Here is a 44,313-nt window from a genome sequence, read left to right on the forward strand (position 1 = left end):
GGCCAGGCCCTGTTCACCGTCGCCCACGACGCCACGCGGCCCTTCCGGGTCGAGGCGGGCGGCACGGAGGTCACCGCCCTTGGGACGGTGTTCGACGTGCGGCGCGAGGCCGTCGGAGCCCAGGTCACCCTGGTTCAGGGCGTGGTCGCGGTCACCGACGCACGAACCGAAGCGGGCCAGTGGCGCCTGGCTCCCGGTCAGCAGGTGCGGACGGTCCGTCCAGACGCCGCGCCCGTCACGGTGGATCCCACCGTCGAGACCAGCTGGTCCGAGGGGCGTCTGGTCTTCCGGGACACGCCGCTCGGCGAGGCGATCGCCGAGGTCAACCGCTATCTGCCGGACAAGATCGTACTGGCGGACCGGCGCATCTCCGCGGTCCCGGTCAACGGCGTCTTCGCCACCGGCGACCGCGAGGCGTTCGTGGCGGCCGTGGCGGACCTGTTCGACCTGACGGCCCAAGCGGAGGCCGACGGCCGCGTCAGACTGACGGCGCGCTCCGTCGGCGGATAAAAATTTCGGCCTCCCACTCAGATGAGCCGGCGACCCTGCGTCTCCTGTTCGACGCGCGCTTGCGTCGGAGGGGACCTTGCTCATGACTATCCACACCCGCAGCCTGCTCGCCGGCGTCGCGCTCCTGCCAATGGCCGCCACAGCCTTCGCGCCGGACGCGTGCGCCCAGACGGCTCAACCCCCGCAACCCCAGATCCAGGCCGATCCGGCCGGTGCGGCCCGCGATTTCGAGATCGCCGGCGGGGCGCTGGACGCCGCCCTCGTCGCCTACGCCCGGCAGGCCAATGTTCAGCTGCTCTACACGGCCGATCTCGTCGCTGGCCTGCGCACGCAGGGCGTCGTGGGACGTCACCCGCCCGAGGCCGCGCTGCGGCGGCTGCTGGCGGGCACCGGCATCCGCTGGTCGCGCAGTCGTCCCGGCGTGATCGTGCTGCGCCGATCGTCGAACGCCCAGGCGGACCTTGGGGAGGCGACCGAGATCGACGAGGTGATCGTGACCGGCACGCTGTTGCGGGGGCCGGGCGAGTCCCCGTCTCCAGTCACGGTCATCTCGCGCGGGGAGCTCGACCGACGCGGGGACGCCACGGTCGCCGATGCGCTCGTCCGACTGCCGCAGTCCTATTCCGGCAACGCCACGCCCAACAGCCTGCTGCTCGGCGCCGACTCCCTCGGCAGCAACACGGCGACGGCGACGGGCGTCAATCTGAGGGGGTTGGGAGCCGACGCGACGCTGGTGCTGGTCAACGGGCGGCGTCTCGCCGGTACGGGGATGAAGGGTGAGTTCGCCGACGTTTCCGCGCTCCCCGGCGGTGCGGTCGAGCGCGTCGACGTCCTGCTCGACGGCGCCTCGGCCCTCTATGGATCCGACGCCGTCGCCGGCGTGGTCAACGTCATCCTGCGGCGGACCTACGAGGGGCAGGAGACGCGACTGCGGGCCTCGGCGGCCCAGGGCGGAGGCGAAGACCTTCTGGCGTCCCATCTCGTGGGGACGCGGTGGCAGGGCGGGTCCGCGCTCCTGTCCTATGAGTATCAGCATCAGTCTCCCCTGAACTCTGCTGACCGGGACTACGCCGCGACAGGCGATCTCACGCCCTGGGGTGGGACAGACCGGCGCAGCTTCTACGGACCGCCCGGCAGTATCGTGGTCTTCGATGCGGCCCGCGGCGCCTATCGCAGCTCCTATGCGATCCGGCCCGGGCCGGACGGAACAGCGCGAAGCCCGGCCGACTTCGAGGCCGGCGGCGCCAATCTCGGCAACCGGCGGGCAGGCGTCGATATCCTCCCCCTGCAGGAGCGACACAGCGCCTACGCCAGCGTCCGACAGACGCTTGGGTCTCATGTGGAGGTCTCGGCCGACGCGCGCTTCAGTCGCCGGGCCTATGAGTATGCGAACCTCGCCCCCGTCAGCATCCTCACCGTCGGCAGCGCCAACCCCTTCTTCGTTTCGCCGACGGGGGCCGCCTCTCACCTGATCGCCTACAACTTCATCGGCGACCTCGGCCCGACGGAAAGCTATGGCGTCTCGCGAAGCCTGGGCGGCACCGCCGGGATCGAGATCGCCCTGCCCCGAGACTGGACGCTGGAAGCCTACGGCGCCTTCGCCGAAGAGCTGAGCGAGGGCGGCACGAACAATCAGCTGAACAGCACCTTCCTGTCCGAGGCGCTCGGAAACACCGCCGACAATCCCGCCACGCCCTACAGCCCGATGCGGGACGGCTACTTCAATCCCTTCGGATCCGGCGCCGCGAACGGCGAGGCGGTGCTCGACTTCATCTCTCAGGGCTACACCTGGTCCCGCTATCGGAGTCGGATCAGCTCGGCCAACCTGATGCTGGACGGATCGCCCCTGACCCTGCCCGGCGGAGATCTGCGGATCGCGGTGGGGGCGGCGTTCCGGCGCGAAGCGTTCAACCGGCGCAGTCGCAACTTCGCCTCGGGCCTCGCCCCGATCGTCACCATCGGCGATCCCCAGGTGCGTGACATCGGCGCGGTCTTCGCCGAAGCGCGAATTCCCCTGGTCGGCTCCGCAAACGCCCTGCCGGGGATCGAGCGTCTTGAGCTCACCCTCGCCGGCCGCGCCGAGCACTATGACGACGTCGGCTCGACGACCAACCCCAAGATCGGGCTGATCTGGCAGCCGTCCGAGCCGGTCACGGTTCGCGCGAGCTGGGGGACGTCGTTTCGGGCGCCCGCGCTCACCGAGGTGTTCGATCGTGTGCAGGTCGGTCCTCTGACGGTCGCCGACGCGGGCGTCAGCCGCGTGGCCATCCTGCAGTCCGGCGGCAATACGGATCTGGAGCCGGAGACGGCCGAAAGCCTGACCGTCGGCCTGGAGTGGGCGCCGCGCCCCGGGCTGCGCTTCAGCGCCGGCTATTTCGATATCCGGTTCGAGAACAAGATCGGCCGACCGGCGCTTGAGAACATCACCAGCATCCTCGTCGACCCCAGCCTGGCCCCTTTCGTCACCCGTCTGACGCCGGGCGACCCCGCCGATCTGGCGCGGGTCCAGGCCTTCCTAGCGGATCCGCGCTTCACCTCGCCGACCCTCTACCCGGCCTCAGCCTATTCGGTGATCCTGGACGGCCGCTGGGCGAACACGGGCGAACTCTCCGTCGAGGGTCTCGATCTCGGGGCGACCTACGACTTCAGCCTGGGCGACAACGCCTTTGGTCTCTCCGTCTCGACCTCCTATCTGCTGGATTACAGCCGGCGTGTGACGCCCGTGGCGGCCCGCGAGGATGTCCTGGGTGTGGTCGGCTTCCCCGTCGATCTTAGAGCTCAGGCCGCCGCGACCTGGACACGGGGGGACTGGTCGACCCGGATCGGCCTCAACCACGCCTCGGACTATCGCGACCTCGCCGGTCGGACGATCGACGCCTTCACCACGACGGACGTGCAGCTGCGGTGGGCTGGCGTCGGCCGCGGCCTGGCCGAAGGGGTCGAGGTCGCCTTGACGGTCCAGAACCTGTTCGATGCGGACCCGCCCTTCTACGACTCGCCGCAGGGCTTCGGTTTCGATCCGGGTCAGGCCGGGCCGCTGGGCCGCGTCGCCGCCTTCCAGCTGATCAAGCGCTGGTAGGTCGCCATGTCAAACTCGACTGTGAGCGGACGCCCGACGGCGTCCGCGAGGCGGCGTGCGCCTGTCCGGATCGCCTTCGCCGCCGCGTTCGCCGCAGCGTCGGCGGGCCTGGCCCTGCCGACATCAGCCCGAACCCTGGTGCAGGACGGCGCGACGGTCGCGGCTGAAGCCGGATCCTCGACGGCGGCGCAGCCCCGGGGCCGACCCTATCGGACCGACGACATGCTGGCCGCCGAATCCTTCGGCAATGCGACCCTCGACCCCACGGGGCGATGGGCGATCTTCGAGCATCGTCCCGCCTATGAGTCTGCGACATCGTTCGCGTTCGGCCTTCGCAATCCCTGGACCGTCAGTCGTCTGGAGATCGTCGATCTCACCGGGGATCGGCCGGCCGAGCGCCTCCTGGCGGCAAGCGAAGGCGACGGCCTCGTCCTCGGCCCCTGGTCGCCGTCCGGCCACAGGCTCCTGGTCTTCCGGCTGCGCGACCGCCGCTGGCAGGCCGGCGTCGTCGAGATGCCGGCGCGGACCGTCCGATGGTTCGCCCCGTCTCCGGAGTTGTCGACCTTCGGCCAGGCGGCGCAGTGGCGCTCGGACGACGAGCTCGTCCTGCTGGTCAGACCTGACGGGTCCCTCCCCCAATGGCTCGACAGCGGCGGACGCGGTGTGAGGGCTCTCCCAACCCGCTGGCGCGCGACGGAGGCCGGCGGGCCAGCGCAACGGACCACGCTCGGCAGCGGCGCCTTCGCTGCGGACATGCCCGACATGCCCGAAAACCAGGCGGTCCGCCTGGATGTGGCGACCGGCCGGTTCACGACCTTGGCGGCCGGCCGGTTCTACGACCTCGAACTTGCCCCGGACGGCGACCGCCTGGCCCTGGTCGAGACCGCCGCCGCCGCCCCCTTCGATCCCGCCGGACCCTTCGAGCCCCAGGCGATCGACCGCGAAAGGCGTCTGCGCCTTGTCGACCTGAGGACCGGCGACCTGTCCTCGCCCCTGGGCGAGGCGGACGTCGCGCCGAGCCTCCTCAGCTGGTCCCCTCGCTCGAACCGACTGCTGGTCTGGACGCGGGGTCCGGCCGGTTGGGCGGCAGGCGATCTCGTCGCCGTCGATCCGGCGACCGGCGCGGCGGAGCGATATGCGCGGGGCGACCTCCAGCCCTATGCCGGCGGCGGCGTCGCCGCCTTCAATGCGGTCTATGCGGACTGGCTCGGGGACCGTCCGATCCTCTTTGGACGATCGTCGACGGCGGCGCGCGACGACTGGCACCGGCTGGACCTCAACGGACCGGTCAACCTGACAGCGGCTCTGGCCCCACCCTCGTCCAGGATCGGCGCGATCGACGGCGAGCGCCTGCTCCTCCTCGCCGGCGGCCGGCCCTGGGCGGTGACCGCATCAGGCGAAGCCGCCTCTTTGACGGCGCCGCCGGGTTCCTTGAGCGGCTTCGATGGCGTGGGCTATCTGGAGTCGCAGCGGCGCCAACGGAACTCGCCGCCCCGCCAATCCTGGTTCGCGGCGCGGACCCCGGCCGGAGCCGTCCTGCGGCCCGGCCTCGATCCCGCGGTCGAGGTCGTCGAAGAAGACGCGCGGTTCGGAGTCTACGCGGGAGCCTTGGGCGTCATCACACGCTCGGTCGAGAACGGGGTGCAGCGCTTGCAGCTGGAGCAGCCAGGCCGTCCCTCACGAACCCTCGCGACGATCAACGACTACTTGGCGGAGGTCGATTTCCCTCCGCCCGAGCCGGTGCGTCACCTCGGCCCGGACGGTCGCGAGCGCACGAGCTGGCTCTACCGACCCCGCAGCTGGCGAGGCGAGAAAATCCCTCTCGTGGTCCTGTCCTATCCCGGCGGGCCCGCCGCGCCGCCGGCTGAGCCCGCCGCGCTCAACGCCTGGGCCAATCCCCAGCTCGTCGTCGGAGGGGGGTATGCGGTGCTGATCCCTGTCCTCGCCCTCGACCGGGATAAGGAGCCTGCGGAGGACTACGCGAGGGATGTCCTGACGGTGGTCGACGCCGCACTGGCGCAGTACCCGGTTCTGGATCCCGGCCGGGTCGCCCATTGGGGCCACAGTTTCGGCGGCTATGTGGGGTTGGTCGCGGCGACCCAGACGGATCGGTTCAAGGCCATCATCTCCGTGGCGGGCCTTTCGGATCTCGCAACCGCCTGGGGCGAATTCTCGCCCTCCAATCGTGACAATCCCGAGTTCGGCCTGTCGCTGCGCCAGCGCATCGGCTGGGCCGAGGAGAGCCAGGGGCGCATGCGCGCGCCGCCGTGGGCCGCGCCCGACCGCTATGTCCGTAACAGTCCCCTGTTCGCCGCGGACCGGATCACCGCGCCCGTGCTCCTTGTTCATGGAGACCGTGACCTCCTGCCCAGCACCCAGTCGGAGATCATGTTCTCGGCGCTGTGGCGACAGAACAAGGATGCCCGGCTTCTCACCTATTGGGGCGAAGGCCATCACCTCTGGAGTCCCGACAACATCCGCGACCTCTACGCCCAGATCGTAATCTTCCTCGACCGGACGCTCGGCGCGGGTGAGGCGGGGCCGGCCGTCACGCCGCCGCCCCGATCGCCTCCCAGCGTCGAACCCAGCTCTCCGTCACCGCCGCCATCGTGAAATCCGGCACGCTGCCCTTCCAGAGCAGGCGATCGACGTCGAGCAAGGCTTCGGTCCTGCCCCGGTCGATGATCCCGCGCGACGCCAGGCGACCGTCGAGCAAATGCGCGCGCAGGAAGGGGAGGCTGGCGGCGGCCTGGCGTCCAAAATAGGCGGTCATCTCACCCTTGGACCGACGATGAAGGATCTCCGGCGGCAGGCGGTCAGCGAAAGCGGCGCGCGCCAGTCTCCGGTCGGCCTCACCGTCGTCGGTCAGCATGGGCACGGACAGTCCCAGAGCCAGTTCGACGACGGGCTGGGCCAGCAGGGGATGGATCAGATCGGCGGCCTCGGTCCGTCGGCACTGGCTCTGGTAGGCCAGACCGGCGGCCACGGACTCGACCTGGAGGCGCTTGGCCGGCGGGACGGTCTCCAGATTGCGGAGCCAGGGGTGCAAGGCCTCATCGGCGTCAAACGGCCCGACGCTGTCCGGATTGAAGATCGACAAGGCCCGGGCCGACCGGTCCAGGGGCGCGCGGCGGGGCGTCGTCAAGGCGGTCTTCAGCAGGGCCCAGGTCGAGCGCCTTGTCCACCTCGCCAGCTTCGGCAGCGCGGGGCTGAACACGGCGCGAAGTCCGCGCTCTCGGAGCACATCGGTGAAGATCTCCGGCACGCCCATCTGGAAGAAGACCCCGTCTCCGCCTTTTCCGGTCAACAGCCCGTCGACCCCGTGTTCCCGACAGGCCGAGGCGACGGCCGCGTCGAAGGCGTAGTCCCGGCCGTTCACGCCGGGCCTGGGTCCCTTGGCGGTGATCTGGAACCCGTCCTCCGTCATGGGCTGAACCGCTCTCTGAACGCAGTGCGGCTCGAACCCCAGGCGATCCCCGAGGGTGCGGACGAACCGGCGCTCGTCGCCCTCCGCGAACGGTCCGTACATGTTGAACCAGAGCCGGGGCCCGGCGCCGGCGGCCCTGAAGGCTCCCGCGACGATGGCTGAATCCAGGCCGCCGGACACCTCCACGCCGGGCCGGGCGACGGCCTGGGCGAACGCCGCGAGGCAGCCGTCGATCCGTTGACGCAGAAGCGACGCGCCTTCTCTGGGGTCCGAGGTGATAGAGCCGGTGAAGTCGACCGGACGCCAGACCGGTGTGACACGCCGGGCGTTGAGATCGGTCAGATCGCCCGCTTCGGCGACGCGGATGCCCACGAGCGGACTGGCGGCGGTCGCATTGATCGGATCGCGCAGCAGGCCGCCGACCCGATCCCAGTCGATCTGGATCGGGGGCGCCGCGAGCGCCATAAGCCAGTCGGACAGTTCCGAGGTGACGATCTGGACGCCTTCGCGCCGCCAGGCCACGCATTCGTGGGCCCCGCTCGGATCCCTGAGGATCTGCCTCACCTGACCCCGCGGCGTTCTGAACAGGGCGACGTAGCGCCCCCAGTATCGCCGGACCAGCGCGCGGGCGCGATCGGCGTCTTCGCCGAGCGTGGGAATGGGGCGGCGATCGCCATCGAGCGCATCAAACAGATCGCCCAGCACGAGAAGATGATCTCCCGCCGGTCGATGGACCCTCGGCGGTCGGGGTCCGCGCACGCCGACCCAGGCCTGGTCCAGGGCCTGGACCGGGGCGAAGCCATGGGCCTGGGCCCTTGCGACGAGGGTCTCGGCCAGATCGAGGCGGCTCGTGTCCGTCCAGGCGAGATGCAGGAAATGCCCCATCTCAGACCACCATGATCGGGGTGTAGACCCCGACCCGGTCCGGCTCGTCGTCAAGCACCGTATCGCCGACCTGAAGCCAGCAGTGCGCCGAGAACGGCCAGGTGCGCACCCCGAACACCCACTGCACCTCTCCGCCGGCGTCCCGGATGAGGGCGCGCAAAAGATGGGCCCGATACAGGCAGGCGCCCTGCCCCGGAGCCCAGGGCAAGAGACGAACGAAGGTCGAGGTCAGCCGGGCAAGCTCCGCGTCTGACACGGTCGCGGCCGAGGGCCGCCGACGGGCGGTCGCGAGAAGGTCGGCCAGGGACCGGGTCTCGAAATTCCGTCCCTCGCGCCACCAGGCCCACCAGAACCGGCCCGCCGCGAACACATCGGTTGCGGATGAGCCGGGCAGGCTCAGCGACCGTCTCGGCGCGGGCGGGGCTGCGGCCCGCTTCGGGCCTGGATCGCCCAGAAAGCCGGCTTGCCCGAGCTGGGCGATGACGTCTGCGGGCGCGACGATCCGGGCGCCGTCGACCTGGATGACGGCTCCCGCGCCCGGCAGGCAGCTATAGGCGTCGGTCCGCGCGTCAAGCACGATGACGTCCTCATCGACGACGGCGAAATGGAGATGTTCCGACAGGTGGGCGATGACGCCTTCCGAAACGGGGGAGGTCGAATCTGTCGGATCGAGGGACGGGTTCAGCATCGGGACACGCGCGTGGCGGCAAGGGACGAGCGCCGGAACGACGATCGTCCCCCTGGCCATCAGGCCCCGCCGTCGTAGGGCATTTCTTCTTGCTCCAGCGGCGGGCCGATGAGCGCGCCTCTCGTGAGCCTGCTGACGGGACCAAGATCGATCAGTCGGATGCGGGTGATGCCAGTCATGAGAGCCTCCTGGTTTGTGACGCCGCAGGATCGCGGCCCTTCATGGAGCCGCTCGCGGGCCTCGGGCCGCAATCTATATCTGTCGTGTATTTGGGGTGGCGGCCTGGGCTTCGGCTCAGCGCCTCAGTCGCAAGAAAGCCGCCGCGACGGAGGTCGGGCGGCGGCGCCGCGTGGGGGCGGATATGGACGGAAGACGAGCGCCGCAAGCGGCGCCCGTCCCTGCCGTCAGGCTACGCCGTCAAACGGCGTCTCTTCGATCTCCAGCGGCGGCCCGACGATCGCGCCCCGGGTGAGGGCGGTGACGGGTCCAAGGCCGATCAGTCGAATCTGAACGGTGCTGGTCATAGTAGCCTCCATTCGCTTGTCGCCGCGGAATGCGGCAGGTCATGGAGCGCCCGGCCAGGGCAGGGCGGCAATCTATATCTGTCGTGTATTTCAACCGCAGCGGGTCAACCCTCCTCTTCCGGCGGCTTGCCCGCCAGACGGTCGCGGCCTGCGTCGAGCCAGGCCTCGGTCTCCTCGTTTTTCGTCCGGTTCTCGTCCTCGAGCCTGCGGAAGGTGGCGGTGAAGGCCTCGATGAGCGCCCGCGGATCCAGGGTCATGAGGCGATCGCCCATGGCTCCGACGAACTCGCCCAAGGCGATGAGGAAGATCAGCATCAGCTTGCTGTCGGCCGTCTGACGCGCGAACTCCGTCGAGCCCAGCGACGGTCCGAGCAGCAGGGACCAGGGATCGCAGTTAGTCGCCAGGGCGAAGCGGTGGACGTAATCGAGGTTCACCCGGCCCGATCCCGCCTCGAAATATTCGTAGGTTCGAAGCGGCAGGTTCATCGCCGTCGCCACCTGCTGGGCCGTCATGTTCCGCGCGCGGCGCACCGCCCGCGCAGCCAGGCCGATCAGTCGTGCATCACTCAACTTTTCCGGTGGATCGGGCGGCATAGGCGTTCGACCTTTCTCCACCAAAGGTGCTGTGTTCGGTGAGTCCGATCAATGCAGGCGTGTGCGACTTTTTTGGATGATTTCGGAACCACGAGACCAACCCGCAAGAAAACGGCGGGGCCGATGCAATCCCATGGCGGCCTTCCCGACGAAGATTTTCGCAGACGATTTCGCCCCTTTGGGGAACGATAGAGCGACGGACGATCAGGAGCCGGCGGGGGCGCCGGGAAGATCGGGATCGGGTCATGGCGCGTAACCGCGACCCGTTCACCCAGGCGCTGACATCGCTGCGTGAACGGATTCATTCGGGAACCCTGGCCGGCGGCGCGCCGGTGATCGTACAGGACGAAGCCGCACGGCTGCGCCTGTCCACCACGCCGGTGCGGGAGGCCCTGGCGCGGCTCAGCGGAGAGGGTCTCGTCGAGCGCGCCGCCTCGGGCGGATACGTCACCCTGCGGCTCGACGCCGCCGCGGCGCGCGATCGCTATGTCATGCAGGCGCATTACGTGCGCATCGCCGTCGACGCCAATGTCCGGGCGCTCGGATCGTTGCGGCCACCCGCCCCGCCGTTCGAGGCGCACGCGCCGCCCATCGCCGTGGAGCGGCTGTTCGCCGCCATCATCTGCAGCGCGGGCAACCAAGTGCTCTGGGAGGCTTACCGGAAGGTCAGCAGCCAACTCGATCTCGTCAGGCGGATCGAGGCGGTCCTGTTTGACGATCTCGCCGTTGAGGCCACATCGCTTTATGCGGCCTACGCCGACGCGGCTTCGCCCAGATTCGCCCTCGCCCTGGACCGCTACCACGAGCGCCGGATCAGCGCGGCCGGCGCCCTGGCCGCGCTGGTGGTCGGTGGCGTGCAGACCGGCCCGGTCGAGGCGGACGCGGACCACGTGCGCGGAGATCAACCGGCCTCGGCCACGAGCGCAGGGACACGCGCGCAACGCCGCTCATGATAGGCCTCGAGCAAGCCCAGAAGGTCAGGGATGCGTCCCTCGACGATCTTCGAGACCATCGTCCGGACCGTCGCTCCGTCGCTCGCGTCGAGGCGGCGCTCAACCGTGAGCACCGCCTTCAACCGATCAACGACGCGCCGGTGCGCCAGGATCAGGGCGGCGTTCGAGGACTGGGTGATGACGGCGTCGAAGAGAGTCTGCACCCCGGCGAGCGGATCGACCGCGACGGCCGCCTTGCGCAGCGGCGTCAGCCCGCGCGGATAGAGGGTCAGGGCGGCGTTCAGATAGGCGAGCTGGAGCTCGAACAGATCGATAATCTCGGAGGGACCGAGAGCGGGATAGAAATAACCGCGGCCACGACGGCGCTCGATCAGGCCCTGGCCGGCCAGGCACGCCAGGGCTTCCCGCACGGGCGTGGCGCTGAGACCGACCTCGGCCGCCAGTTCCGTCACCACGATCGGCTCGCCCGGGACGAACCGGCCTGCGGCGGCAAATCGTTGTACAGCACCCAGAGCGGCCCCATAAGGATCGCGCGGTTCCAAAGCCTGCATCACGCCCTCAACACTGTCTTGGGCGGACCGGGAAACGGGGGGAGCCGGTCCGATTGCTCAGAATACTGCAAATATTTTTCGCACAATGCAAGGTTATATTTTATAGGCGACAAAGTTGCGGAGAGCCCGCAATTTTCTTGCGGTTGATATCTGAAGATCTTCAAATCGGCCTATTTTTCCCTTCTCGATTACTCTCGGCGTGCTCGACTTGTGGTGTCCTCCAATTGCTAACAAACGGCTGACACACGTCCGCGCCTTGACGTGGCAAATCTTTTCGCTGGGCCAAGCGTCGCAATTCTTTTTCAAGGGCCGCCTGCCGCCGTCTTCCTCGTTCCGAGGCGCGCCTTGACCGACAAGCCCGCCACCGTCTACCGAACTTGAACTGCAAGCACAGGATCAGCCTTCAGTTCGCCAGACCTGCGTCCCTCCAGCCTGCGCCAAGGGCCAACTGAGCCGCGGCCCAGGCCTGGGCTTCCTGCGCCTGGGCCTGCAGCGTGTCGAGGCGTGCGGAAAGGGCGTCTGCCTGAGACCGGGAAAGGTCGATCCTTGAAATCTGCCCCGCCTGTTCCTGCGCCCCGGCAAGGGCGGACAGACGCTCTGATGCAACCAAGGCGCGGTGTGCGGCGGACGCCGCGGCGCGAGAGCCGGTCCAGGCGTCGAGCGCGTCGTCGGCTTCCTTGAGCGCCGTCAGCACCGTCCCTTCCCATCTGGACATCGCCGCATCCGCGCCGGCGTCGGCGGCGACGAGGCGGGCGCGGATCCGATCCAGATCGAACACGCCCCAGCTCAGGGTGGGACCGAACGCGAACCCGAACGCGCCACGGTCTCCCAAGCGATCAGGCTCGGCGGTCAGGCCGGCGCTTCCCGACAGGCTGATCCGTGGATAGAGATCGGCGCGGGCCACCCCGGCCCGGGCGGCGGCGGCGGCGAAGCGGCGTTCGGCGGCGGCGACATCAGGCCGCCGGCGGATCATGTCGGTCGGGCTTCCAGCGATCAGCGTCTGGGGAATCGTGAGAGAACCGGTAAAAGGCGCCTCTGTGACCGGCGCGTCTCCGGTGAGCACCGCCAAACGACGGGCGGCGTTGCGTTTCTCCGCGGACAGACGGGGCAGGTCTGCACGCGCCGCCTCCACCGCAGCGACGGCCTCCGTCACATCCAAAGACGATGCGCCCCCCTGGCCTTCCGCGACGCGCAGTCGCGCCTCCACGGATTCCAGCGCGGCGAGTCTTTGCTGCGCCGTCTCTTCCAGCCCGGCCAGAGACCGATAATCCAGCCAGGCGCGCACGACGCCTGCGGCGACGGCCGCTTCGGTCTGACGACGGAGCCAGAGCGCCTCCCCCGCGTCGGCCCGGGCCGCCTCGATGTTGGCTGAGAGCCCTCCGAACAGATCGATCTCCCAGGAGAGGGCGGCGCCGACATCAGCCAGCGTCTGGGTCGGCAGGCGGTCGGGCGTGCCGGGGATGGGCGGCTGTGACAGGCCCGCCGTTCGCGTTCGCGCGAGGCGAGCGCTTGCGTCGCCCAAAGGACGCGCCGCAGCCCTCGCTTCTCCGGCCAGGGCGTCGGCGGCCTTCAGATTGGCGCTTGCGGCTCGCAGGTCGGCGTTTCGAACAAGCGCCCGTTCGACAAGCCGGTCCAGAGCCGGGTCTTGGAACGCGCGCCACCAGTCCAGCACAACCACGCCCTCGTCTTCCGCCTGCGGCGTAGTCCAGGCCGCCAAGTCCGGGGCTGAAAAGGTCCGTTGCGGCGCCGTGGCGCATCCGGCCAAGGCGACGATCATGAGCGCGGGAACGATGATTTGGACTTTCATGACGGGGTCTCCGTGGCGGGGGCCCGGTTTCGCTTCAGGGCCGGCAGCCGTTCGAACAACAGGGCGTACAAGGCGGGAATGAGCACCAGGGTGATGAGAGTCCCCAGAGCCAGCCCCCCGATCATGGCGGCGGCGAGCGGTCGCCAAAGGTCGCCGCCGAAGACGAACAGCGGCACCAGTCCGACGATGCAGGTCAGTTTGGTCATGACGATCGGACGCAGTCTGACCTCAGCGGCGCGCGCGACGGCTTCGGCGTGATCCGCACCTGCGGCGCGCTCTTCGACGATCCGCTCCAGCAAGAGGACGGCGTTGTTGACGATGATGCCGCCCAGCGCGAGCAGCCCCAAGGTTGCGGTGAAGTTCATTTCCTGGCCGGTCACGAAAAGTCCGAGCGTGGCGCCGATGATCACGAAGGGGATGGACGCCAGAACGATCACGGTCTTCCGCACGCTTCCGAACTGCCACAGGAACAGCGCGGCCATGCCGAGGATCGCCAGCGGCAGATACTGGTTCAGACCTGCGTTGGCTTCCTTCGACTCCTCGATCTCGCCTCCGAACTCGAGCGTGTGGCCGGGCGGCAGATCGAGCTTGGCCAGAGCAGGCCCGATCCTGTCCGTGATCGCCTGGGCGGTGAGGTCCGGGTGACGCGCGGTGATCGTGATGGCGGGTCGCTGATCGCGCCGGTTCAGCAGGCTGTTCTGATCGGCTAGACGCACGGTTGCGATGTCGGCCAGCGCCACTCCCTCGGCGACGGGCGTCATGCCGATCGTCTCGGGCGAAAGGCGCATCTCCGGCCGCGCTCTCAGAATGACCGGCGTGAGCAGATCGCCGCGCCGCAAGGTGGTGACGGCGGCGCCCGAGTAGACGGCCTGCAGGGCGTGCGAGACCTGGGCGGACGTGACGCCCGCCGCCTCCGCCCGTGCGTTGTCGATGTCGATGACCAGGCTCGGTATCAAGGCTTCAGCGTTGTCGCGCACGTCTCGAATGCCGGGTACGGCCCGCAGATCCGCCATCACGGCGTCGGCGGCGACCTCGAGCACGCGGCGATCCGGGCCGGTCAGCCGGAAAACGGCCTGGCCGGATTCGGACGCGCCCAGCGAGAAGCGTTTGGGCTCGGTCCGCGCTTGTGGGAAGCGGGCTGCCAGGTCCGTGCGCAGGCGTTCGACAGCCGTATCGATATCGGCGTGCTTGTCGAGGTTGACGATGGCGTAGGCGCGGTTTGCGGCTGGTGTCGGCGGGTTCAGCCCCAGGATGAAGCGCGGTCCGCCGTCGCCGACATAGACGACGTTGCTGACGGCTTCGGGGTGAGCGGTCTTGTCGCTGAGCCTCGCCGAGATCGCCCGAGCGACGGCCAGCGTGGTCCGGGTCGATGTGCCGGGAGCCAGCTCAATCGGGATCTGGACCTGGGCTCTGGCCGACGGCGACAGCAGTCCCGTCGGCAGCAGCCCGTTGAGCAAGATGGCCGCTGTCAGAAGCGCGACCATGGCGGAGACGATCGTCACGGGACGTTTCACGATCCGACGAACCCGACCGGCATACCATTTGCGCAGTCTGCCGATCCAGCCGCCGTGTTCGTGGTCTGGATCGGGCGCCGCGACGAACATCTTGCTCAACAAGGCGATGATCGTCAGCGACAGGAAGAGCGAGAGGAGCAGGGTGATCCCCAGGACCACCGCGAGACTGCGCATATACTCTGCGGTGTCGCTGGCGCCCGCGACCAAGGGCGCAAAGGCCAGGATGATGGCGAGCGAGGATATCAGCAACGGCGCGGTCATCGTCCGGCCTGCGGCGACAGCCGCCTCGAGAGCGGGCTCGCCGTCTCCGATGCGCCGCTGGTAATCCTCGACGATGACGATGCCGTTGTCGACGAAGATGCCCAGGGCGATGATGATGGCGGCGATCGAGACCTGGTGCAATTCGATGTTGAGGGCGCGCATCGCCAGCAATGTGCCGAGGACTGTGAGCGGCACGATCACGCCGGTCACCAGGCCGGCGCGCCAACCCAGAAACACCACAACCACCCCCATGACGATCGCGACGGTCTCGAGGAAGATCTTCCCGACTTTCAGCAGGTCGTGCGCGACCACTTCGGCCTGATCGGTAACGACCGACAAGGTCATGCCAACCGGCAACTCGGCCTGAACCTCCTCCGCACGCGCCTCGAGTCTTGAGGCGAGGTCGACCACGTTCAGTCCGCGCTGCATCGAAACACCCAGAACCACCGCGGGCTTGCCGTCGAAGACGACCGCTGACACCGGCGGATCCTGCGGACGCTGTTGGATGGTCGCCAGGGCCGACAGGGGCAACGAGCCGCGCTGCGGAAGGGCGATGGGAACGGAGCCGACGGCGCCGGCGCTGGTCAGTTCGCCGCTGGTCTGCAAGGTCAGCGTGCGGCCCGAGATGTCGATCTCGCCGGCGGGCGTGACCCCGTTCCGTTCGGCGATCGCCTTGGCGATCGCCTCCATCGAAACGCCAGCGCTCGCCAGTTTGGCAGGGTCGACGTCGATGTAGATCTGGTCCTCCTGCGCTCCGTGAAGCGACACCTGCTCCACGCCTTCGACGTTCTGCAGACGCAGGCGGGCCACGCGGGCGAACTCGTGCAACTGACCCGGCGTGTAGGCTGGCCCGGTCAGGGCCAGGGTCATCACCGAGACCCGACCCCAGGAATCATTCAGGATGGGGCCGGTCGTGCCTTGGGGAAACTGGGAGGCGGCCTCGTTCGCTCTGGCGCGCAGCTGTTGCCAGACCTCCCCCACCCGTCTCGGCTCCGTGGCGTCGTGAAGGGCGACGGTCATGAAGATCGATCCGGGCCGAACCGCCGTTTCGATCGTATCGACATCGGCGAGGGTGCGAATCCGCTCCTCGAGCGGTTTGGCGATGAGACTTTCCATCCGTTCGGGCGACGCGCCCGGGAGATAGGCTTCTATAGTGGCGGCGCGGAACGGAACGGTGGGTTCTTCAGTGGCGGGGAAGCCGACCAAGGCGCCGATCCCCGCGACCAGAAGCGCCAGTGCGCCGATGAGGGTGAAACGCGACCGTTTCACCGCGATAGCGGTCAGAGACATGATCGAAGCGCCGGTCAGGAGGTGAAGGGAATCGGGCGGACGGTCTGGCCGACCCTGAGCAGTTCGGCGCCATCCGCGACGATCCGCTGGCCAGGAACGAGCGGACCGCGGATTCTCGCGCCGTCCGGCGTCACGGCGATGAGCGTGACGGGGACCGCAGACAACCGATTGCGATCGTCGAGACGAAGCACGCGCCGTTCGCCGGACCGCGCAGCGACAAGCGCGGACAAGGGCGCCGTGACAGCATCCGCGTTGACTGCGCCGCCCGCCAGTCTGAGCTCGACCGCGGCGCCGCTCGGCGGCGCGCCGTCCAGGATCGCAAACCGCGCCATGCGGGCATCCACCCCGGCGGCTTGTGACGATACGCCGACCAGTCGGGCGGATCCGGACCCGTTTCCGTAGCGGAAGACGGCGACATCGCCGATTTTGGCTGTGTCGAGAACATCTCCAGAAAGCGCCGCCAAGATTTCACGCCGGTTTCCGGATTCGAGCGCGAACATCGGAGCGCCGGCCGCGAGCACGGCCGAGAGTTCGACATGGCGGGTTGCGATCACGCCGTCGGCGGGCGCGCGGATGACGGCCGTGCGGGCGAGGCGCGCCGCCTGGGCGGCCTGGGCGCTCGCCCCGCGGTCCTGCTGCTCGGCTTCGGATGCGGCCGTTCTGGCCTGGTCGAGATCGCGCTGCGGCGCGGCGCCGGCGGCGACCAAGGCTTCCAGACGACGGACTTCGCGCCGGGCCCCGTCCAGACCGACCTTGGCGGCTTGGGCTCCGGCGGCGGCGCGAGCCGCTTCCAGCCTGAGCGGTTCGGGGTCGAGCTCGGCGAGGATCTGACCCTGACGGACTTGATCGCCGACATTGACGTAAAGTCTCACGACACGACCGCCGGTCTCCGTCGCCACTTCATGGACTCCGAGGGAGCGGACCGTCCCGACGGCCGCGAAATGTTCGCCGTCCGCCGCCCTCACTCGCACCGTCAGAGCGGGCTTCGGCGCATCCATTCGAGAGGTCGCGTCCGGCGCGCAGCCGACAAGGAAGACAGAAGCGCTCGCGACCAAGGACGTAAACGTCAGGAGAGCCGCCCCAGATATAAGTGAGGCCTTGCTTACGTTTTGCGCAGAGCGATTTGCGGGAGACGTCATGGCGTGTCGGATCCGGTTTGGGTGAGTGGGTGGCTGGGACTAGCGCGCGGAGTCTGGCGCGATCGTGCGCCTGATCATGGCGAGGGACGCCGCCACGAACGGCCCGCGCGCCGCATTCGGCAGACAGAGCCGGCCATAGATGCCATCACAAAGACAACTGACGGCCAGCGCGACCTCTTCAGGATCGACATTCGGATCGATCTGGCCGCGGGCTTGAGCGGACGCGATCACATGGGTCAATGCTGCGGTCATGCGAACGTCGGACGCCACCAGCATCTCGGCGACCGCGGGGGATCGGGACGCTTCAGCCACGATTTCAACGCGCAGGCGGGCCATGGATTCGATAATAGGATCCGTCGCGAGAGCGCCAAGAACCTGCTCGACCACAAAGAGGAAATCCTCAGCGTCGCGCAAGCGATCGATCAGAGCGATGCCCAGCTCCAGATCCTTTTCGACGAGCGCCAGGACCAGCGCTTCCTTGTTCTCGAAATACTGGTACAGGCCGGCGATGCTGATGCCCGCCTCGGCGCTGATTTCCGCCGTGGTCGTCGCGTGGAAACCCCGCCGCAGGAAGCAGGCATGCGCGGCGTCGAGAATCTGCGCCTGGCGCTCGGCGCGGGCGACGGGATCGGCGGGACGTCCACGACGGTTGGGGGCGGAAGCGGTCATAGGTGATATTTATAAGTGATCATTTATTTAAGTCAACCCGTTGCCTTCGATGTTGGCGAGAGGTAGATTTCCTTCATGAAATATCTGCTTCTCACCATTGCGATCCTCGCCGAAGTGGCCGCCACCTCGTCCATGAAATTGTCGGAAGGCTTCACGCGTCCTTTGTGGGCCGGAGCCACAATCGTCGGCTACGGCGTCGCCTTCTACTTCCTGTCACTGACGCTCAAGTCGATGCCGACAGGCATCGCCTATGCAATTTGGGCTGGCGCGGGGATTGTCCTCATCTCCCTGATCGCCTGGCTTTTTCAGGGCCAGAAGCTCGACACCCCCGCTATTGCCGGCATGACCTTTATCGTTGTGGGCGTCGTAGTGATGAACGTCTTCTCCAAAGTCGCTGCGCACTAGGTTTCGGTCCGGAGATGAAGGGGATCGTCTGTGAAACGGTCTGGCCCGTCAGCCCGAGCCTTGCAGACGCCTTTGTTGGGCGTGAGACCCTTTGAAGTCTTGAACCGCTTGGCGAAATCGCACGCGTCGAGGACGCTGACGAAGGACTGCCCAGCTGTTGATGGCTGACGTAATGATGACGGCGGATGGTGGCTTCCCTCTGCGGTAGGTCGATCGGTTCGGGCTGACCGTCAGTGCGCCTGCCGACGCTTCCAACTGGCTGTGACGCTGCGGTCTGGGTGTAGGTACACAAAAGAGAAGTATCTTGCCGAGATCCGGGCGTTCCCTACGTTGGAGGGGTACTGCCCTTTTTCGGACTGTAGGAAGGCTCGATGCCCAAGCGCAGAAATTACGATATCCTGCCCGCCTGCTCGATGGAGGCGGCGCTGAACCTCATCAATGGACGCTGGAAAGGCGTCATCCTTTACCATTTGCTCACTGACGGGACCACGCGGTTCAATGAGCTGCATCGCCGCCTGCCAGGCTCCACGCCACGCCTGCTGACCAAGCAGCTGCGCGAATTGGAAGAGGACGGTTTCATCAACCGCACGATCTACCCGGTCGTGCCGCCCAAGGTGGAATACTCGCTCACGGACGAAGGCCGAACCATTGGCCCGATCCTGCTTCAGCTTCGCGGTTGGGGGCATGGCTGGCTGCGCCGCCGGGGCCTGACCACGCTGGCCGACGATGTCGAGACGAATGCCGCCGACACCGGCCGGTTTGCCGATGGGCCTGGTGCGCCGGATATGGCAAGCGCCGCCTGATCTGTGTTGGGCTGAGAGGGCGAGCGCCGTCGCGCAATCGCCGATCTGCTTTCTCGTCACAACCGATCGAATCCTGGCATGACGAGCCTGACGACTTGATGGCTCAGCGACGTGTCGCAAGGTCAGAGCCTGCGTTTCCCGATCATCAATCGAACAGGTGCGAGCCTCGTCCAGATCAACCTTGGCGGCGAGTGCGCGCTCAGCCGCCAAGGCGTGTTTAAGCGATCCTGATCAAATCAGGTCGGGCGCACGATCGGTTTCAGGACAAGGCCGGACTCGGAGTCTGCGATGGCCTGGTTAATGTCGGCGAGGTCGTAGAATTTGACCAGTCTGTCGAAGGGGAACTTGCCTAGGCGCCACAGCTCTATCAACTGAGGAATGAACACCTGCGGCACGCTATCCCCCTCGATGATTCCGCGGACCGTGCGCCCGAACAGCAAGGTGTTCATATCCAGGTTGACGCGTGCGCCTGCCGCCGGTGCGCCGACAAGACCACAGACACCCGGTATGCGGAGGGCGTCGATGGCCTGAACCAGCACCTTGTCGTTGCCCGTGCATTCGAGCGAGAAATCCACGCCGCCCGTTTCGCTCAGCTCCCGGATCCGAGCGACGGCGTCTTCCCTGAGGGCGTTGATGACGTGGGTCGCGCCGAGTTCCGTAGCGAGGGCAAGCCTGTCGTCGTGGAGATCGACCATCATGATTTTCGCGCAGCCGGTGGCGGCCGCCGCCATCGCGGCGGACAGTCCGACCGACCCAGCGCCGAAGATGGCGATGCTGGACCCTGCATGCGGTTTAAGCGCGTTGAGCACTGCGCCCACGCCGGTAGACACGCCGCAACCGAGCGGCCCCATCAGTTCGAGCGGGACGTCCTTGCGGATCTTGATCGCATTGCGCTCGGTGGCCACCGCATAGGCGCCGAAGCTCGACTGCGAAAAGAAGGCGCTTCCCACCGGATGGTCGTGGACGTCACACATCGTCTGTGAGCCGTCCAGGCGGGCGCCCTTGAAGTTGCGGTCGTAGAATTCGACGCAATACCCCGACCGGCCTGCCTTGCACGAACCGCAGACGCCGCAATGGCCGAAGGCGAGCACGACGTGGTCTCCGGGCTGCAGCGATCTCACACCGTCGCCGACCGCTTCTACGACACCGGCGCCTTCATGGCCCAGCACAAGCGGCAGCGGCACGGGATATCCCTGATCCCGCACGACTATGTCTGTATGGCACACGCCCGTCCCAACGATTCTTACGACCACCTCGTCGTGTCTCGGTTCCCCTAACTTAACGTCCTCGATGACCAGAGGACCGGCCTTCTCCCGAACGACCGCTGCCTTGCCTTCAAACATCCTATGCTCCTTGAACAACACGGCCGCCGGCGACCGTGATTTGCCTTCCATCCACGGAATCGGATGTCGCGAGATCGACGCCGCGTCTGCGACATCGTCAGCCCGCGAAAGCGATCCAACGAAAGGAAGGAGAGAAATTTCACTCGGCGTTCCGAACGCCCGCGACACGCGCCGACGCCTTGAGCTGTCGGCTCCTCAGACCTCGTCACTCAAAGCCGGACAGCGTAATCTTGCCGATCGCCTCGCCCCTTTCGATCCGGCGGTGGGCCGCACGCAGATTCTCGGCCGTGATCGCGCCGGCGTCTTCGGTCATCGTCGTGACCAGCACGCCGGCGTCGATGAGCTCGGAAACAGCGTTGAGGATTTGGTGCTGGGCGATCATGTCGTCCGTCTCGAAGAGCGACCGGGTGAAGACCATTTCCCAGGTCACGCTGACGCTCTTGGGCTTTAGAATGGCGATGTCGAGCGCCACGTCATCGATCAGCGACAGATGGCCTTGGGGCGCGATGATCTCGGCGATCTCCGCCAGATGCACGTCCGTGCCGGTGAGTCCCGCGACATAATCGACATGATCGAGGCCGAGCGCCCTGACCGCACCATCGAGGGGTGCGTGATGATCCACGACGTGATGGGCTCCCATCTTTTTGACCCAGGCGATGGTCTCGGGGCGTGAGGCCGACGCGATGACTTCCAGCCCCGTCAGTCGACGCGCCAGCTGGATCAGGATGGAGCCCACGCCCCCCGCGCCGTTGATGATGAGCAACGCGCCGCCACCCGTTTTGACGCCGTATGGCACCCGCAGACGATCAAACAACAGTTCCCAGGCCGTGAGGGCGGTCAACGGCAGCGCGGCGGACTCGGCGAAGCTCAGCGAGCGAGGTTTGCGCCCCGCAAGGCGTTCATCGACCAGATGATACTCCGCGTTTGTTCCCGGTCGATCGATCGCGCCGCTGTAGAAGACTTCGTCGCCGACCTCGAACAGGGAGACGTCCGATCCGACGGCCTCCACAACGCCGGCCGCGTCATAGCCCAGAATCTTGGGCGAGCCGGACGTGGCGCCGGTGTTCATACGAACCTTGCAGTCGACCGGGTTGACGGACACCGCCTTGACGGAAACCCGAAGATCCCTTGGGCCGGGCGCAGCGGCGTCGATGGTAAGGTCAAACAGACCGTCGGCGTCGCCTGCTTTCAGGTAGCCGATAGCTTTCATGGAAAAGTTCCTTCTGGGAGGACAGGTCGTCGGCGGTTCGGCTGACGAAGATCGCGTTGACGGCGCGCCGGGGCGGTCAGGCTTCGGTGAGCGCTGCAGCCGGTCGGGGCGGCTGACTGCGCTGCCAGTTCGAGCCATAGCGTGTGTACTGCGGCGGAACCGGCAGGGGCGTGCGCAAGTCGTCCGCAGCCGCCCGGGCCCAGAACGGCTCCTTGAGGATCTCGCGTCCGATCAGGACGATATCCGCACGGCCATTCTGGAGGATTTCCTCGGCCTGCCGACCCGTTTCGATCAGACCGACGGCGCCGGTCTTGATGCCGACCTCGCGTCGGATCTTCTCTGCGGCGGGTACCTGATAGTTGGGGTAGCTCTCGACCTTGATCATCGCCGTGCCGCCCGATGAGCAGTCGATGAGGTCTATGCCGCGTTCCTTCATCCATTTTCCATAGATGACGAAATCGTCCGGAGTATTGCCGCCTTCGACATAGTCGGTGGACGAGATGCGCAGGAACAGAGGACCGTCCCACTGCGAGCGCACCGCGTCGATCACTTCGCCGACAATGCGGAAGCGGTTTTCATGGTTGCCGCCGTATTCGTCAGTGCGGTGATTTGTAAGCGGCGACAGGAATCCATTGAGCAGATAACCATGCGCGGTGTGGATCTCGATGACGTCGAACCCGGCTTCCTTGGCGCGGCGAGCGCCCTGGCCGAAGGCTTCGACGACTTCCTTGATGCCTTCAGTCGTCAGCGCCTCGGGAACGCGCGACTCGGGCGTGAACGGAATAGCAGAGGCCGCGACAGCGCGGCCGTCAACGCCGAGTTGACGACCAGCATGGCCCAGCTGGCATCCTGCCTTGGCGTCGAAACGGTGAATGATCTCGACCATGCGGGACAGACCCGGCACCTGATCCTCATTCCAGATACCAATATCTCCAGGACCGATGAGGCCATTGTCCATTATGGCGGTCGTCTCGAGGAATATCAGGCCTGCTCCGCCCAGCGCTCGTGCCCCGTAATGGACGAGATGGAAGTCGCTGATGCATCCGTCTTCGCCGGCCGAGTGCATGCACATCGGCGACATGGCGATCCGGTTCTTGAACTCGGCGCCTCGGATCGTGATGGGGGAGAAAAGTTTAGCGGACATTCGACTGATCTTCCTTGCGACACTGTGTCGGATGCGAAGGAAGTAAAGCCCAGCCCAAATGAAACAATACGACAAAAAATCGCCAGTACTTCACTAAGAGATAGTGTCCTTTCGCGCTTCGAAGAACTGCCGCACGCTCCCTGACCCTTTTACCGCACCGGATCGCTACGACGGGTCCGCCAAGGCCTGGGTGAGAGCGACGCCCGAAGGCTCAGGCGATCAGGCGTGGATCAAGGAGGATCAGAATCGAGCCGGACCTCATTGACATCAGGCCGCGCTGGACACTGGCTCCAGACCGAGTTCCTCAAGAATCGCCCGATTATGTTCGCCCACGGCAGGCACGGGGTCCATGCGGGGCGCGTCAGCCTGCGATTGACCTGGCGGCAGCAGGGCCGGGATCGGCCCGGCGGGCGTCTCGACCAGGGTCCAGCGGCTGCGCGCCTTCAGCTGCGGATGATCCCAGACCTGTTTCATATCGTTGACGCGCGCATTGGCGATTCCAGCCGCATCAAGCCGCGCTACGACCTCGTCGGCGGTCAGGCGCGCGAACACCGCCTCGATGATGGCCTTCAGCACATCGCGGTTGGCGCTACGCTGCGAGTTGCGTGCGAAGCGTGGATCATCGGTCAACTCGGGGCGCTCCAGTACGGTCGCGCAGAAAGCCGCCCATTCGCGGTCGTTCTGGATGCCCAACATGACCGAAAGGCCGTCGCCCGCCGGAAAGGGCCCATAAGGGAAGATGGTCGCATGGGCCGCGCCGACCCGCGGCGGCGCCTCCGCGCCCTCAAAGGCGTAGTAAAGTGGAAAACTCATCCACTCGACCATGCATTCGAGCATGGAGACGTCGATCTGCTTGCCCTTGCCCGTCTGTCCCCGGGCGATCAGCGCCGCCAGGATATTGGAGTAGGCGTACATGCCTGCCGAAATGTCGGCGATGGAGCAACCGGCTTTTGCGGGTTGATCGCCCTCTCCCGTCACGGACAGGAAGCCGGCCTCACTCTGGATGAGCAGATCGTAGGCCTTCTTGTCCCGGTAAGGCCCATCCGGACCATAGCCGGAGATGTTGCAGACAATCAGCCGCGGAAGCCGCTCTCGCAGAGCCGCATACGACAGGCCCAGTCGATCGGCGGCGCCCGGCGCCAAGTTCTGGATAAGAACGTCCGCCTTCTCCAACAGGGCCATAAGCACCGCCTGGCCGTCCGGCGTCTTGACGTCTAGGGCCAGGCTCTCCTTGGAACGGTTTGTCCAGACGAAGTGCGACGCCTGTCCGCGGACACGCTCGTCATAGCCCCGCGCGAAGTCGCCGGCGCCCGGGCGCTCGATTTTAATGACCCGCGCGCCCAGGTCGGCGAGTTGGCGGGTGCAGAAGGGCGCGGCGATCGCATGTTCGAGCGATACGACGGTGACGCCATCCAAGGGACGCATGGACAACCCTCTTACTCGAGCACGCCGACGACGGAATCCTGAGACGCCTGTTTGACCAGGGTCGCCAGAATCCCAGCCACGACGAGCGGAACGGTGAAGATGATGAAGACGATGAAGAGGCCGGTGTCGGCACCGAGAAGCGCGCCGCCGAGCAAGGGGCCCAGCACGGCCCCGGCGCGTCCGACACCGATGCACCAACCAATGCCGGTGGAGCGAATCTGAGCGGGATAAGCGGCCGCGACCAACGGATAGAGACCGTTGAAACCGCCTTGGACCGCGAAGCCGATGCCAAAGGCGACGGCAAGGGTGACCGTGACCGTCATCGGCGCGGAGAAGCCGACGAGGGCGACGGCGCCGACCAGCATCATGATCAGGACCAGCGGCCGGACATCGAACTTGAACAGAAGCCAGCAGAGGGCCAGACCGCCGATGAAGGCGCCGAGATTGTAGGTGACGCCCGCGAAGATGGCCTGATCCGGATTGAGCCCCGCCTCGATGGCCAGTTTCGGCACCCAGGCGATCACGAAGTACAAGGTCATGTAGCAGGCGAAAAAGGCCGACCAAAGGATGAGGGTCTGCTTCCACTGGCCGTTCTTGAATAGAAGCGCCGCACTGGCGGAGCGGCGTTCTCCGACGTCAGCAAGCGTCGCCAACAGGGGGCGCCCCATCTTTCCGCGAATGCGATTGATGCGGGCAAGGGCGTTCCTGGGCTGCCGCTTCTCCAGAAACTCCAACGACTCTGGCATCAGCACATAGGCCAGCGGAAGGAGCAGCAGAGTCGCGACGCCCGCCCCGGACATGAACCAATGCCAAGTCGATTGCGGCAGAAGGAAATAGACCGCCAGACCGGCGAGCATGGCGCCGATCGAATAGCCAGCCTGAAGGAGGGCGACGGCGATCGTGCGGTGCCGCGCCGGCGAATATTCCGAGGTGATCGCGGCCATACTGGCCAGAATGGCGCCGATGCCCAGCCCGACGATGAAGCGCAGCACGATGAGCGTGGTGACATTGGTCGCAAAGCCGCAGGCGATCATCGACAGGCCCATCAGGGCGACGGCGCCGAGGATGACCGGACGACGTCCGAGGTGATCGGCGAACGGCGCCAGAGCCAAGGCGCCGATCATCATGCCGAAGATGGCGGCGCTGAACACGACGCCGAGCGCGGCGGCGCCGACCGACCATTCCGTGGCGATCGACTGGGCGAGATAGGACATCATCAGGATGTCCATGCCGTCGAGCATGTTGAGGATGAAGCACGTCGCCACAGCTCCGATCTGGAGACGGCTCCATCTGACGCCGAGGCCTTGGGCTTCGGAGCTCGCAAGCGCGGATGCGTCGAGCCCCTTCGCATTCGGATCAGTGGTCGCCATCTGCGCCTCCTGCAGGCCGACGACGGAGCGTCGCGGCACGTTTCCAAGGGCCGGATCTGCGTCCGACTTCGGCCCGGAGACTAGGGCTCGAGACCGTCCGGGGTCGAATAGGTCCGGCCCCTGCGATCGATAACCGCCACTTATGGATTAAGGCCATGCGAACCGAACTGCGCTATCAGAAGGCGCGCGCAAGGCGGAACTGAACACGACGATCCTCGCGCACGCCGTTCTCGACCGAGAGATCCCGGCCCACCTGGGCGAACAGATTGATCCCGGGCGTCACATTGCGCCGCCAGGTCAACAGGGCAGACAGCGTCGAGGCGCGATCGTCGCGACGAACCCCGTCGAGGGTCGTGCGTCCGCCATGCGCGTAGGCGAGACGAAGACTGCCCTCGTTTGCAGGATTGAAACGGACCCTCCCCCAGACCTGGACCCGATAGAGCGGCGCGGTTTCGAGCCGCCGCCCCCCGGCCGGATCGTCATTGTCGCCAAACACCATCGCGTCGACGGCGCCCTCGATGACATAACGGGACGAAAGCTGCCTGGAGCCGCCAACCTGCAGTGACGCGCGCCAACGGTTCTCGCCGATATTCAGCCCCCGGTCGGCGTCGTAGTCGCCAACCGGCACGAGCAGATACGGCTCGATGGCCAGGAAGACGCCCTTGTCGCGGTCCTCGTGAAGGAACAGCTGCCCCGTCAGGATGGTGTCGCCGAGGCCGGACGACGAGCCCAGGTTCGCGCTTGGTCCCGCGCCTTCGGCGCGACCGAAGGGCTGGAAGACCTGAAGATTATAGGTGCGGCCGGCGAGCTGACCGTAGCGAATGTAGCGCGCCATGACGGTGTAGCGGTCGATGTCGATCGCCGCAGTCTTCTCGCCGCGGACATAGCGTGCGTCTGCATGACCGTATTGGACATGCAGTAGGGCGACCTTCGCGCCCGCCGGCGCGGGAATGAAGGCGCCGGCGTCGACGGCCTGCGCCCAAGCGCCCCCGGCCAAGCCGCAGCCAAGCGCCAACGCGCCCGCGAATGCGGAGATCAATCTCATAGGCGAGTAAGCTCTGTTCCTGTTACCCACGCGGCCGTCTGAGGGGCCTGTTGATGGCGAGGGTAGGCCGCATACCGAGGGTGTAAATCGACGATCCGGCAAGTCTGACTTCGCCAATGGCGAAATCTCAGGCTCTGGCCAGAATCACGCGGCGCTGGTCGTGATCACCGGACGCCGCCACCGAGACGGACCGAGCGTATGGATGCTCTGTCCGTCCGGAGTCACCGCCACGGTGACCGGCATGTCGTGGACCTCGAATTCGTAGATGGCTTCCATTCCCAGATCTTCGAAGGCGATCACGCGGCTTTGACGTATCGCGCGCGAGACGAGATAGGCTGCGCCGCCGACCGCCGAAAGATAAGCCCGACCATGCGCCTCGATAGCGGCGATGGCCGCCGGCCCTCGCTCCGCTTTTCCAACCATGGCCACCAACCCCAGGTCGAGCATCATGTCGGTGAACTTGTCCATACGGGTCGCGGTCGTGGGCCCCGCCGGGCCGACCACCTCGTCACCGACGGGATCGACGGGCCCGACGTAGTAGATCACCCGGTCCTTGAAGCTGACAGGCAAGGACTCGCCTTTGGCCAGCATCTCGGCGATCCGCTTGTGGGCCGCGTCGCGCCCCGTCAGCATCTTGCCGGACAGAAGCAGTCGGTCGCCGGGCTTCCAGTCGGACATGGCGTCGGGCGTGAGGCTGTCCAGGTCGATCCGTCGCGCCTGCTCGTCCGGTGACCAGGCCACATCGGGCCAGGCGTTCAGATCGGGAGGCGGCAGATAGGCGGGATCGGAGCCGTCCAGGGTGAAGTGCGCGTGCCGGGTGGCCGCGCAGTTGGGGATCAGGGCGACGGGCTTTGAGGCGGCATGGGTGGGCCAGTCGAGGATCTTGACATCCAGCACCGTCGTCAGACCGCCGAGCCCCTGGGCGCCGATGCCCAAGGCGTTGACCTTGTCGTGCAACTCGATCCGGAGCGCCTCGATCGGAGTTTGGGCGCCCCTCGCCTTCAGCTGGGCCATGTCGATCGGCGCCATCAAAGCCTCCTTGGCCATCACCATGGCTTTCTCGGCCGTACCGCCGACGCCGATGCCCAGCATGCCCGGCGGGCACCAACCGGCGCCCATAGTCGGCACAGTCTCGATCACCCAGTCGACGAGGGAGTCTGACGGGTTCAGCATCTTGAACCTGGCCTTGTTCTCCGACCCGCCGCCCTTGGCCGCAACCGTCACCTCCACCCGGTCGCCGGGGACGAGTTCGACATGGGTGACGCTCGGGGTGTTGTCGCGCGTATTCCGCCGCCCGAAGACAGGATCGGAGACGATCGAAGCCCGCAGCGGATTCTCCGGATCGAGATAGGCGCGCCTGACCCCCTGGTCGATAACGGCCTGAAGGCTTTCATCGCCCGCGAGCGTGCAGGCCTGTCCCCATTTGACGAAGACGGTGACAATGCCCGTGTCCTGACAGACCGGTCGTTTGCCCTCGGCCGACATGCGGCTGTTGGTCAGGATCTGGGCGATAGCGTCGCGGGCAGCCGGCGACTCCTCCAGCGCATAGGCCTCGGCCAGGGCGTCGATATAGTCGAGCGGGTGATAAACACTGATGTGCTGCAACGCATCCGCGACGCTGTCGGCTAGATCCTGCGGCTGAATGAGGGTCATGACGGATCTCCTGGTCCTGCGAAGACCGGGACGCGTCTCCAAGGCGAGACCACGTCGATAAGGCTCAGATGGTGCGTCCGCCGTCCACAGGCAGCTCCACCCCGGTGATATAGTCAGCGGCCGCCAGATAGAGGGCCGCTTGGGCGACGTCCTCCGGTTCGCAAAAACGACCCAACGGAATCCCGCCCAAGAATTTGGCGCGATTTTCGGGCGTATCGGGCATGCCCATGAAATCCTCGAGCATGCCGGTCACACCCATGACCGGGCAAATGGCGTTGACGCGAATTTTCCACGGCGCGAGTTCGACCGCCAGCGACTTGGACAGCATGTTGGCCGCCCCTTTGGAGCCGTTGTACCAGGTCAAACCTGGCCGCGGCCGGATGCCGGCGACCGAACCCACGTTGAGCATCACGCCGCCGCCGTTGTCGCGCATCGCCGGCACGACGGCGTGGACCATGTGGTAGAGCGACTTCACATTGACGGCGAAGACCCGGTCGAAAGTGTCCTCGTCGACTTCCAGCAACGGCCTATTCTTGTGAGTGAAACCGGCGTTGTTGACGACAATGTCCGGCACGCCGAAGGATTGGATGGTCGTCGAGATAAGGGCGTCGATGTCGGCGCGCTTCGAGACATCGGCGCGCACTGCGATAGCCTTGCCGTCCAGAGACGAGGCCACGGCTTCAGCCTTGTCCAGATTGAGGTCTGCGATCACGACGCGGGCGCCGTGCTCGACGAAGCGCCGCGCGATGGCTTCGCCGAAGCCGCTGGCCGCACCGGTGACGATGGCGATCTTGTTGTCGAGGGTCATCTGTCGGTCCTTTTCCTGATGCGCCGGATCAGCCGTGATTGAACACGGTCGTCTTGGTTTTGCTGAAATCGTGCAGGGCGGCGAAGCCCTTCTCCCGGCCGTGGCCGCTCTTGCCGGCGCCGCCGAACGGCAGCTCGATTCCGGCGCCGGCGCCGTAGCAGTTCACGAACAGCTGGCCTGTGCGAACCTTGCGGCCCAGCCGCATCTGACGTGCGCCGTCGCGGGTCCAGACGGCGGCGACCAAGCCGTAGTCCGTGTCGTTGGCCAAGCGGATGGCGTCGTCCTCTTCATCGAACGGAAGGGCCACGAGCACGGGGCCGAAAACCTCTTCCCTGGCGATCTCGCTGTCGCGCGGAGTCGGGCCGAACAGGGTAGGCTTGACGTAGAAGCCTTCGGCCGGCGCGCCCTCGGCGATCTGGCCTTCGGCCAGAACCGGGACCCCGGCGGCCTTCGCACGCTCGATAAAGCCGAGCACACGGGTCTTCTGCTTGGCGGTAATAATGGGGCCGCAGTCGAGGTCGGCTTCCGGCGCGCCGACGCGCACCTTTCCGAAGGCCTCGGACAGCCGGGCGACAACAGCGTCGTAGATGGACCGTTCGACGAGGAGGCGGCTCCCCGCTGAACAGGTCTGGCCGCTGTTCTGGGTGATCGCCTTGACGATGACCGGCACGGCCGCATCGAGGTCCGCGTCAGCGAAGACGATCTGGGGCGACTTTCCGCCGAGCTCCAGGGTGCAGGTGATATAGTGGTCGGCGCAGAGCTTCTGAATGATCTGGCCGACTTCCGGCGAACCCGTGAAGGACATGAAGTCGACGCCGGGATGGGCGGCCAGGGCCGCGCCCGAGGCCGCGCCCCGCCCGGTGATGACATTGATCGCGCCTGCGGGGAACCCGGCTTCGGTGGCCAGTTCCACCAGCAACAGAGCTGTGGCGCAGGCGTCCTCGGCCGGCTTCAACACCGTGGCGTTGCCAACCGCGAGCGCCGGAGCCAGCGTGCGGCCGAACATCTGGGCCGGGTAGTTCCACGGCAGGATATGGCCGGTGACCCCGTGCGGCTCGGGAATGACGGTGACCGTATAGCCGGCCAGATAGGGCACCGTCTCGCCGTGCAGCTTGTCGGCCGCACCGCCGTAGAACTCGAAATAGCGCGCCAGGGCGATGATGTCGTTCCGCGCCACGGTGACGGGCTTGCCGGTGTCGCGCGCTTCGCATTCGGCTAGCCGGTCGGCGTCCCGCAGGATCAGGTCGCCGAACCGTTGCAGGATGCGACCGCGCTCGATCGCCGTGGTCTTGCCCCAGGCTCCGGTGTCGAATGCGTCCCGCGCCGCCTTTACCGCCGCATCCACGTCCGCCTGCGAACTATCCACGATCTGGCCGATCACCGCGCCGGTCGCCGGCTCGAAGACGTCCAGCGTCCCGCCGTCCACGGAGCTGGTCCAGGCGCCGTTGATGAAGTTCTTGGGATCGCTCATGTCGCTTCTCCTGACTGATCGCCGGAGGAAGACCGCACAGCGCGGCCGCCCCAGGGGGCGGCGTCCTGTCGATATCCTCCCGGCGGCTTCACGCTGCTCTCGTCGATGAGGACGTAGCGTCTCGCCGTGATAGCGTCTAATAACCGATATGCGCTGAACTGATGCATTGCGGTTATGGACCTTCGCCACCTTCGCTATGTGCTCGCGGCCGGAGAGGAGCTCCACTTCACGCGCGCGGCCCACCGGCTCAATGTCGCCCAGCCGGCGCTAAGCCAACAAATTCGTCAGCTCGAGGACGAGATCGGCGCCCAATTGTTCCACCGCCTGACCCGCGGCGTAGAGCTCACCGAGGCCGGCCGCGCCTTCCTGCCCTATGCCCGCACATCTCTGGCAGCGGCCGACGAAGCGATCGCGGCCGCCCGTCGCGCCGCCAAGGGCGAACTCGGCCGCCTCGGGATCGGCTTCACAAGTTCGGCTTCCTTCAACCCCTTGGTGACCCAGGTCATCGGCCGATTCAGGGACGCCTATCCCGACATCGAAGTCGAGTTGCGCGAACAAGCGACGACGCCCTTGCTCAGGGCGTTGAAGCAAGGCGATCTTCAGCTGGCCTTCATACGCGCCGCCGACGACGAGCTTGAGGGTCTACGCCGGGTCGCCCTCCCGGATGAGCCTTTGTGGGCCGCCTTGCCGACCCGGCATCGTCTGGCCTCGCATGACCGGATCAGCCTGTCCGAACTGGCCGCTGATCCCTTCATACTCTACCCACGCGACAATGGTCGCCTCCTCTACGACGCGATCATCGCCGCGTGCGGCCGTGCCGGCTTCAGCCCGCGTATCGCCCAGGAGGCGCCGCAGATGGCTTCCACGGTCAATCTGGTGGCCGCCGGCGTGGGGATCGCCCTCGTCCCGGCGTCCATGCGCCAGATCCGCTCGCCAGGCGTCGCCTACGCCCAGCTGACGGGGACGCCGCCGGTCGCCGTCCTCAGCCTGGTCCAGGGACCGGACGCCGCCCTGACCCCCGCTGTACGCAATTTCGTGCGTTGTTTGGATGAGCTGCGGATAGAGGTCGCGCCTTGAGTGTCTGGACCTAGGTCGGCGCCCTGACTGAGCTGCGCCGATGCCGTGGCTTGTCGCTTTGGGCCAGGCCGAATCCGAGGTGCATGGGTCTGGCCGGGTCCTGCCGCCTGGCGTCCGGTCCAGGCGCGCGCGGCGACCTACGTCTGAACTGCGATAAGCCGTAGCTATCGATTGCGGGCCGACCGATATTGGACCCGAACACCAATCGCTCTCTAAGTCGGAGCATGAGCTTGAAGACGCATTCCTCGTTGAGACAGACCGTCGAAGCCACAAGCCTCCTGTTCGTCCCGGGAGATCGACCCGAGCGGTTCGCCAAGGCGGCGGCGGCTGGCGCGGATCAGGTCATCATCGATCTTGAGGACGCCGTGCGGCCGGACGCGAAGAGCGAAGCCAGGTCCGCTGCGGCCCGGTGGTTCTCCGGCGGCGGCGGCGGGGTCATGAGGATCAATGCGGCCGACACCCAATGGCATCTCGATGATATCGCGCTCGCCCGTCTGCCCGCTGTCGATGCGATCATGCTGCCGAAGGCTGAGGATCCCGCTCGCATCGCCGCGCTTTACGAGGCCACCGGCAAACCGATCGTCGCGCTGATCGAGACGGCGCGCGGTCTTGATGCGGTCAAAGCCGTCGCGGCCAGTCCGGGCGTGACACGGTTGGCCTTCGGTTCGATCGACCTCTGCCTCGACCTCGGCCTCGATGTCGCCGATCCGCAGTTGGACGGCTTCCGTCTCGCGCTCGTCCTGGCGTCGCGGTTGGCGGACCTGCCTGGACCGATCGACGGGGTGCAAGCCGACTTTCGCGACACGGCAGGCCTCTCCGAGCTCGTTTCGCGCGTGCGCGGCCTGGGCTACACCGCCAAACTCTGCATCCACCCGAACCAGGTGACTGTAATATCGGCCGGGTTTTCGCCGACGGCCGATGAGATCGACTGGGCCCGACGCGTTGTGGCCATGGGAGAAGGCGCCGCCGCGCTTGAGGGCCAGATGATCGACCGGCCGGTGCGGGAGCGGGCGATACGTCTTCTTGACCGGGCGAACGCGCGGGCTGATGAGCCTCCGTCCGTCTCCGCCTGAGGTCGGCCTTGCTGCGCCAGTCCCGCCTCAACCTGGCCATGCTGATTGCGGGGCTCGGCAGCTTCTCCCTGATGTATAGCCCCCAACCGGTCCTGCCGATGCTGGCGCAGGACTTCCGTCTCGACGCCGCCACCGCCAGCCTGGCCGTGACTCTGACCACGGGTCCGCTCGCGATCTTCATTCTGGCGGCCGGTCTCGTTTCCGACAGGCTCGACAAGCCCCGACTGATGATCGCCTCGATCGGACTCGCCGCGCTCTTCACCATCGCCTGTGGCTTGGCGCCGAACTGGCCGAGCCTTTTGGCGCTTCGCATCATGGTCGGCTTGTGCATCGCCGGCGTGCCTGCGGTGGCCATGACCTACCTGACCCAGGAGAGCGGATCGGCCTCGCTCGGATCCGCCATGGGACTCTATGTAGCCGGCACCGCCGTGGGCGGCATGAGCGGTCGCCTCGGCACAGGGCTCGCCGCCGAACTGTTCGGGTGGCGCTGGGGTATCGGCCTCCTGGGTCTCGCCGCCCTGATCCTCGCGGTCGCCTTCGCCTTCGTCCTTCCGCGCCCCCTGAAACCGATCGTTCCGAGGTCGACGCCCGTCTCCGGGGAGGTGGCGCGTATCCGTCGGCTGGTCGCCGACCGGGGCCTGCGGCTGCTTTTCCTGCAAGCCTTTCTGTTCATGGGGGGCTTCGTGACTGTCTACAACTACGCCGGTTTCCGACTTGAGACGTCGCCGTTCGACTTTTCTCCAGCTCAGATCGGCTTGATCTTCTCCCTCTATCTGCTGGGGAGCGTGAGTTCGGCGGGCGTAGGCTGGCTGTCCAATCACTATCCACGGCCGGCCCTGTCCGCTCTGTCATTGACGATTATGGCGATTGGCGCCCTGACCACGCTGACGACTTCGACACCGGTATTCATCGTGGGCATCGGCCTTGTCACCCTGGGCTTCTTCGGGGCTCATTCCCTGGCGTCGGCCTGGGTCGGCGTTCGGTCTGCCGTGATGGGCGGTGGCGCAGCCTCTCTCTATCTGTTCGCCTACTATCTCGGCGCGTCCGTGCTTAGCACCCTGGGCGGCTATGCCTGGGAACAGGCAGGATGGACGGGCGTCATCGTGTACGTCGGCACCCTTGTCCTCATTGCGATCGGGGTGGCCTGTGCGCTCGACCGGTGTCCGGCGCGCGTGGATCCGACGCGCCCGTCTCGGCCCTCGTAAACTTGCGGGCGCCTCTCTCTGGAAGCCTCCGGGATCGCCAAGGTATTGGCCTGTGCCGTCGCAGAATTTTCGCGCGGGCCAGGACCCGAACGTCGGGCCGTCCAGGCGCGAGACAGCGGCGCCCAATCCCCTGATCGCCGCAACCCAGGTCCGGCTTCGGCTTCAGCCCCCAACACAGCATGAAGCTAGGCGTTCGAGGTGGAGCCTAGCGGCGTGTCATCCCGCAAGGGGCTGTCGCACCAGATCGATCACGGAGCCATCGCGATATTCGACCACGGCGACAATCCGGCCCTGCGGCCGGCACGCAGGCGCATCCCGCCCTGCAGCCTGGGCGGAGAGTCGGCGCAGCGTCTCTATGCTCACAAGCGGCAGACCCGCTCGGCCCAGCACCTCGATGAGGTCCTTACGCCGTGGATTCACGGCGATACCGGCTTCTGTGACGACGACATCGATACTTTCGCCTGGGGTGGATATGCATTCGACACGGTCGACGATCTTGGGATTATCCCGCGAGGCAAGCTTGGTGGTGACGATGGCCAGCTTGGCGCCGGCGGCCGTGTCTGCATGTCCGCCGGACCCGCCGATGATCCGACCGCCGCCCACGGCCGTCACATTTACATTGAAGCGCGTGTCGATTTCGGCCGCCCCGAGGATCATCACGTCAAGACGATCGACGACAGCGCCCTTGCCCCCCGGACTGGCGTAGAGGGAGGCCGACATCGGCAAGTGCCCGACATCGTCACGATAAGACGCGACCGCCGCGAGATCGAAACACTGGACATCGAACAGGACCCTGAAGAGGCCTTCGCGAAACATCGAGACGATGCCTTGGGTGATTCCGCCGGCGGCGAAACCGCCGACGATTCCCCGGCGGCGCATCAGATCAGCGACGCTGTCGGCGACCGCCAACGAAATGCCTCCGGCCCCGGTCTGGAATGAAAACCCGTCGATCAGCAGTCCAGAGGCGTCGATCACCTCCGCCGCTAGCCGGGCGATGGCCAGCCCATCGGGGTCTTCCGTGACACGGGTCGTCCCGGACACGATGCGGGCCGGATCACCGATCGTGTCCACGACCACGACAAGATCGACAAGATCCTGGGCGATATCGATTCGCGAGAGTGGATAGTCCAGCAAGGTGTCCGTGACGGCCACCACATGACCGGCGAAACGCACATCGACCATCGGATAACCCAGAGGTCCGCAGGCCGATTTGCCGTCCACGCCGTTGAGGTTTCCACCGCTATCGGCGGCGGGCGCGGCCACAAACGCAACGTCGATCGCGAGGACTCCGCTCTCGATCGCCCAGGCTCGTCCGCCATGGGTCTGCAGCACAGCAGGCGTCGGCAAGGCCCCCGCGGAGATCGCTTCGGCGACGGGCCCGGTGATGTAGCTTGATACGATCCGATCGACGACGCCGGAGCGGATATAGTCCACAAGGCACGCGTGCGCCGGAAAGATCGAACTGGCCGCGACCCTAAGCCCCTTGAAGCCTAGATCGGCGAGTTCGGCCATGACCCGGCGCAGGACATCGTCGCCGTCTCGCAGGTGATGATGAAAGGAGATGGTGCCGCCGTTCCGAAGCCCCGTCTCGAGGATAGCGGCCCGGAGCGTCTCGCGCAGCTTTTCGCTCGAACCGCGCCTTGGGGTCGTCTCCGGCCCGCGTCCGGCGCCCATGGACTTCGCCACCGTTCGGGCGTCCACGGCGGCGAACGCCTGAACGGGACCATAGCCGTCGATATGATCGGGAAGTGTCACCGGGCGGCTCCGAGGTTCGAGGCCGCTCAAAGTCGCAGCGCGGCGCGCTCGCGTCCAATAGGACCGAACCTTGCGGTCCATAGGCCTGCGCTATGACGCCGGCCTGACTTCGGCAAGCGTCGATGCGGCGGCGCGGCTGACGAGGTGATCCGTCAAAGTCCGCACGAGGCCGGCCTGTCGCGCCGAAGGCGAGAGGCACACCAGCATGCGTCGCGTCGCCCAGTCATCAGACAGTATTCTGAACTCGACCTCCATGGTGGCGGCGAAACGGCGTGCGGCGCCCTCCGGCAGCACCCCCAGACCGAAGCCGGCCTCGACCATGCGACACACCCCGTCGAAACTGCGCACCTGGACGCGAAGGCGCAGGGCGAGATCGATGGCGGCGGCCTCGGCATGCATCGAGCGCGTAATCGCCGTCGCTTCGAGAAGCCCCACGAAGTCGTGGTTCAGATAATCGACGAACCGCGCCTCCGCCTCGCCCGGCGGGAAGACGCCATGGGGGGCCAGCAAGGCCAGCCGATCCGTCCGGTAGGGATAGGTGGCCAAGCCCTTCGCTGCCGTCCCCTCCACGATGACGCCCAGATCCGCACGGTCAGCCTGCACCGCCGCGACGATTTCCGCACTCCAGGCTTCCTCGATGTCAACGCGAATGTCTGGCGCCTGGGCGGCGAATGCAGCCAGATCGGCGGGTAGGAACTGGGTGATTGCGGAGGTATTCGCCTGGAGTCGGATCTGCCCCTTGAGGCCGCCGGCGTAGTCCGCCATCTCGCCATCTATGGCGCGCGCCTGATCGAGAAGGACCCGCGCGCTGATCAGCAAGGCCTCGCCGGCTGGCGTAAGCCGCACCCCATGACGGCTGCGATAGAAGAGCCGGACGCCGAAACGATCCTCAAGGAGGGTTATGCGACGCGATGCGGCGGCCACGGCCAGGTTGGACTGCCGGGCGGCGTCGCCGAGCTTGCCGCTCTCGGCCGCGCGGACGAACAGGCGAAGGGACGTCAGATCCTGAAACATGACGCCTTGTCACTCGCAACGATTGAATTCGCAATCCGCGAAATGAAACTTGTCGTATCGGCGATTTACACCCCGGCTCATCAGCCTATCGGTGTGCAATGACGCTCCCTCAAGAGAGCGCAGGAAACATCATACAGGGAGGGGTCGGATGATCTCGGCACAGAAGTTCGCGTGGCGCGCGGCGGGCGCCCTTGGGGCGCTAGGCATGGCGTCAACCGCCCAGGCGCAGGCGATTGACGCGGGCGACTACGTCCCGGCGCCGTCCGGCACGCAGCTAGGCCTCGTCTATACTCAGTACAGCCACGCCAACGCCCTCTACGCCGACGGCGACAAGGTGGACGGCGACGCGGAGCTCGACGTCGCCCTGATCATGGCGCGCTACGTGGGCTTTACCAAAATCGGCGGGAAGACGCTCGACTATCAGGTTCTTCTCCCCGTGGTCGACATTCAAGCCGGCGGGTCGGTGGACGGACTGGGCTCCACACGGGGCTTGGCTGATGTCATTCTGGTCAGCACCCTTTGGCTTCATGAGGACGCCGCCAACCGATCCTATTTCGGCATAACGCCCTACGTCTATGTGCCGGTCGGCGAATACGACGGCGACAAGGCGCTGAATCCCGGCGAAAATCGCTGGAAAGGTTCGCTCCAGGCTGTCTGGTCCAAGGGACTTACCGAACATTGGGTCGGCGAGATCGCAGGCGACGTCATGGTCTATGGCGAGAACGACGACTTCGCCGGCGGCCGGACGCTTCAGCAAGACCCCACCTGGCGGGTGCAGGCTTTCGCGCGTTACATGATCGATGACGCCAACGAGGCCAATCTTCGCCTGATGTATGTCGGCGGCGGCGAGACGCAGATCGATGGCGTCGATCAGAACAACGAGTCCGGCACGGTCTCGGCCCTGGCGACCTGGCGCCATACCTTCAGCCCCCACTGGCAGTTGCTCAGTCAGGTCGGAACCGATCTCGCCGTGGAGAACGGCTTCCGCGAAGCGGCCCGCGTTCAATTCCGCATTCTCAAAGTTTTCTGAGAAAGGCTCGACCATGACCGACAACATTAATCAGCCCCGCCTCGCCCAAACTCTGGACGCTTACAACAAGGGCCGCCTTGACCGTCGAGGCTTCCTGCGCGGCGCGGCGCTCGCCGGCGTGGGCTTCGCGGCGGCCCAGGCCTTGTCGCTTGCGGGCGGCAAGGCTTGGGCGCAATCGACCAGGACGGTCGAGGCGCCACGCGGCGCCGATTACATCGTGATCGGCGCCGGTTCGGCCGGCGCGACTGTCGCGGGCCAGCTTGCCCGCACGACCGGCGCTTCGGTTCTCGTGCTCGAAGGCGGCCTTTCGGACGACCAGGCCGACATCTCGGATCCCGCAGGATGGCCCTCGGCGCTCGGTTCGGCTTTCACCAAGACCTACGCCACCACGCCGCAGACGCACGCCGACAACCGGGTCATCCCCTATCCGCGCGGGGAAGGCCTCGGCGGATGCAGCAGCGTCAACTGCATGATCTACAACCGCGGCGCCGCCCAGGATTATGACGACTGGGCCTATGACGGCGCGTCCGGGTGGGACTGGAAATCGGTTCTTCCGGACTACAAGGCTCTGGAAGACTGGCAGGACGGCGAAAGCGATCTGCGCGGCGCGGGAGGACCGCTTCACGTTACCCGTCCGGACCCGGCGCTCGGGCACGAGGGCGCCCGCGCTTTCATGGAAGGCGCCAAGTCGCTCGGCTATCCGGAAGTGTATGACTTCAACGCCGGCACGCTCGAGGGGCCGGCCTGGGTGAACTTCACAATCCAGGCCGGAAAGCGACAATCCTCCTCGGTCGCCTTCCTGCGTCCGGCGCTCGAAGCCGGCGCCAAGCTGACGGTCCTGACGGAGGCGCCTGTCCTTCGCCTGATCCTGGAGCGAGGTCGCTGCGTCGGCGTCGAGTATCTGCACAACGGCCGGGCCACAATCGTTCGCGCCGGCAAGGAAGTCATCCTATCCGCGGGCGCGCTGATCACGCCCAAACTGCTGATGCTGTCGGGCATCGGCGATCCCGTCGCCCTGCGCGCGCTGGGCCTGACGCCGGCCGTATCGCTGTCCGGAGTCGGCTCTAATCTGCAGGATCACGTCCTCGGCGCAGGCGTAAACTATGAGGCCAAACGGCCCGTTCCGCCGACGAACTACAACGCGTCGGAAGTCTATATGTGGTGGAAATCGGATCCATCGCAGCCCGTGGCGGACATCAACGCCCTCTACATCAACCTGCCCTTCGCCACCAAGGAGTTGAACCTTGAGCAACAGCACGGCTACGCCATGCTCTGCGGCGTCATGCGGCCCAAATCCCGCGGCAGCGTCACGCTCTCCTCTGCCGACCCGCGCGCTGATCCGCTTGTCGATCCCAACTACCTCGCCGTCGATCAAGACCTGATCGCGCTCAAGGCAGCGACAGATCTGGCTCGCGCGATCGGCAACAGCGACGCCTACAAGGACATCCGCAAGGCGGAACTCATGCCCGCCCGCGCCGCCCTGTCGCCCACTGAGTATCGAGACTATCTCCGCAAATCCGCGTCGACCTATTTCCATCCGGTCGGCACCGCCAAGATGGGCACAGACGCGCGTTCGGTCGTCGATCCGCAGTTGCGGGTGTACGGCGTCCAAGGCCTGAGGGTCGCGGACGCTTCGGTCATGCCCACCATCACGACGGGCAACACAAACGCCCCGTCCATCCTGATCGGGTGGAAGGCGGCGAAGATGATCGCGGCCGCCGCGTGATCCGCCCTCCCCTGACCTGAGTCTCTTCGACGCCCGGCGACCCTCGCTGGGCGTCGTCGCCGTTTTCGCTAAAGGAGTTCTCCCATGAACATCGCCTCCGCAATCAAGCCCGACGTCCACATCGACTTCGACGGTCCCTACGCCCTGGCGATCAATGGCAGGCTGGTCGAGACCAACAAGTCGTTCCAGGTCCTGAATCCCGCAACGAACGCCGTCCTCGCCGATGCGCCGGAAGGCACAACCGAGCACATGGAGGCCGCCATCGCCGCCGCAAAGACGGCTTTCCCGGCCTGGTCATCGCTCGGCTGGGACGAGCGCGCGGACTATGTCGCGCGCTATGCTGACGCCCTGGAAGCGCACCGCGAGGAGTTGATCACTCTTCTGACGCTGGAACAGGGCAAGCCCCGCCACTCGATGGCCACGGGCGAGGTGGACGCGGCGATTTTCTGGGTGCGAGAAACCGCGAAGCGCCGCCTCGATGTCCAGACCATCGAGGACACAGCCGACCATACGGTTGAGATCCATCATACGCCTCTCGGCGTCGTCGGCGCCATCACGCCGTGGAATTTCCCGGTTCTCCTGGGCCTCTGGAAGGTCGCGCCCTGCCTGATTACCGGCAATACGATGGTGATGAAGCCGTCGCCCTACACCCCACTGTGTACGCTCCGTTTCGGTCAGATCGCTCAGTCCGTCTTTCCTGCCGGCGTTTTGAACATCGTGTCCGGCGGCAACGAACTCGGCCAGCAGATGACCGAGCACCCAGACGTCGCCAAAATCAGCTTCACCGGCTCCACCGCGACCGGCAAGAAGGTCATGGCCAGCGGCTCGAGCAATCTGAAGCGGATCACTCTGGAACTTGGGGGCAATGACGCGGCCATCGTTCTCGAAGGCGCCGACTGGCGACCTCTCGTCCCGATCCTGTTCTGGGCCGCCTTCGGAAACTCAGGCCAGTGGTGCATCGCCTCCAAACGGCTCTACGTCCACTCCAGTATCCATTCGGATTTTGTGGCGGCCTTCGTCGACTTCGCCAAGCAGCAGAAGATCGGCGACGGCATGGATCCCGACACCAACTTGGGGCCGATCCAGAACCGGATGCAGTTCGGTAAGCTGCTGGACCTCTTCGCGGACGTCAAAGCCAAAGGCTACAAGGTGCCGCTGGGCGGTGTGATCGACGAAAGCCTTGCCGGGAACTTCGTCCCTGTGACCGTCGTCGACAATCCGCCGGAAGACAGCCGGATCGTCGTCGAGGAGCCGTTCGGCCCGATCCTGCCGATCCTCTCGTTCGACACGGTCGATGAAGTGGTCGCGAAGGCCAACAACTCCCATTTCGGACTGGCGGGGTCCGTTTGGGGAGCGGATCGCGATGCGGCCATCGCCGTGGCGAAGCGGCTCGAGACAGGGACCGTCTGGGTCAACGAAATCCATATTCATGGTGTCGACATCCCATTCGGAGGCCACAAGCAGTCGGGCATGGGCGTCGAGAATGGCCAGGAAGGTCTTTCCGAGTTCACGAACACCAAAACCTATATGTTTCATAAGTAGGCCGGTACCGCTCACCCGCGCCATCGCCGTGGGTGAGCGGTACCCGACTCTGCGCGCTCAACCTACCGCCATAACTGTCATCTAATAGTCATGGCAGGGAAGGTCGGACATGCGCCGATTCTGTTGAAAAAGTCGGAAGCGCCGCTTGGCGGGGGTATGGCCGTGCGACCTCAGGTTCTCTCGCGACAGAATTTGCCGCGCCAGGTACGCTAGCCGGCAAGCTCATTGCCGAAAATCGGGGCCCGTTTCCGACCCGCCGACTTTTCAACACAATCCGCCACAAGCAGACATTCGGGTAACAGGCAGCGCCCGGCCCACTTGTAGCCTGCCACTGTTTATTCAGGCGTGATAGCGCTATCGGTGCCAGAGACGGGAGACGCATACCTGCGGAGATAACCAGTGGATTTGAGATCACTAGGCCGCGCAGGTCGAATATCACGGCGCCAACTGATGCTCACCGCCGCGATGGCCGCCGTCGCTCCACGGGCCCTTGCCCAAACTCAATCGGGTAAAATTACCCCGGTCGCCGCCCGCCTTGTGGCGCTGAAGCCCTCGATCTTCGCCTCCGCCCAATCCGCCAATCGCGCCTATCTCACCTTCCTGTCACCCGACCGGTTGCTGCATAATTTCCACAAGGCCGCTGGGTTGCAGCCTAAAGGCGCGGTGTACGGCGGCTGGGAGGCTCAGAGCATCGCCGGCCATACGCTGGGCCACTATCTAAGCGGCTGCTCACTGATCGTGGCGAACACCGGCGATCTGCTGCTCAGCCAGCGCCTGATCGACACCGTCGCAGAGATGGCGCGGATCCAAGCCGCGCATGGAGACGGCTACGTCGGGGGAACGACCCTTTGGGGACAGACGGACGCGGTTGATGGCGCGTAAGTAAGATCTGAGCGAAACGGAATGGCGGCTGATCGAGCCGCCGCTGCCAAACAAACCGCGAGGGGCGCCTCGGGTGCACAATGGTTGCCTGTGGTAATCAACGGGCGGATATGATGCCATTCGTGCTGTGGAGCTCGTTGATCGTCCTCGTCTACGTCCTCTCCTATGCGGTCGGGATCGGGACGGCTCGACATTCGCTCCAGCGCGCTACAACCTGACAGCTGCCGTTCGGTCGTCAAACCTTGCGCGGTAGTAGAAGGAACACGATCCCGATCAGGAAAAGGCCGCTGCAGATCCAGCTGGCTTCCGGGCCTTGCGAGCCGCCTGTCAGAAGGTCAGGACCTTGCGGGATCAGGTGGACCAGCAGGGCCGGCAAATCGACTACAAAGCCGGTGACTGGAACCCCGAACCCGATCGACAGCAACCAGTTCCAGCCGATGTGCCAGCCCATCACCCCCCAGATGTTTCCCGCCCGGATGGCCCATAGGCAGGCGAAAACCGAAAACAGGGCTGAGCCTAACATGTCCTGCCAGGCCTGCCCCGGGGACCAATGCAGGAAGGTGAAGACCAGGGTCGTGGCTACGACGGCTGCCAGCTGGCCCCACTTGCGGGTTACGACCGACAACAGCCAGCCTCGGAAAATGAACTCCTCGACTCCGGCCTGGATTGCGAAGCACAGCAGCAGGATGGCCATGCTGCCGAGCGGTGCTGGCGAGGATAGAGCCGGCCCGAATTCGCCCACCTGATAGCCACCAGCGAACCCGATGGAGGCGACGACCGTAGAGATGGTCACCCATCCGATCAAAAGGCCCCGAAACAGGGTCGTGAGGGGTGCCGGGCCGGTCAGGCCGACGGTCGACAGCGGACGCCGCTCGACCAGCCAAATCCAGGCAAGAACCATCAGGCCATTGAGGGCAAACGCGACCACGAGGTAGGCGTACATGCCGTTGAGGCCGATCGGACCGCCCTCGGCATCTTCTAGCCCGAGACTTCTCAGCCAGGGCGAGGGTATCAGAACGGAGGCGATTACAAAGGCGATGAACAGAAAGGGTGCGAGGATTCCCCAGGGAAGCCAGCCTTTGTGGGGTTCGGTTGAGAAGATCGTTTTTGAGGTCATGGGCCTGAGTAGGCCAACCGCTTCAAATGCGGATAGAATGATCGTGCGCGGCCGTGATGGCGTTCAGCCAAGCCATCGGCGCAAGGCCGTAAGCTTTCCGGAACTGGCGGCCGAAATGACTCTGGTCGGCGAATCCGCAGATGGCCGCCACCTGCGCGCCAGGTCGCCCCTGGATCAGAAGTCCGCGCGCCTTTTCCAAGCGGCGCAGGGTCAGGTACCTGTAGGGGCTGGAGCCGAACATGGCGCGAAAGTCTCGCGATAGCTGCCAACGGTCATGGCCCGTCGCCTGCTCCAGTTCCCGCAGGGAAAAGGTCTCGTCCAAGCAAGAGTCTATATACTCTCGGGCCAACCTCGCGGCCTCCCGGTTGGTGCGCCGGATCGGGTCGATACCGCCGGAAGCGGCTTCGAGCGCGCCCGCAATCTGAACGAGGGCATCCTGGTATTCGAGTTGGGACAACAGACTGTCATAGTCCGCCAATAGGTTATTGACGGCCGCCGCGAGCCTCGGATCGGCCGAGAGTCCTCCTTCGATGAACGGCAGTGTCCGGCCGCCCAGGACATCCTGGATATCCATCGGTCGGATATAAGCCGTCCGATAGCGAAAGGTCCGGCCATCACCTGCGCGACCATCGTGACGCTCGTCCGGATGAATCACAACCAACTGTCCCGGCAACGAGTGACGGGTCTCGCCGCGGTAGTCGAAACTCTGAACACCCCCGAGAGTCACGCCGACGGCATAGATGTCGTGGCGGTGCGGTCCGAACGCCGCGCCCGTAAAACAGGCCTCGATCCGGTCGATGTACCCCGGCGCCCTGAACAGCCAGTTTTCCGAAGCCGCAGCCAAATCCGGTTCTTTCCCGTCTGTCCGTTTTCGACATCAAAGCACAGCCAGGACGGAAAAGAGCATGAATACGCCTTCACCTTCTGACCACTCACCTGAGAAAGGCTGGATCGGCAGTCCGGAGCGTGAAGGGCGGCGGAGTTATGCGACTCTAACCACGGGGCGGGGCCCGGAGTGGCAAGTCATGAAGAAGCTCCGGTGAGCTGGCCCATCGGTTTGGGCTGATAAGACCGACAACACCAGCACGCCCAATAGCGGACGTTGCCAACCGCCGCCTTGAGTCAGGCCCAGCCATTCCACGACGGCGCAAATGCGCCATCAGCGGACTCTGGCTCAAGGCCGGGAAGCGGACCTTCGGCCTGATGCCGCTAAGACGTCCGCTTACGACCGAGGCTGTGTGAAAACGCCTCCAGCTCGAGCGAATTAGCTTATTCTCCCGAGGTCAGCAGGAGGTGGGTATGGGCCGCTTCGTTCAGGGTGCAGA

At 66.0% G+C, this 44,313-nt stretch carries 34 protein-coding genes (1 of these 34 cut by a window edge); 13 read left to right on the forward strand and 21 right to left on the reverse strand.

Annotated features, from left to right (window positions below; all coding sequences use genetic code 11):
- From HF680_RS11530 to HF680_RS11540, 3 genes are all read left to right on the forward strand, one after another.
- A protein-coding gene (locus HF680_RS11530) for a FecR family protein (RefSeq protein WP_185225159.1) crosses the window boundary here: on the forward strand, positions 1–510 show its 3' portion. Its footprint begins 474 nt before the window's first position; the window shows 510 of its 984 coding nt (coding positions 475–984); the start codon falls outside the window, past its left edge; it ends in the stop codon at positions 508–510.
- Between the two features lie 82 nt (positions 511–592).
- Positions 593–3,589: a TonB-dependent receptor gene (locus HF680_RS11535; RefSeq protein ID WP_185225160.1), complete on the forward strand. Its 2,997-nt coding sequence runs from the start codon at positions 593–595 to the stop codon at positions 3,587–3,589.
- Positions 3,590–3,595: 6 nt separating this feature from the next.
- Positions 3,596–6,202 (forward strand): S9 family peptidase, encoded by a 2,607-nt coding sequence (locus HF680_RS11540; RefSeq protein WP_205196230.1) that lies wholly within the window; start codon positions 3,596–3,598, stop codon positions 6,200–6,202.
- Here HF680_RS11540 and HF680_RS11545 read toward each other — a convergent pair.
- From HF680_RS11545 to HF680_RS11555, 3 genes are all read right to left on the reverse strand, one after another.
- A complete protein-coding gene (locus tag HF680_RS11545) occupies positions 6,138–7,901 on the reverse strand; it encodes an asparagine synthase-related protein (protein WP_185225162.1) in 1,764 nt (587 codons plus the stop codon). The two genes, HF680_RS11540 and HF680_RS11545, sit on opposite strands and share 65 nt — an antisense overlap.
- 1 nt (position 7,902) lies before the next feature.
- A complete protein-coding gene (locus HF680_RS11550; protein ID WP_185225163.1) occupies positions 7,903–8,589 on the reverse strand; it encodes a lasso peptide biosynthesis B2 protein in 687 nt (228 codons plus the stop codon).
- A gap of 628 nt (positions 8,590–9,217) precedes the next feature.
- Positions 9,218–9,706 (reverse strand): XRE family transcriptional regulator, encoded by a 489-nt coding sequence (locus HF680_RS11555; protein WP_185225164.1) that lies wholly within the window; start codon positions 9,704–9,706, stop codon positions 9,218–9,220.
- Positions 9,707–9,951: 245 nt separating this feature from the next.
- Between HF680_RS11555 and HF680_RS11560 the strand changes: the two genes are divergently transcribed.
- Positions 9,952–10,659 carry a GntR family transcriptional regulator gene (locus tag HF680_RS11560; protein ID WP_185225165.1) on the forward strand — a complete coding sequence of 236 codons (708 nt, stop codon included), beginning with the start codon at positions 9,952–9,954 and terminating at the stop codon, positions 10,657–10,659.
- Here HF680_RS11560 and HF680_RS11565 read toward each other — a convergent pair.
- The 5 genes from HF680_RS11565 to HF680_RS11585 form a co-directional block, all read right to left on the reverse strand.
- Complete coding sequence (locus HF680_RS11565; RefSeq protein ID WP_185225166.1) at positions 10,608–11,201, reverse strand: GntR family transcriptional regulator; 594 nt, start codon at positions 11,199–11,201, stop codon at positions 10,608–10,610. The two genes, HF680_RS11560 and HF680_RS11565, sit on opposite strands and share 52 nt — an antisense overlap.
- A 412-nt stretch (positions 11,202–11,613) precedes the next feature.
- Positions 11,614–13,017: an efflux transporter outer membrane subunit gene (locus HF680_RS11570; protein ID WP_185225167.1), complete on the reverse strand. Its 1,404-nt coding sequence runs from the start codon at positions 13,015–13,017 to the stop codon at positions 11,614–11,616.
- Positions 13,014–16,082, reverse strand: a complete 3,069-nt coding sequence (locus tag HF680_RS11575; protein WP_185225168.1) for an efflux RND transporter permease subunit — start codon at positions 16,080–16,082, stop codon at positions 13,014–13,016. Before HF680_RS11575 ends, HF680_RS11570 begins: the two co-directional genes overlap by 4 nt.
- 14 nt (positions 16,083–16,096) lie before the next feature.
- The gene (locus HF680_RS11580) at positions 16,097–17,221 is read right to left on the reverse strand and encodes an efflux RND transporter periplasmic adaptor subunit (RefSeq protein WP_317134058.1); all 1,125 of its coding nucleotides are present in this window, start codon (positions 17,219–17,221) and stop codon (positions 16,097–16,099) included.
- 39 nt (positions 17,222–17,260) lie between these two features.
- Positions 17,261–17,890: a TetR/AcrR family transcriptional regulator gene (locus tag HF680_RS11585; RefSeq protein ID WP_185225170.1), complete on the reverse strand. Its 630-nt coding sequence runs from the start codon at positions 17,888–17,890 to the stop codon at positions 17,261–17,263.
- A gap of 75 nt (positions 17,891–17,965) precedes the next feature.
- On the opposite strand from HF680_RS11585, the gene HF680_RS11590 reads away from it, so the two are divergent.
- Both HF680_RS11590 and HF680_RS11595 read left to right on the forward strand, forming a co-directional pair.
- The gene (locus HF680_RS11590; RefSeq protein WP_185225171.1) at positions 17,966–18,295 is read left to right on the forward strand and encodes an SMR family transporter; all 330 of its coding nucleotides are present in this window, start codon (positions 17,966–17,968) and stop codon (positions 18,293–18,295) included.
- 371 nt (positions 18,296–18,666) lie between these two features.
- Positions 18,667–19,098: a winged helix-turn-helix transcriptional regulator gene (locus tag HF680_RS11595; protein WP_185225172.1), complete on the forward strand. Its 432-nt coding sequence runs from the start codon at positions 18,667–18,669 to the stop codon at positions 19,096–19,098.
- A 236-nt stretch (positions 19,099–19,334) separates the two neighbouring features.
- Here HF680_RS11595 and HF680_RS11600 read toward each other — a convergent pair whose 3' ends face one another.
- From HF680_RS11600 to HF680_RS11640, 9 genes are all read right to left on the reverse strand, one after another.
- A complete protein-coding gene (locus tag HF680_RS11600; RefSeq protein ID WP_185225173.1) occupies positions 19,335–20,441 on the reverse strand; it encodes an NAD(P)-dependent alcohol dehydrogenase in 1,107 nt (368 codons plus the stop codon).
- Positions 20,442–20,646: 205 nt separating this feature from the next.
- On the reverse strand, positions 20,647–21,651 hold the full coding sequence (locus HF680_RS11605; RefSeq protein WP_185225174.1) for a zinc-binding alcohol dehydrogenase family protein: 1,005 nt from the start codon (positions 21,649–21,651) through the stop codon (positions 20,647–20,649).
- Between the two features lie 76 nt (positions 21,652–21,727).
- Complete coding sequence (gene namA / locus HF680_RS11610) at positions 21,728–22,795, reverse strand: NADPH dehydrogenase NamA (protein ID WP_185225175.1); 1,068 nt, start codon at positions 22,793–22,795, stop codon at positions 21,728–21,730.
- 267 nt (positions 22,796–23,062) lie between these two features.
- A complete protein-coding gene (locus tag HF680_RS11615) occupies positions 23,063–24,220 on the reverse strand; it encodes a CaiB/BaiF CoA transferase family protein (RefSeq protein ID WP_185225176.1) in 1,158 nt (385 codons plus the stop codon).
- Positions 24,221–24,231: 11 nt separating this feature from the next.
- Positions 24,232–25,590 (reverse strand): MFS transporter, encoded by a 1,359-nt coding sequence (locus tag HF680_RS11620; protein ID WP_185225177.1) that lies wholly within the window; start codon positions 25,588–25,590, stop codon positions 24,232–24,234.
- Between the two features lie 175 nt (positions 25,591–25,765).
- Complete coding sequence (locus HF680_RS11625; protein WP_205196232.1) at positions 25,766–26,587, reverse strand: transporter; 822 nt, start codon at positions 26,585–26,587, stop codon at positions 25,766–25,768.
- Between the two features lie 192 nt (positions 26,588–26,779).
- On the reverse strand, positions 26,780–28,288 hold the full coding sequence (locus tag HF680_RS11630) for a fumarate hydratase (protein WP_185225179.1): 1,509 nt from the start codon (positions 28,286–28,288) through the stop codon (positions 26,780–26,782).
- A 64-nt stretch (positions 28,289–28,352) separates the two neighbouring features.
- Positions 28,353–29,096 (reverse strand): SDR family oxidoreductase, encoded by a 744-nt coding sequence (locus tag HF680_RS11635; RefSeq protein WP_185225180.1) that lies wholly within the window; start codon positions 29,094–29,096, stop codon positions 28,353–28,355.
- 28 nt (positions 29,097–29,124) lie between these two features.
- Positions 29,125–30,567: an aldehyde dehydrogenase family protein gene (locus HF680_RS11640; protein WP_185225181.1), complete on the reverse strand. Its 1,443-nt coding sequence runs from the start codon at positions 30,565–30,567 to the stop codon at positions 29,125–29,127.
- A 174-nt stretch (positions 30,568–30,741) separates the two neighbouring features.
- Here HF680_RS11640 and HF680_RS11645 point away from each other — a divergent pair, with 174 nt between their 5' ends.
- The 3 genes from HF680_RS11645 to HF680_RS11655 all read left to right on the forward strand — a co-directional run bounded on the left by HF680_RS11645 (position 30,742) and on the right by HF680_RS11655 (position 33,922).
- Entirely contained in the window at positions 30,742–31,644 is a 903-nt protein-coding gene (locus HF680_RS11645; RefSeq protein ID WP_185225182.1) for a LysR family transcriptional regulator, read from the forward strand.
- A gap of 188 nt (positions 31,645–31,832) precedes the next feature.
- The gene (locus HF680_RS11650; RefSeq protein WP_205196233.1) at positions 31,833–32,717 is read left to right on the forward strand and encodes an HpcH/HpaI aldolase/citrate lyase family protein; all 885 of its coding nucleotides are present in this window, start codon (positions 31,833–31,835) and stop codon (positions 32,715–32,717) included.
- A gap of 8 nt (positions 32,718–32,725) precedes the next feature.
- Positions 32,726–33,922 (forward strand): MFS transporter, encoded by a 1,197-nt coding sequence (locus tag HF680_RS11655; protein ID WP_185225183.1) that lies wholly within the window; start codon positions 32,726–32,728, stop codon positions 33,920–33,922.
- A 216-nt stretch (positions 33,923–34,138) separates the two neighbouring features.
- On the opposite strand, the gene citF is transcribed toward HF680_RS11655, so the two are convergent.
- Positions 34,139–35,758 carry a citrate lyase subunit alpha gene (gene citF / locus HF680_RS11660; RefSeq protein ID WP_185225184.1) on the reverse strand — a complete coding sequence of 540 codons (1,620 nt, stop codon included), beginning with the start codon at positions 35,756–35,758 and terminating at the stop codon, positions 34,139–34,141.
- A 9-nt stretch (positions 35,759–35,767) separates the two neighbouring features.
- Positions 35,768–36,691, reverse strand: coding sequence for a LysR family transcriptional regulator (locus tag HF680_RS11665; protein ID WP_185225185.1), 924 nt, complete (start codon positions 36,689–36,691; stop codon positions 35,768–35,770).
- 205 nt (positions 36,692–36,896) lie between these two features.
- Between HF680_RS11665 and HF680_RS11670 the strand changes: the two genes are divergently transcribed.
- From HF680_RS11670 to HF680_RS11685, 4 genes are all read left to right on the forward strand, one after another.
- Positions 36,897–37,721: a transporter gene (locus tag HF680_RS11670; protein ID WP_205196235.1), complete on the forward strand. Its 825-nt coding sequence runs from the start codon at positions 36,897–36,899 to the stop codon at positions 37,719–37,721.
- 13 nt (positions 37,722–37,734) lie between these two features.
- Positions 37,735–39,447: a GMC family oxidoreductase gene (locus HF680_RS11675; RefSeq protein WP_185225187.1), complete on the forward strand. Its 1,713-nt coding sequence runs from the start codon at positions 37,735–37,737 to the stop codon at positions 39,445–39,447.
- An 84-nt stretch (positions 39,448–39,531) separates the two neighbouring features.
- Positions 39,532–40,989, forward strand: a complete 1,458-nt coding sequence (locus tag HF680_RS11680; protein ID WP_185225188.1) for an aldehyde dehydrogenase family protein — start codon at positions 39,532–39,534, stop codon at positions 40,987–40,989.
- Between the two features lie 450 nt (positions 40,990–41,439).
- Positions 41,440–41,871 (forward strand): beta-L-arabinofuranosidase domain-containing protein, encoded by a 432-nt coding sequence (locus HF680_RS11685; protein ID WP_185225189.1) that lies wholly within the window; start codon positions 41,440–41,442, stop codon positions 41,869–41,871.
- Between the two features lie 235 nt (positions 41,872–42,106).
- Here the strand turns inward: HF680_RS11685 and HF680_RS11695 are convergent, their stop codons facing one another.
- Together HF680_RS11695 and HF680_RS11700 are read right to left on the reverse strand one after the other, a co-directional pair.
- Positions 42,107–42,988, reverse strand: coding sequence for a CPBP family intramembrane glutamic endopeptidase (locus tag HF680_RS11695; protein ID WP_185225190.1), 882 nt, complete (start codon positions 42,986–42,988; stop codon positions 42,107–42,109).
- 22 nt (positions 42,989–43,010) lie between these two features.
- Positions 43,011–43,832 (reverse strand): AraC family transcriptional regulator, encoded by an 822-nt coding sequence (locus HF680_RS11700; RefSeq protein WP_185225191.1) that lies wholly within the window; start codon positions 43,830–43,832, stop codon positions 43,011–43,013.
- Positions 43,833–44,313: the final 481 nt, after the last annotated feature.

This window comes from Brevundimonas huaxiensis, assembly GCF_014218725.1.
GTDB classification, from domain to species: domain Bacteria; phylum Pseudomonadota; class Alphaproteobacteria; order Caulobacterales; family Caulobacteraceae; genus Brevundimonas; species Brevundimonas huaxiensis.

What these genes read in the sequence shown, in the direction of transcription:
- citF (WP_185225184.1), bottom strand. Translation starts at nt 35,758, where the DNA reads ATGGACCGCAAGGTTCGGTCCTATTGGACGCGAGCGCGCCGCGCTGCG.
- HF680_RS11595 (WP_185225172.1), top strand. Translation starts at nt 18,667, where the DNA reads ATGCCCAAGCGCAGAAATTACGATATCCTGCCCGCCTGCTCGATGGAG.
- HF680_RS11585 (WP_185225170.1), bottom strand. Translation starts at nt 17,890, where the DNA reads ATGACCGCTTCCGCCCCCAACCGTCGTGGACGTCCCGCCGATCCCGTC.
- HF680_RS11635 (WP_185225180.1), bottom strand. Translation starts at nt 29,096, where the DNA reads ATGACCCTCGACAACAAGATCGCCATCGTCACCGGTGCGGCCAGCGGC.
- HF680_RS11575 (WP_185225168.1), bottom strand. Translation starts at nt 16,082, where the DNA reads ATGTCTCTGACCGCTATCGCGGTGAAACGGTCGCGTTTCACCCTCATC.
- HF680_RS11570 (WP_185225167.1), bottom strand. Translation starts at nt 13,017, where the DNA reads ATGAAAGTCCAAATCATCGTTCCCGCGCTCATGATCGTCGCCTTGGCC.
- HF680_RS11540 (WP_205196230.1), top strand. Translation starts at nt 3,596, where the DNA reads ATGTCAAACTCGACTGTGAGCGGACGCCCGACGGCGTCCGCGAGGCGG.
- HF680_RS11605 (WP_185225174.1), bottom strand. Translation starts at nt 21,651, where the DNA reads ATGAAAGCTATCGGCTACCTGAAAGCAGGCGACGCCGACGGTCTGTTT.
- HF680_RS11695 (WP_185225190.1), bottom strand. Translation starts at nt 42,988, where the DNA reads ATGACCTCAAAAACGATCTTCTCAACCGAACCCCACAAAGGCTGGCTT.
- HF680_RS11535 (WP_185225160.1), top strand. Translation starts at nt 593, where the DNA reads ATGACTATCCACACCCGCAGCCTGCTCGCCGGCGTCGCGCTCCTGCCA.
- HF680_RS11615 (WP_185225176.1), bottom strand. Translation starts at nt 24,220, where the DNA reads ATGCGTCCCTTGGATGGCGTCACCGTCGTATCGCTCGAACATGCGATC.
- HF680_RS11550 (WP_185225163.1), bottom strand. Translation starts at nt 8,589, where the DNA reads ATGCTGAACCCGTCCCTCGATCCGACAGATTCGACCTCCCCCGTTTCG.
- HF680_RS11590 (WP_185225171.1), top strand. Translation starts at nt 17,966, where the DNA reads ATGAAATATCTGCTTCTCACCATTGCGATCCTCGCCGAAGTGGCCGCC.
- HF680_RS11665 (WP_185225185.1), bottom strand. Translation starts at nt 36,691, where the DNA reads ATGTTTCAGGATCTGACGTCCCTTCGCCTGTTCGTCCGCGCGGCCGAG.
- HF680_RS11600 (WP_185225173.1), bottom strand. Translation starts at nt 20,441, where the DNA reads ATGTTTGAAGGCAAGGCAGCGGTCGTTCGGGAGAAGGCCGGTCCTCTG.
- HF680_RS11620 (WP_185225177.1), bottom strand. Translation starts at nt 25,590, where the DNA reads ATGGCGACCACTGATCCGAATGCGAAGGGGCTCGACGCATCCGCGCTT.
- HF680_RS11555 (WP_185225164.1), bottom strand. Translation starts at nt 9,706, where the DNA reads ATGCCGCCCGATCCACCGGAAAAGTTGAGTGATGCACGACTGATCGGC.
- HF680_RS11640 (WP_185225181.1), bottom strand. Translation starts at nt 30,567, where the DNA reads ATGAGCGATCCCAAGAACTTCATCAACGGCGCCTGGACCAGCTCCGTG.
- HF680_RS11675 (WP_185225187.1), top strand. Translation starts at nt 37,735, where the DNA reads ATGACCGACAACATTAATCAGCCCCGCCTCGCCCAAACTCTGGACGCT.
- HF680_RS11630 (WP_185225179.1), bottom strand. Translation starts at nt 28,288, where the DNA reads ATGACCCTCATTCAGCCGCAGGATCTAGCCGACAGCGTCGCGGATGCG.
- HF680_RS11645 (WP_185225182.1), top strand. Translation starts at nt 30,742, where the DNA reads ATGGACCTTCGCCACCTTCGCTATGTGCTCGCGGCCGGAGAGGAGCTC.
- namA (WP_185225175.1), bottom strand. Translation starts at nt 22,795, where the DNA reads ATGTCCGCTAAACTTTTCTCCCCCATCACGATCCGAGGCGCCGAGTTC.
- HF680_RS11670 (WP_205196235.1), top strand. Translation starts at nt 36,897, where the DNA reads ATGGCGTCAACCGCCCAGGCGCAGGCGATTGACGCGGGCGACTACGTC.
- HF680_RS11545 (WP_185225162.1), bottom strand. Translation starts at nt 7,901, where the DNA reads ATGGGGCATTTCCTGCATCTCGCCTGGACGGACACGAGCCGCCTCGAT.
- HF680_RS11560 (WP_185225165.1), top strand. Translation starts at nt 9,952, where the DNA reads ATGGCGCGTAACCGCGACCCGTTCACCCAGGCGCTGACATCGCTGCGT.
- HF680_RS11580 (WP_317134058.1), bottom strand. Translation starts at nt 17,221, where the DNA reads ATGACGTCTCCCGCAAATCGCTCTGCGCAAAACGTAAGCAAGGCCTCA.
- HF680_RS11685 (WP_185225189.1), top strand. Translation starts at nt 41,440, where the DNA reads ATGCTCACCGCCGCGATGGCCGCCGTCGCTCCACGGGCCCTTGCCCAA.
- HF680_RS11680 (WP_185225188.1), top strand. Translation starts at nt 39,532, where the DNA reads ATGAACATCGCCTCCGCAATCAAGCCCGACGTCCACATCGACTTCGAC.